Source organism: Faecalicatena faecalis, from assembly GCF_012524165.2.
GTDB lineage: Bacteria > Bacillota > Clostridia > Lachnospirales > Lachnospiraceae > Faecalicatena_A > Faecalicatena_A faecalis.
Map to the genome: position 1 here is coordinate 1 of NZ_JABACJ020000011.1, position 57,671 is coordinate 57,671.

42 protein-coding genes, 7 tRNA genes, 1 rRNA gene and 1 pseudogene (1 of these 51 running past the window's edge) are annotated in these 57,671 nt (G+C 41.9%); 45 read left to right on the forward strand and 6 right to left on the reverse strand.

The genetic code is table 11. From position 1 onward, the window contains the following. The 10 genes from HGO97_RS12150 to HGO97_RS12195 all read left to right on the forward strand — a co-directional run. Positions 1 to 82, forward strand: a 23S ribosomal RNA gene (locus tag HGO97_RS12150); the annotation flags it as partial. A gap of 67 nt (positions 83 to 149) precedes the next feature. After that, positions 150 to 223 (forward strand) — tRNA-Asp (locus HGO97_RS12155). Between the two features lie 34 nt (positions 224 to 257). Continuing rightward, positions 258 to 330, forward strand: a tRNA-Val gene (locus HGO97_RS12160). Between the two features lie 11 nt (positions 331 to 341). Then, positions 342 to 423: transfer RNA gene (locus HGO97_RS12165), tRNA-Tyr, on the forward strand. A 60-nt stretch (positions 424 to 483) separates the two neighbouring features. Next, positions 484 to 556: transfer RNA gene (locus HGO97_RS12170), tRNA-Thr, on the forward strand. Between the two features lie 32 nt (positions 557 to 588). Next, positions 589 to 662: transfer RNA gene (locus HGO97_RS12175), tRNA-Met, on the forward strand. A 22-nt stretch (positions 663 to 684) separates the two neighbouring features. Further along, positions 685 to 757, forward strand: a tRNA-Phe gene (locus HGO97_RS12180). Positions 758 to 791: 34 nt separating this feature from the next. Next, positions 792 to 864: transfer RNA gene (locus HGO97_RS12185), tRNA-Lys, on the forward strand. Positions 865 to 925: 61 nt separating this feature from the next. Further along, complete coding sequence (locus HGO97_RS12190) at positions 926 to 2,365, forward strand: aminotransferase class I/II-fold pyridoxal phosphate-dependent enzyme (protein WP_216242011.1); 1,440 nt, start codon at positions 926 to 928, stop codon at positions 2,363 to 2,365. Further along, positions 2,358 to 2,945 carry a nucleoside/nucleotide kinase family protein gene (locus HGO97_RS12195; protein WP_216242013.1) on the forward strand — a complete coding sequence of 196 codons (588 nt, stop codon included), beginning with the start codon at positions 2,358 to 2,360 and terminating at the stop codon, positions 2,943 to 2,945. The genes HGO97_RS12190 and HGO97_RS12195 overlap by 8 nt, the downstream gene beginning before the upstream one ends. Positions 2,946 to 3,004: 59 nt before the next feature. Here HGO97_RS12195 and HGO97_RS12200 read toward each other — a convergent pair whose 3' ends face one another. After that, on the reverse strand, positions 3,005 to 3,160 hold the full coding sequence (locus HGO97_RS12200; protein WP_216242015.1) for a hypothetical protein: 156 nt from the start codon (positions 3,158 to 3,160) through the stop codon (positions 3,005 to 3,007). Between the two features lie 108 nt (positions 3,161 to 3,268). After that, positions 3,269 to 3,598, reverse strand: coding sequence for a helix-turn-helix domain-containing protein (locus HGO97_RS12205; RefSeq protein WP_216242017.1), 330 nt, complete (start codon positions 3,596 to 3,598; stop codon positions 3,269 to 3,271). Positions 3,599 to 3,844: 246 nt separating this feature from the next. On the opposite strand from HGO97_RS12205, the gene HGO97_RS12210 reads away from it, so the two are divergent. The 5 genes from HGO97_RS12210 (at position 3,845) to rsmI (ending at position 7,823) form a co-directional block, all read left to right on the forward strand. Then, on the forward strand, positions 3,845 to 4,156 hold the full coding sequence (locus tag HGO97_RS12210; protein ID WP_216242019.1) for a hypothetical protein: 312 nt from the start codon (positions 3,845 to 3,847) through the stop codon (positions 4,154 to 4,156). Positions 4,157 to 4,360: 204 nt separating this feature from the next. Then, on the forward strand, positions 4,361 to 5,356 hold the full coding sequence (holB, locus tag HGO97_RS12215) for a DNA polymerase III subunit delta' (protein WP_216242020.1): 996 nt from the start codon (positions 4,361 to 4,363) through the stop codon (positions 5,354 to 5,356). A 4-nt stretch (positions 5,357 to 5,360) separates the two neighbouring features. Then, complete coding sequence (locus HGO97_RS12220) at positions 5,361 to 6,266, forward strand: PSP1 domain-containing protein (protein ID WP_216242022.1); 906 nt, start codon at positions 5,361 to 5,363, stop codon at positions 6,264 to 6,266. Beyond that, positions 6,256 to 6,954: a tRNA1(Val) (adenine(37)-N6)-methyltransferase gene (locus tag HGO97_RS12225; RefSeq protein WP_216242024.1), complete on the forward strand. Its 699-nt coding sequence runs from the start codon at positions 6,256 to 6,258 to the stop codon at positions 6,952 to 6,954. Before HGO97_RS12220 ends, HGO97_RS12225 begins: the two co-directional genes overlap by 11 nt. Before the next feature lie 26 nt (positions 6,955 to 6,980). Next, a complete protein-coding gene (rsmI, locus tag HGO97_RS12230; protein ID WP_216242026.1) occupies positions 6,981 to 7,823 on the forward strand; it encodes a 16S rRNA (cytidine(1402)-2'-O)-methyltransferase in 843 nt (280 codons plus the stop codon). 464 nt (positions 7,824 to 8,287) lie between these two features. Here rsmI and HGO97_RS12235 read toward each other — a convergent pair whose 3' ends face one another. Both HGO97_RS12235 and HGO97_RS12240 read right to left on the reverse strand, forming a co-directional pair. Then, on the reverse strand, positions 8,288 to 8,944 hold the full coding sequence (locus tag HGO97_RS12235; RefSeq protein ID WP_216242028.1) for an ABC transporter ATP-binding protein: 657 nt from the start codon (positions 8,942 to 8,944) through the stop codon (positions 8,288 to 8,290). Positions 8,945 to 9,073: 129 nt separating this feature from the next. Next, a complete protein-coding gene (locus HGO97_RS12240) occupies positions 9,074 to 9,610 on the reverse strand; it encodes a spore maturation protein (protein WP_216242030.1) in 537 nt (178 codons plus the stop codon). Positions 9,611 to 9,759: 149 nt separating this feature from the next. Here HGO97_RS12240 and HGO97_RS12245 point away from each other — a divergent pair, with 149 nt between their 5' ends. Further along, a complete protein-coding gene (locus tag HGO97_RS12245; RefSeq protein WP_216242032.1) occupies positions 9,760 to 11,511 on the forward strand; it encodes a DUF885 domain-containing protein in 1,752 nt (583 codons plus the stop codon). On the opposite strand, the gene HGO97_RS12250 is transcribed toward HGO97_RS12245, so the two are convergent. Beyond that, the gene (locus tag HGO97_RS12250) at positions 11,508 to 12,584 is read right to left on the reverse strand and encodes a GGDEF domain-containing protein (protein ID WP_216242036.1); all 1,077 of its coding nucleotides are present in this window, start codon (positions 12,582 to 12,584) and stop codon (positions 11,508 to 11,510) included. The genes HGO97_RS12245 and HGO97_RS12250 overlap by 4 nt on opposite strands. 99 nt (positions 12,585 to 12,683) lie before the next feature. On the opposite strand from HGO97_RS12250, the gene HGO97_RS12255 reads away from it, so the two are divergent. The 9 genes and pseudogenes from HGO97_RS12255 to HGO97_RS12295 all read left to right on the forward strand — a co-directional run bounded on the left by HGO97_RS12255 (position 12,684) and on the right by HGO97_RS12295 (position 20,030). Next, positions 12,684 to 13,298 (forward strand): nucleoside recognition protein, encoded by a 615-nt coding sequence (locus HGO97_RS12255; protein ID WP_216242038.1) that lies wholly within the window; start codon positions 12,684 to 12,686, stop codon positions 13,296 to 13,298. Between the two features lie 76 nt (positions 13,299 to 13,374). Further along, on the forward strand, positions 13,375 to 13,554 hold the full coding sequence (locus tag HGO97_RS12260) for a ribbon-helix-helix domain-containing protein (RefSeq protein WP_216242041.1): 180 nt from the start codon (positions 13,375 to 13,377) through the stop codon (positions 13,552 to 13,554). After that, a complete protein-coding gene (gene rhuM / locus HGO97_RS12265; RefSeq protein ID WP_246597427.1) occupies positions 13,544 to 13,750 on the forward strand; it encodes a RhuM family protein in 207 nt (68 codons plus the stop codon). Before HGO97_RS12260 ends, rhuM begins: the two co-directional genes overlap by 11 nt. After that, positions 13,743 to 14,777, forward strand: a complete 1,035-nt coding sequence (locus HGO97_RS12270) for a virulence RhuM family protein (RefSeq protein ID WP_216242042.1) — start codon at positions 13,743 to 13,745, stop codon at positions 14,775 to 14,777. Before rhuM ends, HGO97_RS12270 begins: the two co-directional genes overlap by 8 nt. A gap of 115 nt (positions 14,778 to 14,892) precedes the next feature. Continuing rightward, a pseudogene (locus tag HGO97_RS24410) lies at positions 14,893 to 15,171 on the forward strand (nucleoside recognition protein); the annotation flags it as partial. Positions 15,172 to 15,397: 226 nt separating this feature from the next. Next, positions 15,398 to 17,320: a DEAD/DEAH box helicase gene (locus HGO97_RS12280; protein WP_168866631.1), complete on the forward strand. Its 1,923-nt coding sequence runs from the start codon at positions 15,398 to 15,400 to the stop codon at positions 17,318 to 17,320. Positions 17,321 to 17,336: 16 nt separating this feature from the next. Then, on the forward strand, positions 17,337 to 17,663 hold the full coding sequence (locus HGO97_RS12285; RefSeq protein ID WP_216242044.1) for a hypothetical protein: 327 nt from the start codon (positions 17,337 to 17,339) through the stop codon (positions 17,661 to 17,663). Positions 17,664 to 17,807: 144 nt separating this feature from the next. Further along, the gene (locus tag HGO97_RS12290) at positions 17,808 to 18,989 is read left to right on the forward strand and encodes a DUF2971 domain-containing protein (RefSeq protein WP_216242047.1); all 1,182 of its coding nucleotides are present in this window, start codon (positions 17,808 to 17,810) and stop codon (positions 18,987 to 18,989) included. Positions 18,990 to 19,751: 762 nt separating this feature from the next. Then, entirely contained in the window at positions 19,752 to 20,030 is a 279-nt protein-coding gene (locus HGO97_RS12295; protein ID WP_216242048.1) for a CPBP family intramembrane glutamic endopeptidase, read from the forward strand. A gap of 426 nt (positions 20,031 to 20,456) precedes the next feature. On the opposite strand, the gene HGO97_RS12300 is transcribed toward HGO97_RS12295, so the two are convergent. Then, positions 20,457 to 25,334, reverse strand: coding sequence for a CheR family methyltransferase (locus tag HGO97_RS12300; RefSeq protein ID WP_216242050.1), 4,878 nt, complete (start codon positions 25,332 to 25,334; stop codon positions 20,457 to 20,459). A gap of 401 nt (positions 25,335 to 25,735) precedes the next feature. Between HGO97_RS12300 and HGO97_RS12305 the strand changes: the two genes are divergently transcribed. From HGO97_RS12305 to essC, 20 genes are all read left to right on the forward strand, one after another. Then, positions 25,736 to 26,668, forward strand: a complete 933-nt coding sequence (locus HGO97_RS12305) for a LysR family transcriptional regulator (RefSeq protein ID WP_216242051.1) — start codon at positions 25,736 to 25,738, stop codon at positions 26,666 to 26,668. A gap of 312 nt (positions 26,669 to 26,980) precedes the next feature. Beyond that, complete coding sequence (locus HGO97_RS12310) at positions 26,981 to 28,372, forward strand: alanine/glycine:cation symporter family protein (RefSeq protein WP_216242052.1); 1,392 nt, start codon at positions 26,981 to 26,983, stop codon at positions 28,370 to 28,372. Between the two features lie 128 nt (positions 28,373 to 28,500). Next, positions 28,501 to 29,433, forward strand: coding sequence for a carbon-nitrogen hydrolase family protein (locus tag HGO97_RS12315; RefSeq protein ID WP_216242053.1), 933 nt, complete (start codon positions 28,501 to 28,503; stop codon positions 29,431 to 29,433). A 31-nt stretch (positions 29,434 to 29,464) separates the two neighbouring features. After that, positions 29,465 to 30,472: an asparaginase gene (locus HGO97_RS12320; protein WP_216242055.1), complete on the forward strand. Its 1,008-nt coding sequence runs from the start codon at positions 29,465 to 29,467 to the stop codon at positions 30,470 to 30,472. A gap of 187 nt (positions 30,473 to 30,659) precedes the next feature. Further along, a complete protein-coding gene (locus HGO97_RS12325) occupies positions 30,660 to 31,076 on the forward strand; it encodes a type II toxin-antitoxin system MqsR family toxin (protein ID WP_216242057.1) in 417 nt (138 codons plus the stop codon). Positions 31,077 to 31,186: 110 nt separating this feature from the next. Then, a complete protein-coding gene (locus tag HGO97_RS24225; RefSeq protein WP_216242059.1) occupies positions 31,187 to 32,224 on the forward strand; it encodes a type II toxin-antitoxin system antitoxin SocA domain-containing protein in 1,038 nt (345 codons plus the stop codon). A gap of 332 nt (positions 32,225 to 32,556) precedes the next feature. Then, complete coding sequence (locus HGO97_RS12335; RefSeq protein WP_216242061.1) at positions 32,557 to 33,282, forward strand: hypothetical protein; 726 nt, start codon at positions 32,557 to 32,559, stop codon at positions 33,280 to 33,282. Next, positions 33,279 to 34,532, forward strand: a complete 1,254-nt coding sequence (locus HGO97_RS12340; RefSeq protein ID WP_216242063.1) for an Mbeg1-like protein — start codon at positions 33,279 to 33,281, stop codon at positions 34,530 to 34,532. The genes HGO97_RS12335 and HGO97_RS12340 overlap by 4 nt, the downstream gene beginning before the upstream one ends. A gap of 184 nt (positions 34,533 to 34,716) precedes the next feature. Next, positions 34,717 to 36,387 (forward strand): trypsin-like peptidase domain-containing protein, encoded by a 1,671-nt coding sequence (locus HGO97_RS12345; RefSeq protein WP_246597428.1) that lies wholly within the window; start codon positions 34,717 to 34,719, stop codon positions 36,385 to 36,387. Between the two features lie 26 nt (positions 36,388 to 36,413). Next, positions 36,414 to 37,196: a PP2C family protein-serine/threonine phosphatase gene (locus tag HGO97_RS12350; RefSeq protein WP_216242065.1), complete on the forward strand. Its 783-nt coding sequence runs from the start codon at positions 36,414 to 36,416 to the stop codon at positions 37,194 to 37,196. An 11-nt stretch (positions 37,197 to 37,207) separates the two neighbouring features. Beyond that, the gene (locus HGO97_RS12355) at positions 37,208 to 38,965 is read left to right on the forward strand and encodes a serine/threonine-protein kinase (protein WP_216242067.1); all 1,758 of its coding nucleotides are present in this window, start codon (positions 37,208 to 37,210) and stop codon (positions 38,963 to 38,965) included. Further along, positions 38,940 to 39,527, forward strand: coding sequence for a Got1/Sft2-like family vesicle transport protein (locus tag HGO97_RS12360; protein ID WP_216242070.1), 588 nt, complete (start codon positions 38,940 to 38,942; stop codon positions 39,525 to 39,527). The genes HGO97_RS12355 and HGO97_RS12360 overlap by 26 nt, the downstream gene beginning before the upstream one ends. Before the next feature lie 3 nt (positions 39,528 to 39,530). Then, a complete protein-coding gene (locus HGO97_RS12365) occupies positions 39,531 to 39,968 on the forward strand; it encodes a hypothetical protein (RefSeq protein ID WP_216242073.1) in 438 nt (145 codons plus the stop codon). Next, positions 39,965 to 48,652 (forward strand): Ig-like domain-containing protein, encoded by an 8,688-nt coding sequence (locus HGO97_RS12370; RefSeq protein WP_216242074.1) that lies wholly within the window; start codon positions 39,965 to 39,967, stop codon positions 48,650 to 48,652. The genes HGO97_RS12365 and HGO97_RS12370 overlap by 4 nt, the downstream gene beginning before the upstream one ends. 142 nt (positions 48,653 to 48,794) lie before the next feature. Continuing rightward, positions 48,795 to 50,690: a serine/threonine-protein kinase gene (locus tag HGO97_RS12375; RefSeq protein ID WP_216242076.1), complete on the forward strand. Its 1,896-nt coding sequence runs from the start codon at positions 48,795 to 48,797 to the stop codon at positions 50,688 to 50,690. A 4-nt stretch (positions 50,691 to 50,694) separates the two neighbouring features. After that, positions 50,695 to 50,829: a hypothetical protein gene (locus HGO97_RS24015; protein ID WP_281419952.1), complete on the forward strand. Its 135-nt coding sequence runs from the start codon at positions 50,695 to 50,697 to the stop codon at positions 50,827 to 50,829. A 15-nt stretch (positions 50,830 to 50,844) separates the two neighbouring features. After that, positions 50,845 to 51,930 carry a tetratricopeptide repeat protein gene (locus HGO97_RS12380; RefSeq protein WP_216242078.1) on the forward strand — a complete coding sequence of 362 codons (1,086 nt, stop codon included), beginning with the start codon at positions 50,845 to 50,847 and terminating at the stop codon, positions 51,928 to 51,930. 161 nt (positions 51,931 to 52,091) lie between these two features. Next, a complete protein-coding gene (locus tag HGO97_RS12385; protein WP_216242081.1) occupies positions 52,092 to 52,460 on the forward strand; it encodes a hypothetical protein in 369 nt (122 codons plus the stop codon). A 23-nt stretch (positions 52,461 to 52,483) separates the two neighbouring features. Further along, positions 52,484 to 52,987 (forward strand): FHA domain-containing protein, encoded by a 504-nt coding sequence (locus HGO97_RS12390; protein ID WP_216242083.1) that lies wholly within the window; start codon positions 52,484 to 52,486, stop codon positions 52,985 to 52,987. Positions 52,988 to 53,006: 19 nt separating this feature from the next. Further along, positions 53,007 to 57,671 carry the 5' portion of a type VII secretion protein EssC gene (essC, locus tag HGO97_RS12395; RefSeq protein WP_216242085.1) on the forward strand. 45 nt of this gene lie beyond the right edge of the window, so the window shows 4,665 of its 4,710 coding nt (coding positions 1–4,665); it begins with the start codon at positions 53,007 to 53,009; its stop codon lies off the right edge, out of view.

Genomic DNA, 57,671 nt, shown 5'->3' on the forward strand with positions numbered 1-57,671 from the left:
GACGACGAGGTAGATAGGGCAGAGGTGGAAGTGCAGTAATGCATGGAGCTGACTGTTACTAATAGGTCGAGGGCATAACCAAGCAAGGTGATAGGAAATGGATGTTTAAAATTCTTTGTGTGTAGTTTTGAAGATACATATCTTCATAAGGCCCAGTGGCTCAGTTGGTTAGAGCGCCGCCCTGTCACGGCGGAGGTCGAGAGTTCGAGTCTCTTCTGGGTCGTTGCATTATCACTTAGTGAGATGCGTATATATGTGGGATCTTAGCTCAGCTGGGAGAGCATCTGCCTTACAAGCAGAGGGTCATAGGTTCGAGCCCTATAGGTCCCACTTAAAAAAATGGATGGATTCCCGAGTGGCCAAAGGGGGCAGACTGTAAATCTGTTGGCAACGCCTTCGAAGGTTCGAATCCTTCTCCATCCACTTAAAGGATTTTCCTTTATAGCCAATTAGCCGAAATGGTTTGGCAAAAGTTTTAAAAATGCCGATGTGGCTCAATTGGCAGAGCAGCTGATTTGTAATCAGCAGGTTATCGGTTCGAGTCCGATCATCGGCTTTATCTCAAAAGAGATAAGTAAAATTGAATAGCGCGGGGTGGAGCAGTCTGGAAGCTCGTCGGGCTCATAACCCGAAGGTCGTAGGTTCAAATCCTGCCCCCGCAATTTAGACTTACATAAGTCTTATGCCCAGATAGCTCAGTTGGTAGAGCAGAGGACTGAAAATCCTCGTGTCGCTGGTTCGATTCCGGCTCTGGGCATTTTCTTTGCAAAAAGAAAGGTATAACTAAATATGGGCGTGTAGCTCAGGTGGTAGAGCACTTGACTTTTAATCAAGTTGTCCGGGGTTCGAATCCCCGCACGCTCATTGAATTTTAAGTATCCGAGGAAATTGTTTCCTCGGTATTTTTAATATGTGAGGAATAAAAATGGAACATTCATATCTATATGATAAGTTATTGAAGTACAGTCAAACAGATTATTACGGATTTCATATGCCGGGACATAAAAGAAATAAGGCTTTGATGAACTGCTCTCTGCCATATGAACTAGATATTACAGAAATCGATGGATTTGACGATCTTCATCATGCAAAGGAGATTTTAAAAGAAGCTCAGGAGAGGGCAGCTCAGCTTTATCATGCAGATGAGACCTGTTATCTGATCAATGGCAGTACGGCAGGTATTTTGAGTGCTGTGCTGGGATGCACATCTAAAGGTGACCGCATATTGGTAGCCAGGAACTGCCACAAATCGGTTTATCATGCAGTTTATATGAATGAACTGGAACCAGTTTACCTATATCCTCAGTTTTATGCTGAGATAGAGCTGAATGGCCCTATCGATTCTGAATCAGTAAGACAGGCATTAAAGCAGTATGAAGATATTAAGGCGGTCGTGATTACATCGCCGACTTATGATGGAGTATTGTCGGATGTAAAAGCAATTGCGAAGGTAGTACATGAAAAGGGGATTCCTTTGATTGTGGACGAGGCACATGGAGCCCACTTCGGATTGCATCCATATTTCCCGGATAATTCAAATAAAAAGGGAGCAGATGTTGTGATCCATAGCCTGCACAAAACACTTCCGTCTTTGACACAGACGGCTCTGATTCATATGAATGGAGAATTAATTGATAAAAGAAGGATCAAACAATATCTTCATATGGTGCAGACAAGTAGTCCGTCATATGTTTTAATGGCCGGCATGGATGAATGTGTTAGAATGTTCTTAGACAATGGTCAGGATTGTCTTCAGACATATGTGGACCTTCTGGAAGAGACCAGGAAGAGGTTAAAGGGGCTGAGACATTTAAAATTAGTTGAGACAGAGATGTATGACAGGTCAAAGCTGGTAATTTCTGTGAAAGAAACAAATATGACCAGTAGACAGCTGCATGATATTTTATTAAATAAATATCATCTGCAGATGGAAATGACAGCGGGCTCCTATGTACTTGCGATGACATCAGTAGGGGATACGAAGGAGGGAATGCAGCGGCTTGTGGATGCTTTGGAAGAAATAGATGCTGCTGCTTCGGATATCAAAGAAACGGATATGGAGCACTTTAAAGAAAACGGTCATTTTTCACTACCAAGGCTGCAAGGAGTTTATTCACCGGCAAAGCTGGATCGTCTGCTCAGGAAAAAAGGTGACATCCAGACTTCCTCTCTGCCCTGGAAAGAGTGTGTGGGATACATATCCACAGAATATGCCTATATTTATCCACCGGGTATTCCATTGATCGTTCCGGGGGAGAAAATAACGGAAGAAGCAGCTATTCTGCTGATTGAGTATAGTGAAATGGGATTTTCTATAGAGGGTCTTGAACAGGAAGGAAAGATGGAGGTGTTGATAAATGGGTAAAATCTGTTATATCATGGGGAAAAGTTCGTCTGGAAAGGATACTATTTACAAAAGGTTAAAGGAAAGGATGCCGCAGCTTAAGACAATCACTTTATATACGACAAGACCCGTGCGTGCAGGTGAGACGGATGGGGTGGAGTACTATTTTGTTGATGAGGAACGTCTTGCGGAGATGGAGAATAGAGGCTGTGTGATTGAATTACGCGCATATAATACAAAATGCGGTGTATGGAAGTATTTTACGGCGGATGACGGACAGATTGATTTGGATAGACAGGATTATCTTGTGATAGGCACTTTGCAGTCTTATGAGGCGATGTGTAAGTACTTCGGTGAGGAAATCATGATTCCAGTCTATATTGAAGTAGAAGATGGGCTTCGGCTCTATCGCGCCCTTGAACGGGAGCGAATACAGGATGCGCCGAAGTATGCGGAGATGTGTAGAAGATTCTTGGCAGACCAGGATGATTTTTCAGAGGAGAATTTAAGGAAAGCTGGAATTAAAAAACGATTTATAAACGAAGATATAGAAGTATGTCTGAGTGAGATTCAGGAATATTTGCAGGAAAAGATGTTTTAGATTCAATTATGGAGTAATAATAGAAGAATATAACATATGATAGAAGAGGGAGAGGCAGATTATTCTGCTTCTCCCTCCGCTACTATATCCTCTAAGACATGGATTAAATCATAAATGTTCTTGAGCTGGACATTTTTTTCAAGGATACAGTTCTTCAGATTGATTGGTAAAGATTCAAATTTGTCCCGAAGTTCGGGCGCTACATAAGATGCCATAAAATCACCTCGTTATATACTGTCCCGCTGCAGAGGAAAATATACAGGAAAATTGTTTTATGGCATTTTAGGATTTTGCTATGTAAGCTGAACTGCTAGAATATCAGTTTAAAGACCGTTTTTGCTTTTTCTTTTATTTTTGATAAATGCTATATAATCTGCAACATCGTCTATTTCATCCTGTGTTAGGTCTGAGGTATCGAGATGTGCGGCTATGGTCTGAGGCGCGGTACTATTATTTTCCCAGCCCATGAGGTAGCCTGGTGTGCATTGTAGGACCTTGGCTAATGCTTCTATTTTATCGATTCCCATGTTTTGAATATTGCTGGATTCGTAACGGGATATAGTCGATTCTGCTGTACCAAGCGCAGATGCCACGTCTTTGAGGGTGAGTCCCAATTCCAGACGCCGGGATTTGATCATTTTACTGATATCCATATTTCCTTACCTCCTGCTCATGCAATTAGTTACAATATCTTTATATCTATCATATCATAATATTGCATAATCGCAAGAAAAAATTGCTGATTTGCAAAAAAGGATTGACTTATTTTAATGATATGGTATGATAACAATAGAAATTGCGGATACGCAAGAAGAGTAGAGTGATATTTTTTTGCTTCTCGACTTGCGAATACGCAAGGATGGGAAGTAAGAAAAGGGAAAGAGCAGGGATAACAAAAGATGAAGTTCATAAGGTATGCAGCTCACAAGGTATGCAGGAGTAATAGTTATCCGATGGAAGATATCATGTTAGGAGGGAGCCGGATCATGGAAAGATCGAATCTAAAAACACTGGGGCTGGACAGGGAGACTATCGAACAGATTATGGCACGGGAGAAATTTGACATAGAAAAAGAAAAAAGGAAACTGAAAGAGACAGAGGATGTACTGGAGGAGCTTAAGACTAAGCTCTCCCTGGAAAGGGAGGTAGAGAATCTGAGGGAGGCGCAGGCAATTTATTTGGATATCCTGAAATTGGCAGCTAACAGTTAAGAGAAAAGTGTGTACGAAAGCATATGCGAAAGTCTGCATCCAGGAATCTCTTGGAAGGTCTGTAAAAACCAGAATTTATGGGCTATATCTTCACAGAAAATTATGATATACTTAATCTGTAGTTCATAACTTTGTAAGATACCTGTAGTACAATAAATGCAAAGTAACTTACAAAGGAAAATATAAGGGGCAGCAGGTGATGTTATGAGTGGTTTTAAGGATGTTGTTGGACATAAGAACATAATTCAATATATAGGGAATGCAGTGAAGACGGACAAGGTTTCCCATGCGTATATTCTCAATGGGGAGAAGGGTTCTGGGAAGAAGCTGCTTGCCAGTCTATTTGCCATGAGCCTGCAGTGCCAGGACCGGGAAGATGACGGGGATGCCTGCGGGAAGTGTCAGTCTTGTAAGCAGGCCATGAACAATAATCAGCCTGATATCATCAAGGTCACACATGAGAAACCAAATACGATCAGTATTGATGATATCCGGGAACAGGTGAATAACGACATCGTAATTAAGCCTTACAGCAGCAGATATAAGATTTATATCATTGCAGATGCGGATATGATGACAGTACAGGCCCAGAATGCGATTTTAAAGACCATTGAGGAGCCGCCAGAGTATGCAGTAATCATGCTGCTGACAGAGAATGCGGAGACGCTGCTTCCGACGATACGTTCCAGATGTGTGATGTTAAAGCTGCGTAATATTAAAGACCAGCTTGTGAAGAAGTATCTGATGGAGCAGATGGAGATTCCAGATTATAAAGCAGATGTCTGTGTAGCCTTTGCACAGGGGAATATGGGAAAGGCAATTATGCTTGCGACCTCCGAGCACTTTAATGAGATCAAGGAGGAAGCAGTTCATTTGCTGCGGAATATCAATGAGATGGATCTGAGTGAACTGATCGAGGCAGTAAAGAGATGTATGTCTTATAAGCTTGAGATCAGTGATTATATGGATGTGATCGCTATTTGGTATCGCGATGTGTTGATTTATAAGGCAACCCGCAATGTGGACAGGGTCGTTTTTTCGGACCAGTTAAAGTATATCAAAGATCGTGCGAATAAGAGTTCCTACGAAGGAATCGAGATTATTCTTGACGCACTGGAAAAAGCGAAAGCAAGATTGAAGGCAAATGTGAATTTTGAGCTTACAATGGAATTGCTTTTATTGACAATAAAGGAGAATTAATAGCATGACGAAGGTAATAGGTGTGAGATTCCGTACAGCGGGGAAGATTTATTTTTTCGCGCCAGGGAAGTTTGACATCAAGCAGGGAGATAATGTAATCGTAGAGACCGCGCGCGGGGTTGAGTTCGGGCGTGTTGTCCTGGGACCAAAGGAAGTGAAGGACGAAGAGGTTGTGCAGCCGCTCAAGTCTGTAATCAGAGTAGCAACGGAGCAGGACCGTAAGGTGGAAGAGAAGAACAGAGAAAAAGAAAAGGAAGCATTTAAGATCTGTTTGGAAAAGATTCGCAAGCACGGGCTTGAGATGAAGCTGATTGATGCAGAATATACATTTGATAATAATAAGGTATTGTTTTATTTTACAGCAGACGGAAGAATCGATTTTAGGGAGCTGGTGAAAGATTTAGCTGCAGTTTTTAGGACCAGGATTGAACTCCGGCAGATCGGGGTAAGAGATGAGACGAAGATTCGAGGAGGAATTGGGATCTGTGGCAGGCCGCTTTGTTGTAATACGTATTTATCTGAATTTGCAGCGGTATCTATCAAGATGGCAAAGGAGCAGAACTTATCCCTGAACCCGACGAAGATTTCGGGTGTATGCGGGCGCTTGATGTGCTGCCTGACCAATGAGGAAGAGACCTATGAGGAGTTGAATAGTCAACTGCCGTCTGTGGGAGATCAGGTGACGACTTCTGAAGGACTGAGCGGAACGGTGCATTCACTGAGTGTACTGCGGAAGCTGGTGAAGGTCATTGTTACTTTAGAGAATGATGAGAAGGAAATCCGTGAATACAGGGCGGAAGAACTGAAGTTTAAGCCAAGGCGCAGGAAAGCAAAGGTTTCAAAGGAAGAGATGAAGAAACTTGCGGCACTGGAGAAGGGCGAAGGAGCATCAAAGTTAGATGATAACTAAGTTAAGACCAGGGGAGCGGATTGATGATCTGCAGTTGGATGGTTATGAGATTATTCAGGATCCAGAGCGGTTCTGCCTTGGAATCGATGCAGTTCTGCTCTCTGATTTTGTAAAAGTAAAACAGGACGAGACTGTTTTGGACCTGGGGACCGGGACGGGCATTCTGCCGATTCTTTTGGCGGCTAAGACAAAGGGCAGGCATTTTACTGGACTGGAGATACAGGAAGAGAGCGCGGATATGGCAAGGCGCAGTGTGATGCATAATGGTCTGGAGGATAAGATCGATATTGTTACAGGAGATATCAAAGAGGCGGCTGAGATTCTGGAGCCGGCCTTTTTTGATGTAATCGTAACGAATCCCCCTTATATGCTGAATCAGCATGGGCTTAAGAACCCTCAGGATGCCAAGGCAATTGCCCGGCATGAGATTCTATGTACATTGGACGATATCTTACGGGAAAGCGGAAAAATGCTTCGTGAAAGTAAGGGCAGATTCTATATGATACATAAGCCCTTCCGGCTGGCGGAGATCATGGTGAAGATGAATCAGTATAAGATAGAACCGAAGCGGCTTCAATTTATCCATCCATATGTGGATAAGGAGCCGACGATGGTGCTCATTGAAGGGATGAAGGGCGGAAGGTCACGCGTGAAGATTGAACCTCCGATTATCATGTATCATAAGTAATCGAAGAGAATTAAAAAGGAGATTTTATGTCAGGTACTTTATATTTATGTGCGACTCCGATTGGAAATCTTGAGGATATGACGTTCCGGGTAATCCGAACGTTGAAAGAGGTGGATCTGATTGCAGCGGAGGATACACGCAACAGCATTAAGCTGCTGAATCATTTTGAAATCCAGACTCCTATGACAAGCTATCATGAATATAATAAGTTTGAAAAGGGCAGAAAGCTTGTAGAGAAGCTGCAGGAGGGGCAGGATATCGCACTGATTACGGATGCTGGGACTCCGGGGATATCTGATCCCGGGGAAGAACTGGTGAAGATGTGCTATGAGGCAGGAATTCCAGTCACATCACTTCCAGGGGCAGCAGCTTGTATTACGGCGCTGACTTTATCGGGGCTATCGACAAGAAGATTTGTTTTCGAGGCATTTCTGCCTACGGATAAGAAGGAGCGGGAGTGGGTTCTGGAGGAATTGGAACGAGAGTTTCGGACGATGATTCTGTATGAAGCTCCCCACCGTTTGTTAAAGACTTTAAAGCTTTTGCTGGAACGCCTGGGGAATCGGAAGGTTACGATATGCAGGGAGCTCACAAAACGTCATGAGACGGCTTTTGCAGCCACTTTAGAGGAGGCGGTGTCCTATTATGAGGCAAATGAACCAAAAGGGGAATGTGTGCTGGTAATTGAGGGCAGGAGCCGTTCCGAAGCGCTGCGTGAAGAGCGGGAAAGATGGGAAGAGATGAGTATTGAGGAGCATATGGATTTTTACCTGTCCAGCGGTATCAGCAAGAAGGATGCAATGAAAAAGGTTGCTAAGGACCGGGGAGTACAGAAGCGGGAGATTTATAATTATCTGGAGAACAGGTAAGATTATTTGGTTGACAGTATGGCTCAGGATTGGAGAGTATGTTAAAATATGATACGATTTGCAGATTTATTTTAGAGAAATGTGACATTGACGGTTTGGAGCTGTGAGTATAAAATAATACCAAGTTCAAAAAAAGACTAAGATAATGAAGGAACGGCATATCTGCCGGAACTTTTTAAGAATTCCGTGAGTGACAGCAGTATAGACATCAGGTAAGGCATCAGGAAGGACATCGTGTCAGGCAGCAGGAGAGTCATCAGTTCAGTCAAAAAGTCAGGCATCTTGTGGTGGGCAGCTTGAGAAAGACAACGGGAAAGACAGCATGGATAGGCATCAGGAGACAGCGGAATATAATAAGAGGTAGGACTTGGTTTGAACTTATACGAAGGGCGTATTGCAGATACTGTAATACGCCCTTTCGTGTGTGTATCCAGGGAAATAAAGGTAGAATCAAAGTTTTTCCTTTACTGACGCACCTCGGTGATTTCTCCGTCTTTCATGAACACGATTTTAGTTCCGAGAGTGATTGCCTCATCGTAATTATTGGTGACATATAAAACGGTGATTCCCAGCTCTTTATTAATCTTCTTAATATCTGTAATCATCTCCTGTCTGCGGTGTTCGTTCTGTCTGGCGAAGTCTTCGTCTACAAGCAAAACCTTTGGGCGGCATACGACAGCACGTCCAAGTGCTACTTTCTGCTTCTGTGCTTCGGAGATAGAGCGAATCTTCCGTTCCAGTACGTTGGAGATTCCGAAGAACTCGGCAGCGGTCTTGACACGAGAGTCGATAACGCCCCTCGGCAGGTTGCGGAGTCTTAAGCCCAGTGCCATATTATCATAGACATTAAAATGGTCATAGAGCACATAATTCTGAAAGGCCATTGCCAGGCTCCTGTCTCTGGGCAAGATATCGTTGAGCAGATCACTTCCAAGATAGATTTCCCCAGTCGTGATATCCTCCAGACCACCTATCATGCGTAAAATCGCCGATTTCCCACAGCCGCTTGGACCATGGAAGGTAACAAATTCACCATCATCAATATGAAGAGAAACATTTTTTACAGAAATAAATCCATTGGGATAAGTTTTATTTAAATTTTTAAGTGTTACGCTGGCCATAGGAACACCTCCGATATTTTCTTATCACAATTTTAGCACATCCGATAGGGCAATGCAAAGGGGTCTGACCCTTTTGCTGTTCATTTTCTGAATTGTATGAGAAAACTCGGAAAACGGCAGTCAAAAGGGTCAGACCCCTTTATACATTAACCCAGCCAGTAGTACACTTGCGACGAGTCCGGCAAAGGTTGCGAGCATGGCTCCTGTGAGGGTATATCTTGTCTTTTTGATTTTTGCGGTCATGAAGTAGACGCTCATGGTATAGAAAATGGTCTCGGTACAGGCCATGGAGATGGAGGCGATCAGGCCGAGCCGGGAATCTGTGCCATATTCTTTGAATATATCCAATAAAAGTCCGGTCGCGGCGGAGGAGGAAAACATTTTGACGATGGTGAGAGGAACGAGCTCTCCGGGAAAACCTATGTATATAGTAAAGCGGCCGATCAGCGAGGAAAGAAAATCGAGGAAGCCGGAGGCACGCAGAATTCCCACGGCAACCATGAGACCGATCAGGGTAGGCATAATTTTAATCACGGTGAGGAAACCGCTTTTGGCACCTTTTATAAAGTTGTCGTAGACATTGGTTTTCATCAGGATGCCGTATGTGACGATTGCAAGGATGATAAAGGGGACAATGAAGTCTGTGATATAAAGAAAAAATTGCATGAATTACCTCGATAGGAACGTTTCGTCATTTCTTTATGTATATGCTTTTTTAAGGAAAACAATGCTTTTAAAGTAAGAGGAATTCGTCGGTATGGCATATCGTCTTTCTTTTTTTCATAAAATGAAGCAAAGACGTCAGGGGAGTTCTTATGTCATTTCTATTTCCCAAATATAAAAAGCGGCTGACTGCCGTTTGTCTCACAATCAGTGTAACAGGTATGGTACTGTTCACTGGCTGCAGCCCAAAGGCTTTGGCCAATCAGAATAAGACATTCCAATCATTTACAAATGAAGTGTTCTGCCAGGAGGTCGCATCGAATACGATCAGCCTTCATTATTCTCTGAAAAATCCGGATACATATGGTATTAAAAATGCGCCCATCACTTTCGGGGAGTTTTCTACCGATGCTCAGGCTTCAAAGGCCTCTCTGGAAAATCTGCAGGCGGCATTGAAACAGTTTTCTTATGAAAAGCTTTCTGTGAAAAATCAGTTGACCTATGATGTTCTGGATCAATACCTTAAAATGGCAGAGGAAAATACCAAATATTTATTATATGAAGAGCCCCTTGGTCTAGTCAGCGGCATTCAGACACAACTTCCAGTACTGCTTTCTGAGTATCAGTTTTATGACAAGGATGATGTAGATACCTATCTGAAATTAATGGAATCCACGCCGGATTATTTTAAGTCCCTGATTGTGTTTGAAAAGGCAAAGTCAAAGGCAGGGCTGTTCATGGCTGATTATGCGGCAGATACGGTCATTGCACAGTGTACGGCATTTATGGAAATGGGGGAAAGCAATTATTTGATTTCTACTTTTGTAGAACGTTTGAAACAATTGGATATTCCGACTTCTGAACAGAGCAACTATATCAAAAAAAATGCCCAGATGCTGCAAAGTTATGTTCTGCCGGCATACAGCGAGCTGATTTCGGCGGTACAGAGCTTAAAAGGGACGGGGAAAAATGAAGAGGGGCTGTGCCATCTGCCAAAGGGAAAAGCTTATTATGAACAGGTTGTATATGAAGCGACAGGTTCAAAAAAGACAGTCCCTCAGTTGGAAGAAATGACAAGGCAGCAGATGATTACGGATTTAGAGGCAATGGAGGAGGTACTTCAGATTGCAGGCAGCGAGGCAAAAGAAACGGTTGCAATGGAGGAAAATAATCCTGTTTCTATTTTAAATGAATTGGAGGCTAAAACGGGAAAATCATTCCCACAGCCGCCGGATACCGTCACACAGGTGAAATATGTGCCGAAAGCAATGGAAAAGCATCTTAGTCCAGCATTTTATATGATACCGGCCATCGATAATACAAAAGAAAATGTAATTTATGTGAATCAAGCGCATATGAGCAATAATCTGACGTTGTATACTACACTTGCCCATGAAGGATATCCAGGCCATCTCTATCAGACTGTTTATTATGCAGGAACAAATCCAGATCCCTTAAGGAGTATCTTCAATTTTGGAGGGTATGTGGAAGGATGGGCCACCTATGCAGAGATGTGCAGCTATTATCTTTCCTCCCTAAGTAAGGAGCAGGCGACTCTTCTGCAAAAAAACAGCTCTATTATTCTGGGACTGTATGCCCTAGCAGATATGGGAATCCATTATGAAGGCTGGAGTAAGTTGGATACGATCGCTTTCTTTAAAAATTATGGGATAAAGGACAGCAGGACGGTTGAAAGGATTTATGAACTGGTTATAGGGTCTCCTGGAAACTATCTAAAATATTATATAGGGTACGTGGAGTTCCTGGAATTGAAAAAGGAATGGGTGGAGAAAAAGGGAAGTGATTTTTCACAAAAGGAATTCCACGAGGCGGTACTGTCCGTGGGACCAGCACCATTCGCACTCGTGGAAGAATATATGTGGAAATTGCCTGTAAATGATTAAGCAAGTAAGTGATAGAAGGCGTATTGATTTTTACCGCTTTGTTTAGAAAGGTAAAGAGCCTCATCGGCGTGTTTGTATAAATCCTTAAAATTATCACCGTCTTCCGGGAAAAGGGAAACTCCTACACTGGCACTGATGTGTGGGATTTCCTCATCGGAGGTCGTATCGATCTTGTTTACAATGTCTAAAAAGTGTGAGACGCGGTGCCGGATGATTTCTGAATCAATGCAGTTTGGCAAAAAGATCAGGAATTCATCTCCTCCAAGCCGTCCTATGATATCCGAGTTACGGAAGGAATCCTTTAAAGCCGCGCCTACCTCCCGGAGGACCTTGTCACCGCAGGCATGGCCGTTGGAATCATTGACAAGTTTGAAATTATCTACGTCCACAACGAGGAGGGCTCCTTTAGAGTCCTGTGTTGCCAGAAAGGTATTGATTTTCCGTTCACAGAACCCACGATTCCACAGGCCTGTCATTTTATCCGTATCTCTCTGGATTTCCAGAATATTGTTGGACATAATCTGTTTTAGGTTCAGATAATTTGATTGATGAGAGGTAATAATACTGAGCAGGTAAAAGATAACGGCATTCACAATATCATAAGAGGCCAGATAAGGTATTTTCACATATCTTGATGTAAGGCAGAAAATCAGGCAGAAAAATCCCATAAAAATACACATGCGGATTGGAATGTCAATCATAAACAAAGGCAGGATCACGAGAAAGACAAAAAAAGTAACGGCATTCATCATAGGCTGTGTCACAGTACCCATATAAATAGCTGTTGCCATAATAATAGCAAAGACAATATAAATCGCAAGTGGAACCAAACGTTTATGTGTCTTTAGAAAGGTTTTCGATAATAAATATAGAATAATGGATGTTACTACCAGAAGGATATAGGCTTCTGTTGCCTTTAAAAACTGCTCCACGAACAGAGACAGAATACTTAAGGGAAGTCCTATAATCACACCGAGTGCAGATATAAGCTGGACGGCTTTTAAATTCTTATCAGCAATATCTTTATAATATGTATGATAGTTATCAATAAAAAATTTGTTATATGAAATCATAACATCCACCCCTAGTTTATGAAAATTATAATTACTTCTATTCTAACATAAAAATCACAGAAATATTACATTAATATTAAAAAATTGTAGGAGGGCAAAATGCTAAATTATCTTTGGGCGGGCATGATTATTATTGGGGTCGTGTTTGGAGCATTGAATGGGAAGATGCCGGATATTACAAATGCAGCTTTAGATTCCGCTAAGGAGGCAGTGACATTGTGCATCACGATGATGGGAGTCATGTCATTTTGGGTCGGGATGATGGAAATCGCATCCAGAGCAGGGATTATCGAAATGGCCTCGAAAAAACTAAGGCCTCTGATCCGGTTTCTATTCCCAAATATTCCAGAGGAGCATAAGGCAAATGAATATATCAGTACTAACTTTATTGCAAATTTCTTAGGACTGGGATGGGCGGCCACGCCTGCGGGACTTCAAGGGATGGCCTCGCTTGCTGATCTGGAGAAGGAGAGACGGGAAGGCAGGGCGCCAGGGAGGGCGAGAGAAACAGGAGTGGCATCGGATGAGATGTGTACGTTTCTGATTATGAATATCTCTTCGTTACAGTTGATTCCGGTGAATGTAATTGCTTATAGGAGCCAGTATGGGAGCGTCAATCCGGCGGCAATCGTCGGGGCAGGAATCGTGGCTACGGCGGTGAGTACGGTGGTGGCGATGGTGTATTGTAAGATGAAGGCGGGGAGGAGAGTGTGAATAGGGTGAATGTACACTTTACTTTATGTAATACATATATTATGATTTATGTATTACATAAAAGTGAGGGATAACGATGGGAAAGGTAGGCAGACCAAAGGGAAAGAGTAATAAAGAAACCATTATCTCTATGAGATTGGATGAAGCAACTAAGAACAGATTGGAAGCATATTGTATAAGAATGCATAGGTCCAGGTCGGAAGTAATTAGAGAAGCTGTGGATTTGTTTGTAGAGGAGGCAGAAGATGAGGCGTGAAAATTCAGTTGTTTCCAAAATGGAAACAACTGCGTCAAACGGTAAAAGTTATAGTACAAATTACTATAACCTGGATGCGATTATAGCTGTTGGTTATCGGGTTAATTCAAGAAAGGCAACGATGTTTAGAATTTGGGCGAATACTGTTTTTGAAAATATTCGAAAGAATTATGGATTGGAGGATTATCATGTCTAAAAAGAAAGATGAGGTTACAATTCACTCCAGCGCGGCAGAGTATTTGACCTATGTCGCAGCAGTCGGGGACAGCGCCGACAGCATGGAAATGCGCTATGAAGATGAAAATATATGGCTGACACAAAAGATGATGGCACAGCTTTATAATGTATCGGTGCAGAATATCGGACAACACATTAAAAAAGTATTAGATGATGGAGAATTGGCAGAAGACTCAGTTATAAAGAAATACTTTATAACTGCTTCTGACGGAAAGCAATACAGTACGAAGCACTACAATCTCCAGATGATTATTGCTGTGGGATTTAAGGTAAATAATGACCGTGCTGTCCGTTTTCGTAAATGGTCTGGGCAGATTGTAAAAGATTATACGATTCAAGGCTGGACAATGGACAAGGAACGTCTGAAAAAGGGTCATATGTTCACGGATGAATACTTTGAGCGTCAGCTACAAAATATTCGTGAAATTCGCCTGTCGGAGCGGAAATTTTATCAAAAAATTACGGACTTATATGCTACGGCCTTTGATTATGATAAAGATGCAAAGACTACCAGACGTTTCTTTCAGACTGTTCAGAATAAGATGCACTGGGCAGTCCATAGGCATACAGCCGCAGAGTTAATTGTAGAACGAGCAGATGCAGAAAAAGAACATATGGGATTGAATACGTGGGAGTCAGCGCCGGATGGGAAAATTGTAAAAGCCGATGTATCGATTGCAAAGAATTATTTGAGCGATAAAGAAATGTCATATATGGAGCGAATAGTATCTTTGTATCTTGATTATGCTGAGTTGCAGGCAGAACGTCAGATTCCTATGAGTATGGAGGATTGGGCAAAACGCCTAGATGGCTTTTTGGAGTTTAATGGAAATGAAATTCTCACTGACGCAGGAAAAATCAGTACAGAGCAGGCAAAGCTTCATGCTGAGACAGAGTTTGAGAAATATCGAATTGTACAGGACAGGCTGTTTATGTCTGATTATGATAGGTTTTTACTGGAGTTGGAAGAACAAACAAAAGGATAGTTTTTCAGAAATACAAATGTAAAGTTTATCAAAGTAGAAATACATTAGAAGGGAAATTTTGCTTAACATATTAGAGAAAAACAAAAGAAAACGAAAAAATTGTGTCATTAACTTGACTCAAAGGGGATTACAGGGGATGGGGGCACTTGCGGATCTGGAGAAGGAGAGACGGGAAGGCAGGGCGCCGTGAAAGACGAGAGAACCGGGGGTGGCTTCGGATGAGATGTGTACGTTTTTGATTATGAATATCTCATACCTGCAACTGATTCCGGTGAATGTGATTGCCTACAGAAGCCAGTACGGGAGTGAGAATCCGACGGCAATTGTGGCTACGGCGGTGAGTACGGTGGTAGCGATGGTGTATTGTAAGATGAAGGCTGGGAGGAGAAGATAAAGATTTAGAATTAGAAGATAAAAGAAGAAAAAGTGGAGTGCTAGATAGCACTTCATTTTTATAACATTAAAAATAATTTATGCGATTTGTGTAAAATGTCTATTGTATTTATATTTAATTTTTGGCAAGATTATATAAAGAAAACTTTAATTTATTAAATTATAGGCAGAGTTTATGTGTTTGATTTTTTACTGAGTTGATAATCGGAAGATATTGAGAGGAACTTATGGGAAAACTAAATTATAATGAACATTATTTTGAAATGGCAAATCCTTATATTTACAATAATAGTGAATTGCGAGAGCCACAGATACAAGGCTATTATAAGGTGTATGAACATTTTGTTGTACGTAATAAGAAACGTATACATGCAATTGTAGTACTTCCAACGGGAGTTGGAAAAACTGGATTGATGGGGTTACTGCCATTCCACATTTGTGAAGGAAGAGTATTGATTATTACGCCACAGCTAACGATTAAGGATACAGTGGTAGATTCATTAGATCCAGATAATCCGGAAAGTTTTTGGTATAGAAGAAAAATATTTAATAGGGTTGATGAAACTCCAACGTTGGTAGAGTTTGAACGTGGTATCAAAAACGAAATTTTGGATGTGGCTAACATAGTAATTTTGAATATTCATAAGTTACAGGCTAGGTTGAGTAGTTCTCCTTTAAATTATTTGCCGAAAGATTATTTTGATATGATAATTATTGATGAAGCCCATCATTCAACAGCTAACACATGGGTTGAGACAATAAATCACTTTGATAAAGCTAAGGTAGTCAAGTTGACAGGAACACCGATACGTACTGATGGTGTGGAATTAGCAGGTGAATTGGTTTACAAATATAAGCTGAGTCAGGCTATGGCTAAGGGATATGTGAAATCCTTAAGAAATATTGAATATGTTCCAGAACAACTATTATTGACAATAGATAAAGATGAAGCAAAACAGTATACCGTTGAGCAATTATTGGAATTAGGTTTACGTGATGAGGACTGGATAAGACGTTCAGTGGCATATTCCAGAGAATGCTCAAAAAGTGTTGTAATAGAAAGTATCAAGTTGTTGGAACATAAGAGAAGTGGTGGTTCAAAAGTACCTCATAAAATTATTGCTGTTGCTTGTAGCATTGATCATGCAGAACAAATCAAGCAATTGTATGTAGAGTTGGGATACAGAGCAGAAGTTATACATAGCAGGAAAACATTGGAAGAACAGAATAAAATTAAACAAGATATTGAAAATCACCGTTTAGATGTTATCATTCATGTTGCAATGTTGGGAGAAGGATATGATCATCCTTATCTTAGTGTAGCAGCTATCTTTAGACCATTTAAAAATGAACTTCCATATGAACAGTTTATTGGTAGGGTGTTAAGAGTTATTCCGGAAGAAGAAGTTGAAAAACCAGACGATAATATTGCGGATGTTGTTTCACATCATAATTTAAAATTAGCAGAACTTTGGGATAAATATAAAAGAGAGTTGCAGGAAAGTGAGGTAATAAAACATCTACAAGCGGAAAATTTGTTGGATGATAGTGAATCATCTGGCGGTGGTACCCAGGGAGTGAAAGTGGATAATATACCGCTAGGTCTTGCAGAGGAACAGGGAACAGGAACACTGACTACAGATTTATACTTAAATACTGAGTTGATAAAAAGGCAAAAAGAAGAAGAGCAAAGACAAAAAGAAAGCATTAATAAATTACAGGAACTTTTACATATTGACTATGAACAAGCACTGTCAATTTATAATCAGACAAGAACAAAAGATACTGCCGCGTTCAAAAGGCCCGATTTATACTTTGCGAATAGAAAGAAAAGCTTAGATGATGAGATAAGAGAAATTTTAGTGCCACAGTTAGTTACTAGATTTCATATTAATCAAGCTGCTAAAAACTTGGCGGATTGTCGTTTATTTTCGGGTAGAAAGTATATGTGGATAAAAGAGAAAGCATCTGATAATGGAGCATTATTAGCTATGTATTTTAATACTTATTTACGTAATGAAATAGGGAAAAAGCGAGAAGATTGGAAAGTTTCAGATTATGATATAGCGTTTGAGAAGCTTTCAATCGCAGAAGAATTCGTTGAAAAGGTATTAATTGAGTACTTGAACATAGATAGTGAAGAATATTAATGAGGAGGAAAAATTTATGGATGCTTACATAAAAAAAATTTATGACATGTTGTATTCACCAATTATATCACCGTACAACTTGTTAGAAAATGCTAAGTTAGAAAATTATAGTTATGTGAAATATTATACAAATGAAATAGGTTTAGTAGCTGAAATGCAGTGCTTGATTCCGGGGGAAGGGGAACGGGTATTTTATTATCAGTTTGATAAAAAAGACTATTTACAAATAATATATCAGAAAACATTAGATGAAATGGAAATTATATTTAGTAGAGAAGAAGCTGTCGAATCTTCCAAAAGAGAATATTATTCAAGTAAACCCGATATTGGCAAAGTTTGTTAAACAGGAAGGCATTTCGAACAATTGTCGAAGTGCCTTTTCAGTTTCATGTAGAAACAAGTAGGGTGTCAGTTATAGTAAAAGTGAAAAAGAGTCTGTAATAAAGAGAAGTCAGTGATTAAAGTTAAAAAAGAAGGAGAGTTTTAAGTGGAGGAGTCTAAGTATATAGTTTATCATTATTGTGATTTAAATGCTTTTTTGAATATTATGTACTCAAAAAAATTCTGGCTTTCAGATGTAAAAAAGAGTAATGATGATGATGAGGGAAAATATTTACTAAAGAAGTTACAAGCATATATTGATGTGGCAAATTTAGCTGATAATAATATTAAGAGAGAATGGATTGAAAAGGCACATCAGTTTGTAGCAGATTATATAGGGAAAAAGGATCAAAGGATGTTTATTCCAAAAGGATATAATTATGAGGGATTATTGGAAATACAGAAAGAATTAAAGAAAAATCTAGAGCAAGATGAGGTGTTGGATTTTAATTTGGAAGAAGTTGAGTTAACAAAAGAACAATTGGAACAAGAAAAAAATTGTTGGAAGATGTTAGAAGAGGAGCGAAGAGATTTTGGTAATAATCTCAATCCAGGTGATATATATAAGACGGACAAATTCGATACCCCAATATATACGATATGTTTCTCTGGAAATGGAGATTTATTAAGTCAGTGGAGAGGATATGCAAAAGACGGAACGGGTGTTTCTATAGGATTTAAAACAAAGTATTTAGAGAAATGGAAAAGTGCAATTTTTAATAAAAAAATAAATTTGATAGCTAGATTTGATAAGGTTAATTATGTGGATTATGACATGGAGTATTTACTGCAATTAAAAAGCCGGAATTTAATTAATTATGCAAAAGAAATACTAGGGGAAACAAATGAAGAGATGATACTCCTTGGGAAATTAGCTGTTGAACAAGAATTAGATGAAATTGCGGAAAAATCTATTTTCTATAAAAATGAATTGTTTCAGGAAGAAGATGAATATAGATTGATTTATTGTGATTCTATGAGATGTAAAGAGGGAAAGTTTATACATAATCTAAATGGAAGAAAACAAATACAAAATAGTATAAAAGATTTTAAATTAAGTGAAATGAAGTATCGAGTTGGCTCGGAAGGTATAGTATCATATTTTGAACTATCTTTCGAACCTATTGCGGATGAAATAATTGGAGAAATAATACTTGGCCCCAAATGTAAAATGACTACAGCAGAGGTTGAATTTTTATTGAGTTCTTGGGGGTACAATTGTTTGGGGAATAATACATATGATCAGAGAAGTATATATATACACCACTCCGATTTGTCATATAGATAAGATATTGAAATTTGTGTCACTCTGAATACGGATATCGGATTGAGCTGACACAGATAATGTAGATAAAGAGTAGTTTTTATGTCAAATGTTATCCACAATATGTGGTAAAAACAGAAAAATAAATAGGGTGAGAGGTATAAGTAACAGTTTTAAAAAGGATAGGCCTGTTTAGAAGTATAGCAAAATGTACCTGATTATAAAATTTTCGGAGATGGAGCAAGGAGATTTTAAAAGAGTTGTGTCATTAACTTGACTCAAGGAGGGGTAGGGAATAACGTTGGGAAAGATAGGAGGACAAAAGGGAAAGAATAATAAAGAAACCATTATCTCTAAGAGATTAGATCAGTCAACCATCGTAGGAAAGAGAGAATCCTAAATCTACACATTTTACTAGAAATATGGAGAAAATATAAAAATGAAAATTCTCAGTAAATTATGTTTGGCATTGTTAGCTTCTATGTTACTCGTAAGCATGGTAAATATGAGATTACTTTCAATATTTACAAAATCTGAGCAGAGTCTTTCTACACAAAGCATAAACATAATAACAACAAGCTTGTCTGCCATTTGTTATCCTATTTTATTTCAAGTTTTTTGTCTTAATGTGGAAAAGAAGTCTATCACAACATTAGTTAGACCAATGAGATTTACTTTTATTGATGGATTAAATATTATCTGCTCCTTCTGGGAGGAACAACAATATTGTCCTTTTTAGGCAATAAAATAGAGAATGGAATTATAATCCTTTTTGGGCAGGCTAATATGAGCACGACTATGACGGAACAAATTTTAGAAGGGGGTTCACTTCCAATAATATTTATCTGTGTAGTAGTTATCTCACCAATAGCAGAAGAGTTCCTTTTTCGTAAAGTTTTACTAGAAAGATTACTGCCATATGGAAGCACAGTTGCAATTGGAATCAGCAGTATCCTTTTTGGATTGTCTCATTTCAATTTTGAACAGTTATTATATACTGTGTTTTTAGGAATAGTATGTGCAAATATTATAGTTAAAACAGGGAAAATAAGATATGCTATTTAACTTGTTTGGAGGAGTTGCTTCAGGTTTTATTCCAAATAACTTCTATATTCTGTTAATCATAAAGACAATATTTGTTATAGGTGCTTTTATCATTTGTATATTTTATGGAAAAGAGTTGTTCATATTTAAGACAGATAGAAATACAAAGTTAAAAGAATTTGATTTAAAATCACAAATGCGATGCCGTGGTTTTTTACTGCTCATTTTGTTTTTTTGTTGAGTGCTGTTGGAACATTAATAGAATTATAAATATGCTTTTACACAATACAGGAATAATTAATTCAGAAAATACAATAAATACTTAACTTCTATATCAGGAAGGAAATACTGGATAAATCACAAATGATTGCAAAAAAGCTATCCTCTACCAGCATAGGGGATAGCTCTCCTTTACAAAGATAATCTCATCTCTTTAGACATCTGCCTCTAATCATCTGTCTTGGGCAGATAAGTACTTAATAACCCCACCAGTTTTTCAATCTCAATCGGTTTAGTCGTATGTGCATTCATGCCAGCGGAAAGTGACCGCTCCACATCCTCCTGAAATGCATTCGCACTCATGGCGATAATGGGAATTTCACTGGAGCCAGGTTTATTGCTTTTTCTGATTTCTCTGGCGGCTGTAAGCCCATCCATTACGGGCATCTGTATGTCCATAAGAATCAGGTCATAATAACCATCAGGTTTTTCCAAATAGCTGTTCAGGGCTTCCTCCCCATTTTTCTTTCGTTCCACTTTAAAATCATAACTGGCAAGTAAGGTCTGAGCAATCTCCGCATTGAGGTCATTGTCCTCAGCAAGGAGGATGCACCTTTCTTTGAAGATATCATCAGAACGTTTCACCTTTGGCTCATCCTGATCTGTTGGCACTGGACCTTGGGCTAATTTCATCGGTATCGTGAAATAAAATTCAGAACCAAGTCCAACCCGGCTTTCGACCTGAAGAGTTCCGCCCAGGAGTTCTACCAGGCTTTTACAGATGGCAAGCCCCAAGCCGGTTCCAGGTACCTTACTGATATTCATGCCGTCACCTTGTTCAAATGCGTCGAAAATTACGTTTAAGTTCTCTGGACTGATGCCACAGCCGGAATCCTTTACCCGGAAAGAGAATTCAGCCTGGTCATCATTCACAGGAGTTTCCTCTGCGATCAGGATTACCATACCCATTGACGGGGTAAATTTAATGGCATTGCTCAGCAGGTTTCCTAATATCTCGCGCAGGAAGACCGGGTCTGAGATCACGAACTGATGTTGGATGCTGATGGCCCGTGTCAGATTGACCCCGCCCTTGGTGGCGGAGAAATTGTATTCGGAAATAATTTCTTCCAGAAGCAGGCGCAGGTCAAAGGCGGTCTCTTTGCATTCCATCTTTCCACTTTCGATTTTTGACATATCCAGCACATCATTGACCAGCATCTGAAGATGCTGCATGGAAAGCTTCATTTTATCCAGGCAGTCTGTCAGCTTCTCCTGACTGTCAAGATTCAGCCTTGCGATATCGATCATTCCCATAATACCATTCATAGGTGTACGAATCTCGTGGCTCATCTTTGAAAGAAAACCTGTTTTGGCGGCATTGGATTGGATCGCAACTGCCAGCTCCATCTGTGCCTCTTTCAGACGTTCCCGTTCCGTGGTATCCAGGAAGGTGAATTGGACGATGCTGGCACTTTTTTCCTCAATGATCCAACTTGCTGTGCCTTCAATGGTAGAAAGACTGCCATCTTTTTTGGTCAGATTAAAGCGGGCTTCACGCTGTTCGCCGGGCTTTCCGGGTGAGTGCATAAGGCTGCCGATTCTTGCCAGGCATTTCTGATGTTCGTCTTTGGGAAGCTTATTGAACAACTGCTTCTCAAGCTCTGCCTCATTGGCCTCATCCAGAATGCTCAGAGCGATGCGGTTAATACTCAGGATCTTATTTACACGAATATCCACCTGGATGATACCGCAGACTGCTGTATTATAAAGCATCTTATAGAGTCTGTCATAACGGTCTCGTTCTGCTTCTACCTGCTCAAGAGCGCGCTTCCTTTCAGTAGTATCCATGAAGGTGCTTTGAATCAGCTTCTTACCGTCAGGGGTGGAGATGATCTTCGCAACTCCGGTCACCCAGCGTATTCCATCATTTTTGGTATAGACACGATGTTCAAAGTTGACACACTCGCCTTCCTTCTTTAAGGATAACAGCGTCCTTTTGATATAGTCGGCATCCTCTGAAACGGATACCTCTGGAAGGGTCTGGGCAGTTTGTCTGCGGAATTCTTTCAGAGATTCATAACCTAACATTTGGATGGCTTCTTCATTGGCATTATAGCAGCGCAGACTATTATCTTCTATCTCATACTGTACGATTCCGCAGACTACATTTTGATACAGTTTATTATAATAGTCACGTTCTTTCTTGAGCTGTTCTTCATATTCCTTGATCAGTGAAATATCTGTAACGATACATTGCAGTTCTATATGGTGTTCCTGCCGGAATACGACGGCCTGCAGAGAACACCAGCGTCCTTTTCCGTCTTTCTGCCAAAGGCGGCATTCTACCTTTAGGAGGTCGCCGCTGGAAGCGGACTTTCGAATTTCATCCTTTAACTCTACCCAGTCTGTAGCATGGAGAAGCCGGTCAAATCGATTGTGCAGATCCAGACGCATTTCCTCCGATGTATAGCCGATTAAGTCAAAGAAGCTGTCATTCGCATATTCGAGTACCAGGATATCGTCGAACCGCAGGCGGAGCACACCGCCGGGAACACTGTCCGTTAAATGCTTTAAGTCAAACTTGGCTGCTTCGAGCCGTTTGGTAATATCGAACATGGAGACGAGTACACCTTTAGGAGCATGGGTATGGTCAAAATAAGGGCGGATTCGGACGAGCCAAATCACATTATTTTGATCTGTGATCTCACGCTCTATGATCTTTCCCTGTCTGGAAACATCGGTCACATCCTGCGTAAAGTCAGGGTAGGAGTCCAGAAAATTAATCTGTGTGACTGGACGTTCCAGGTCCGTGACCCGTAGGTTCGTGTGCTGAAGCATGATAGGCGTAATCTTACGGATGTGCATTTTCTCATCCACATACAAGGCACCTACGTCTGCATTTAGCAAAAGGTTATCAAAGTCTGCATTGGCGGTCGTCAGTTCCACAATTTTATTCTGATACTCGGCATTGATCGTATAAAGTTCTTCATTGACTGACTGCATCTCTTCATTTGTACTTTGAAGCTCCTCGTTGGATGCCAGCAGTTCTTCATTTGTGGCCTGCAGCTCCTCATTGCGGGACTCGGACTCTTCTACAGCCAGTTTTAAATTCCAGTTGCTCTCATTCAGTTCGTCTTCCAATTCCTGGATACGGCTGTCTTTTAATTCCCGCAGATCCATCAGGCTGTCGTCAGAGACAGGACCTGCCTTCTCTTCGGCTTTGATCTGAATCAGATAGTATTCGCCTTCTTCCAGGTTGAAAAAATGGACCTTTACACACAGGATTTCTTCAGGATAGTCGGACAGACCTGTCGCCCGTCTTTCGATAATGCCCTCTGTTAACTTCCTGGAATCCAGCAGCAGGTGGTTGATAAAGGTTGCCAGACTGGGAGAGAAAAAGGAGTTCAGCCCTCCGTCAAAATGACCGTCCTGCATCCTCATATATTGACCGCCGCCCTGAATTACCTGTATGACTTTGAATTCACTATTGAGCAGTACGGATGGTCCTGCCATGGCAAACAATAGCTTTTCCGATATACCGGCAGAATACAGCCGTTTCTGCAGGATACTTGTCTGCTGGTTTCGTTCCGGCTGACGGGGTGAAAAGGTTCCCAGTGTATTCAAAGCCGGATATACGGCAAAGTCCTTTTTGGAGTAACTTTTGTTTTTAGAGTAAATCTTCCATTTTTTATCCAGCAGGTCGTAGGCATCACTCATATCGCCCACAGATTCGCTGCTACCTAAGAAAAGATACCCATCCGGTACCAAAAGCCGATAGAAGGAGGAAAGAGCCTTTTGCTGCATCTCTGGTTTTACATAGATGAACATATTCCGGCAGGAAATCAGATCTAGCTTGGAAAAAGGAGCATCACGGAATATATTATGTTTGGCAAAGACGATCATCTTACGGATCTTCTCACCGACCAGATAACCGCCGCTGGTATGCTCAAAATATTTATCTAAAATATCCTGTTCCAGATTCTCCATCAGGCTTTCGGAATAAATTCCTTTCTGGGCAGTGATGATGGCATTTTGATCGACATCGGTGGCAAATATTTTCACATCTGCAGTGATATGCAGATACTCCATACATTCGCAGAGCAAAATCGCCAGCGAATATGCCTCTTCCCCGGTAGAACAAGCGATGCTCCACAGACGGACGGATTTCTTTTTCTTCAGGAGTGGGATGATCACATTCTCACCCAAATGGCGGAAGGCTTCTTCATCTCGGAAAAAAGAGGTGACCCCAATGAGCAGATCCCGGTACAATTGGGCACGTTCTTCCTCTGTAGAAAGAAGGTGATCCAAATACTCTTCCATTCCATGGAAGTTATTGAGGGCGATACGCCGCTCGATCCTTCTATAAATGGTATTGGTCTTATAAACAGTGAAATCGATATCAGAATACTGGCTGATGGCATTGAGAATACAGGAATAATCCTCAGCCAGCTCCATTTGATTCAATTCCTCCTGATGCATGGACTGGATATGGGGATTTTTCAGGTATTCTCTCAGAGAAGTACCAATCTGGTCTACGTTGAGGATCAGATCGACCATACCGGTAGCAATGGCGCTTTGGGGCATGGATGCATACTGTGCCTGTGTCGGCTTCTGCACGATGACAAGGCCGCCGTTCTCCTTAATAGAGCCGATTCCAAGAGCTCCGTCCGATCCGCTTCCAGACAAAATAATAGCTGCGGCATGCACGTCGCTTACCGAAGCCAGAGATTGAAACAGCAGATTAATAGGCAGGTATAATTGGTTTCGGTCATGGGCTGATTCCAGATGGAAACATCCATCTTTCATGGTCAATGTTTTTCCCGGGTGATTTAAGTAGATGTGATTAGGTTTGGGAACTGCTCCTTCCTCTGCAAGCTGTACCGGCAGGCGGGAAGACTTTTGTAGAATCTTATCCATCAGGCTGACGGCATCTGGTGAGAGATGCTGTACAATGATAAATGATGCACCTGTATCCAGAGGCATATGTTGAAATAACTCCTGCAGAGCCTCCACACCTCCAGCGGAAGCACCTACCCCTACATAACATCGTACATTCTCCTGATTCAGCGGGAACTGCTCTGCCTGATCGGCACTCTGTTCTCCCATGATACTCTCCTTTCCGTGAGCGATATATAGGATGATTGTATATATGTTCGTGAATCTTAGATTAATGTTTTTCTTTCATGTTTTTCTTATATGCAAAAAAACACCTGATGCAGATAAATCTTCATCAAGTACAATATCATTATATCATATGGTATACGTATTTGCACTGAATCTCATCATAATTTGTCATTTATGCGAAATTTTAGTATTTTCTTAACACTATTTCTAAGAGACAGACGGGATATATACGATTTTGCAGATACCGCTGGGCGAAAAATATTTACGTACCGATTAGATATAGATGTTTTTTAGTGGCTAATGTAGGTGTATTTTGATACAATAAAGGCAATTACAGCGTAAAAAAATAACTGGAATCTCTTAAAATGGATGGGGGAGATACTATGGAAATCAGGAATCTGAAAACATATATAGAAGTATGTGAAAAAAATAGTTTTACCAAGGCCGCCCAACAGATGGGATATACGCAGTCGACTGTGACGGGCCAGATCAAACAGTTAGAGGAGGAACTGGGAGTTTCACTGTTTGACCGGAATGGGAAGCATATTAAGCTGAATGCAATGGGGGAAGAGCTTCTTACCTATGCGAACCGAATTGTGGCGCTGGAGGAGGAAGCCAAAGATCAGTTTTCTGATTCCGTAACGCCAAAAGGACTTCTGCGAGTCGGTGTGATTGAGTCTGTAGGGGCATTTTTGCTTCCTGATATTTTAAGAGCCTACATGCAGGCGTATCCTCTTGTGAATATTTGGGTGCGTACGGGTACGACACGGGAGATACAGCAGATGCTCTGCCAGAATCAGATCGATCTAATGCTTACCCTGGATGATCGTGTGACGTCCCCGGACTGGATATGTGCATTAGAGAGAAACGAAGAGATTGTCTTTCTCTGCAGTCCGGGCCATCCCTTCGCACTGCGACAAGAGGTGCCTCTATCAGAGGTTGTATGTGAGAATATGCTGCTGACAGAGCGGAAGTGTAATTACCGTCAGACTTATGAGCAAATCTGTAATACTCATGGGTTCAGCCAGAGGTCCAGTCTGGAAATCGGGTCAACGAATACCATTCTTGATTTTACGCAGAATAATCTTGGACTATCGCTGCTTCCGGCTTTTACCGTACAGAGCCGCCTGGCAGCAGGCCAGCTCTCTACGTTTTCGGTGAAGGATGTTGAGATTGAAATGCTGGTCCAGCTCATTTATCGGAAAAGTAAGTACTGCTCTCCGGCCATGAAGGCATTCATAAATCTTGCAAAAGAGAGTATTTGCGGGAGCTCATTTGAGCAGAGTGGTGTTGAAGAATCTGTCAGTGGATCTTAAAAATTTGTTTTTATGTGCGTTTCGGGGTGATGCTTCGGAGCGCATTTTTTTCGTCTATTGTTCTAGTAAATCTATATCGGAAAATCAGATAACGTATTTCAAATATTTCAATTTTACTAATAACACAGTTTATGATAATTTAAATTTAGACAGAATGTTCGGAAAACTTGAAGGAGAAATCAGATAATAAGGGTTCCCAGGGTAGAACCTGATCGTATCAGTGAGGAGGATGGAGATGAAACATCAAAAGAGAAAATGCAGAACGTTTACTAGTGAGAGTGTGGTTAGTTTCATGAGAAGGGAGAGGACAATATGCTGAATTCTATTTTAACTTCAATCAATGACTTTTTGTATATCTACATTTTAGTGGCTTTATTAGGTGCCGCAGGAATTTATTTTACAGTCAGGACGAAGGCAGTGCAGTTCCGTCTGTTAAAGACAGGTCTAAAGTCCCTGGTGGACAAGAAAAAATCTGAGCAGGGAATCTCGGCGTTCCAGGCATTGATGATTTCTACGGCATCCAGAGTTGGTACAGGAAATATTATAGGTGTGGCAACAGCGATTGCAATCGGAGGTCCGGGAGCTGTTTTCTGGATGTGGATCATGGCACTTTTGGGAGCCGCATCTGCCTTCATGGAAAGTACGCTGGCCCAGATTTATAAGGTACATGACGGAGACCAATTCAGAGGCGGACCGGCATATTATATTCAGCAGGGGCTTGGAAAGAAATGGCTGGGTGTCATCTATGCAGTTTTATTGATGGGATGTACCGGGTTCGGATGGAATACCACAACTGCTTATAATATGAGCGCGGCACTGGAATATTATGTACCGAATTATAGAGATGGCATCGGCCCCATGGTATTAGGAGCAATTCTGGTTGTTCTGGTTGGATGCATCATATTCGGCGGTGTAAAGAGGATCGGTTTCATGTCTTCTGTGCTCGTTCCGATTATGGCAGTCTTTTATATTATTTTTAGTTTAGTCTGTGTAATTGCAAATATTGGAGAGCTTCCGAGAGTGTTTGGTTCTATTTTTTCAAATGCATTTGATTTTTCGGCAATGGCCGGCGGTTTTGCTGGTTCCTGTATGGTACAGGGAGTCAAGCGGGGGCTGTTCTCAAATGAGGCTGGTATGGGAACCGGACCGAATGCAGCAGCGGCAGCAGATTGTGACCATCCGGCAGAAGCTGGTATGGGACAGATGATATCTGTATTTTTGGATACGCTGGTCATCTGTTCAGCGACAGCAATGATCGTACTCGTATCTGGGGTTGAAGGGACATCTGCAAATGCAGGAACTCCATTTGTCCAGGCAGCAGTTATGAGCATGTTCGGAAGCTGGGGAATACATATTATCACAGCGGCGTTATTCCTGTTCGCATTTACTACTTTAATAGGAAATTACTATTATGCAGAGGCGAACCTAAGATTCATTACGGAGAAAAAGAGTGTGCTGATGATCTTTAGAGTGGTAGCTCTTTGCATTATCTTCATCGGTACTGGTGTCAGCTTTGATACAGCATGGAATATGACTGACATCTTAATGGGCCTTGTAGCTATTGTAAATATTCTTGCCGTATTTGCGCTCAGCAAGGTAGCACTGAATGCGCTGAAGAATTATGACAAGCTCAGAAAGACCGGAGAAAAGCCTATATTTAAGGCAAAAGATATCAATTTAAATAATACAGAATGCTGGAAGTAAGTGATACTTTTAGAAGAATACAGAACACCTGCCTGCAAGGCCGGGGATACAGCATCGCTGATAGAAAAAAATCATGGAAAAAATTTTAAGAAAATATAGTTTTATGAAAAAAAAGGAGGTTTTACTTCATGCAGGATTTAAAAAGTCAGATTTGTAAAGTTGCGTTAGTGCAGGCAGAACCTGTACTATTCGATAAGGAAAAAACAATAAAAAAGGCACTTAAGTGTATTGAGGAGGCTGCAGAGAATGGGGCGCAGTTGATTGTTTTCCCGGAATCTTTTGTACCATGCTATCCCTATGGAATGACTTTTGGATTTTCCGTCGGAGCACGTACCAAGGAAGGACGGGTGGATTGGAAGCGGTACTATGATAATTCTATGGTTGTTCCGGGGGATGAGACAGAACTTCTGGGCCAGGCAGCGGAAAAGTATGGTGTGTATATCAGTATGGGAATTACAGAGCGGGATGCGGTCAATACGACACTGTATTGTACGAACTTGATTTTTTCACCGGATGGTAAGCTGGCGGCAAAGCATCGCAAATTAAAGCCGACAGGGGCAGAGCGTTATATTTGGGGAGATGGCTATGAGGGACATTTCCCAGTTGTAGAGACACCATGGGGCGTGATGGGCAGCTTGATCTGCTGGGAGAATTATATGCCTCTTGCAAGGGTTGCGTTATACGAAAAGGGGACAGCGATTTATCTGGCACCGAACACAAATGACAACCCGGAATGGTTCGATACCATACGTCATATTGCAATTGAGGGACATTGCTATGTCATCAATGTAGATCAATATGTGCGAAGAGAGAGCTATCCGAAGGATTTGAATGCACAGGATGAAATTCAAAGACTCCCAGAGACGATCATGAATGGTGGAAGCTGTGTCGTGGACCCATATGGTCATTATGTGAATGAACCTGTATGGGGACAGGAGGCAATCGTATATGCAGAGCTGGATATGGAGGCTGTTGCATCAAGCCGTATGGAATTTGACGGGGTCGGACATTACTCAAGACCGGATGTGCTCAAGCTGCAGATCAATGAACCACAGGATTGATTGACTCAAGTGTTTGAGAGGGAGTGAGGTTATGAAGAAAATCTTGATCATAAATACGGGTGGTACATTTTCTTCTGTGGAGAGTGACAGCGGACTGGCACCAGGGATTTCCGGGGAACAGATTATCGATGCGATTCATCCTGGGAAGCAGATATGCCAATTGGAAATGGAAGATTACTGCTCCCTTGACAGTGCCAATATTACGCCTGAGGATTGGGTCGAGATTAGCCGGAGAATCAGCCGGGCCGTGAATGTCTATGATGGTGTCGTGGTGATTCATGGAACCGATGTCATGGCTTATACAGCGGCAATGCTTTCTTTTCTGTTGCTGCACGTGCCGCTTCCTGTTGTGCTGACAGGAAGCCAGCTCCCCTTGTTCGCACCGCTGACAGATGCAGTCGATAACTGCCAGTGTGCGATACAGATGGCACTTTCCGGTAAGAACGGGGTCTATGTCGTATTTAACAAGAAAATCATGTTGGGATGCAGGACTTCAAAAGTCAGGACCGTCAGTTTCGATGCTTTTGAGAGCATCAATTATCCGCAGGTGGGGGGATTCAATGCCTTTGGAATGCAGTTGAATGAGGATGCCCTGCCAAAGCAGACGGGAGAGTTGGCATTTGATCCGGCGTATTCAGACCGAATTGCTGTGTTGAAGGTATTTCCTGGACTGAATCCAGATATATTTTCCTATCTGTATGAAAAAGGATATGAAGGAGTTTTTATTGAAGGCTTTGGTTTGGGCGGAGTTCCATTCATGAAGAACAACCTATTAAAAGAAATCAGGAAGGCCTCCGAGAAAGGCATGGCGATCCTGGTGGGAAGCCAATGCAGATATGAAGGAAGTAACCTGAATATATATGAAACAGGGCAGAGGGTAAAGGCCTGCGGAGGGATTCCAGTCTATGATATGACCCAGGAGGCTGTAGTGGCAAAATTAATGTGGTGCTTGGGAAGGACGAAAGACAGGAATGAAATTCAGCGGTATTTTTATACAAACCTGACCAATGAAGTCACCTTGGAAAATGAAAGGGCGTAGATGTTCGGAATCCAGCAAATAATGAAAGAGAATTAGACCGTGAAAGACCATTTCTGATAACAGAAATGGTCTTTTTGGTATCAATGATACTGTAAATATTGACTTTTATAAAGAAGGTGATATAATAATAGTATCATTGATACTATTATTGGCATATAAGAAATGGATATACAAGAGAGGAGGAAGAATGCCACAATACCAAAAGACAAAGTCGGAAGTAAATCAATTCTTAGAAAAAGTAAAAAGATTGATTACATACGACGGAAGAACAACAATTAATAATCGGCCATGGGCAAAGGGCCGGGTAAATAAGACATTAACATATATGGCAGAGACAGGTATAACAAAGCAGGATATTTGTAGAGTTGTACAAGAACTAGAAGTTTGTAATTATTGTTACACAGCAGATGATAGAAATGAGAGATTCCCAAACGAACAGGTTTGGGTGTTTGGAATTACAAAAAAGTTGATTGATAAGGAAGAGTCTTTATATATAAAATTAAAGATTCGTATTATTAAGGAAGAAATATTATTAATAATGTCATTCCATCCAGAGAATCCAGGAATGGAAAGCTTTAAGTTAAAATTTCCATACAAAGATTAGACCTAGAAAATAGCGTAAATATTAAATTAGAGAAGAATAATAATTTATTTGGCAGTTTTGTGGCTGCCAAATGAATTATGTTAATTACATATATTGAAGAGGATAATAAAGTGAAGAATGATAAAGAAAGGAGCGGCAAGATGGATAAAATGTTATTATGTTTTGAATGTGGTAATTTAAGTAATTATAATTTAAGAGAAACAATTAGAAAATATGAAGGAGAAGGCTATCAGTTTGAGATGTTGGTTAAGATTCCATTTTGCGATGTATGTGGTGCTCCAATATATGACGAGGAGACTGAAAATGAGATAGCTAAATTGGCAAATGAAAAGATAAGAGAACAGAGGGAGATTGTTTCGAAAAAAGATATTATTGAAATTTTAGATACATATAGTGTGAGTCAAAAGTTTTTAAGCAGGTTATTGGGATGGGGAGAAATTACACTTACAAGATATGTAGGGGGGAATTATACACCGAATAAGAGCAATAGTGATAAGCTAAAAGAATTAAAGAACCCATATATGTTTAAAAAGCTATTAGAGGATAATCTTCGGGATACAGAAGAACGTAAAGAGGAGAAATCATTTAAAAAAGCTAGTTGTAAGGTTCACAAAGAGTTAGAAAAATTGGAGGAATCAAAAGGGAAGATTTTCAAGGTAGTTAATTGGTTTTTAGCACAGTCATCAGATGAGGCACCAATTACACATTTAGCGTTGCAGAAGTTGTTGTATTTTACGCAGTGTTGGAGTATAGCACTTGATGGTAAGGGAATATTTGAAGATGATTGCCAGGCCTGGGTTCATGGTGCGGTTTATCCTCGAGTGTATGAAGTATTTAAACAATTCAAGTATATGCCGTTACCACGAGTAGAAGAGGTCGAACATTTTAAGGATAATGAACTTATTATTTTAAATGCAGTTAAAACATATTACTATGATGTGTATAATGCAAAAGCGCTGGAAGACATCTGCCATCGAGAGGAGCCATATAAAAAGGCTAGAAAGGGGTATCAAGAAGGGGAGATGTGCCAGGAGATAATTGGTAAAGATAGTATTCAGGAATATTACGGCAGAATATTAAAAGATTATAATATCCAGATGACGGATATATCAAAGATAAAGAATTATCTTAATGCCTTATTGAAATAGTATATCAAAAGGTATACCGTTTGAGAGTAGTACTCTAAGTGGAATGACAGAAGGTTCAGAAAAAAGAATTTTTATAAAGATAGGATAACAGACGTTCGAGAATGAGCGTCTGTTTTTTGTTTTTCAGAAAAGGTGTTCCAAGGATATAACGTCAAAAATATTCTGTCCCATTTCCTGCCACACATAGTAATGAAACTGCTTATCTGCCAGAATAAAAACAGAGTCAGGCCAAGTTCTGTCATCCGTCAGAAAAAGAGGTCGTCTATCCATAAACGTCCTCTTTTTAAGGGATTTTGGATATAGTTTAGAAAAAGCAAAGGAAAGAACAGTCTATGAAGAAATGGAAAGGCATAATAGCGGGGGTGATTTTGATGAGTATTGCGGCAGAGCTAACAGCATGTATACCGAATAGAAAAGAGCAGGAAGAGCAGGCTGTACAAATGTTGAATGAAAAATATAATGAGGAATTCCAGATCGAAAGATATCTGGGGCAGGAAAGTATGAACGATTATTATGAGGTACTGGCTTTTTCTACAGAATATCCAGATATTCTGTTTGAGGCCAAGGCTGCTCAGGATGGATCGTTTATTATGGACGAATATGTGGCATCGAGAGTTTGCCGTAAAGCTGAAGAGCAGATGGAAGAGCAGTTGGGCGGTCTTCCCGGATATATTCAACTAAAAGTGCAGGCCGTCAGTAAGTCCATAGATTCTGCACAGGCAGACATGAGTATGCAGGAGTTTATGTCCATTAAATCAAATAATAGATTTGCAGTATATTTGATTTACAGTCCTGCGGAAATAGATTCAAGTAAGGTGTATCAGAACCTTACAGGCATGTTCTCAGGTCTTGAATGTATGAGCGGTAATATTCAGCTTTATGTAACAGATGAAAAGGGACTAAAGCAGACACAGGAGTATCTGGAACAGAGGGCAAAGGTAGACTATGAATTGGATGAGGTGCTTAAGTTTACAGATCCAATCACGATTCCATTTGGAAATGGGAATATCCAGTTGACTGAACGTGAATTTATAGAAATGGCAGGTGGTCGATTATGAGTTACCGGGATATACAGATGATTATAGCGTCACAGATTGCATATATGGATTTTGATCGCGATGCAGTAGATTCTGGAACATATACCGTCAAGGAATTATTAGATATGGAGCTGGAGGGGTCCCAGGGAGAGCGTAGAGACACTATTCAGAAACTATTAGACCGGATTGCAGAAAATTCAATCACGCAGGAGTGCGGGAACTGGAAGATAAAGGATATCAGGGATAACCAGAGCACCAGCGGAATGTACGCCTGTCTGCTGGACACAGGAGATGGCAATGCCCTGGTAGCATTCCGCGGAAGTGAATCCGATAATTTAAGTAATGTATGTAAAGACTGGATTCAATCTGATTTCGGATTAATCAATAGTGTCCTGACGCCGCAGCAGATAACGGCGGAGCAGTACATGAGGGATATTTATCAGAAATATGGAAAGGAATTTACAAGCTTTAGTACTACAGGTCATTCCCTCGGCGGGAATCTGGCAGAGCATGCAGTGATTACGGCCCCTGATGGGATGCGCAATAAGATTGACTGCTGTGTAAATCTGGACGGGCCGGGATTTTCTAATCAATATTTGACAGCGCATGCAAATGATATCCAAAAGTCTCAAGGACAGATCAAGCATTATCAATGGAGCTGGTGCGGACGTCTGTTCAATGTGGTTCCGGGGAGCTATTATCAGACAATTAAAGCGCAGACTCCTGATAAGGGAATTCTGCTTTTGTCGATGGGTTGGCGGCATGATACATACAACGTGGTTGAATTTGATGAGAATGGGAATGCGATTCCAGGAAAGCCGGATTGGTTTGCAATTGCTGTGGACCCATTGGCAAAAGCAATTGATTATTCTTTTTTCCTGATCAGTGGAGGAACCATAGGTATTCTATACAATACGATAGATGCAATAAAAGATGGGTTGGAGGGCCTGTGGAGAAAGTGGGAAGAGATCAGGATGTCTTATTGGAGACAGGCGGAGTTTGAACTAAATGCATATGCAGTAGAAGGAGAAATCGAACAGTTGTCAGATGTAATTCCCCAGATGCGTGAAATCGGAGAACGAATCGAGCAGATTCAAAGGGAGCTGGCGTTTCAATCTATTGCTGCCGGATATGTAAAGGTCAAGCTGTGGAGTACGGCCAACCATATCGGACAGGATGCCAAAAAAATGGAGGGACTTTGCAGAGCAGGAAAAGAATGTACACAATGTTATCAGTCATATGAACAAAAAATTGTGGATAACTATGTCTGATTTTGTAGAAAATGTGAAAAAAGTGTGTCCACAAAACCCGCCACATATTGTATCTGCAGCGGCCCATATATATGATGAACTTAATCATGTAAAAATTATATTATACCGGGAGATTAACCCATACAGACAGATAAGGATGGTGCATGACGGGGGATTTCTCAAAACCATGTAGGAGGACTAGTTTATGAAAAAATTAAGACAAAAGGCAGGCCGGATTTTAACTTTGGTGGTTACATTGTGCATGATGTTCACAATGACGCTTCCGGTAATGGCAGAAGACGAAACAAATAATCTGGTTGCAACAGATGACCCAAGAGAAAGTATCATGCTGATGACACTTGGGTATGAAGATGATAATGGAGTTTATCAGGCATATAAAGGGGGAACTTGTTTCCTGATCAATGACGAATATGTTTTGACGAATAAACATGTCGTCACAATATCTTCTCAGGATGAATTAAATGATTTAAGAAAAATGAGCGGTGTTGCAGATTTACAGGCATCTGACAGCCATATCAAATTATATCTCTTTGTAAACAGAGATATGAAGGTGGCAGCAACGATGCATGATAGTGTGAACAGTGATGATATGGACTTTGCGGCAGTAAAGCTTGCTGAGAAGATTTATGACAGAAAGCCAGTTGCACTTGGTGACAGTGATGCAGTGAAGACAAAGGAAGCTGTTTATGCAATGGGATTCCCGGCAGATTCCATCAGTACGAAAAACTATAATACGAAAGATGATGTATCAACAGTTAACGGTGCGGTTTCAAAACTGACTGTTACAGGCAACGTAGATATTATTGAACATACAGCTCCGCTGAACCTTGGAAATTCTGGTGGACCTTTATTAGATGAAAATAATAATGTGGTTGGTCTGAACACCTTTATAGCAGGCAAGAAAAATTATTCTATTCAGATTAATTACATAAAGAAGGGACTGGATACATTTGGAATTCCATATGTGGCAGGAACTCCAATGAATTCTACACCAGAGCTTACGCAAGACACGGAAACCACACCAGATTCAGAAAAAGAAGAAGAGAAACCAGACAACACAGCAATCCTCACAGAACTTCAATCCGCATTAGATGATGCCAAAGCTGTTGACACCACCAAATTCACAGAAGAGACAGTGAAAGCTCTCGATGACAGCATTGGAACTGCAGAAGCAGTTTTAGCCAATGATGCAGCAGAGGCAGTTGAGATTCAGAATGCAACAGATGATTTAAATGATGCAATCAATGCGCTCGAAGAAAAGTCTGGACCGAACATGATGCTGATCATTGCCATTGTGGCAGCAGTTGTCATTGTGATCATCATTATTATTGTAGTAGTAATGTCAAGTAAGAAGAAAAAAGCAGCACCGGTTCCTGTACAGGGAGGGCCGGCACCAGGTCCATCCAATTGGGATGCGAACAGCGGAAATGCATACGGCTCTGTAGACAGCTTTGCAAAACCAAACCCAATGCCACAGCAGGATACGATTCCAGAAGGAGCAGGAGAGACAACGCTGCTTGATGCCGGAGCAGGAGAGACGACACTGCTTAGCAACGCAGGAAGCGCATATCTGATTCGCAAGAAGAATGGAGAAAAGATCGCAGTCAACCTTCAGAACTTCAAGCTGGGCAAAGAAAGGAAAAAAGTAAACTACTGTATTTCAGATAATACCTCGGTCAGCCGTGTTCACTGTGAAATCGTTAAGAAAGGGTCTGATTATTATGCAATCGACCAGGGCGCTACGAACTTTACATTTGTAAATGGTGTTCAGTTAAGTCCACATAAGGAAACCTTATTATCTGATCAGTCTGTTTTAAAATTATCAGATGAAGAATTTGAATTTCATTTATCATAAGTAAATTAGTGAAACAGGAGACAGAAATGGGTTTTTTAAGTATTGCACATAGTGATGTTGGAATAAAAAAGAATACCAATCAGGATTCTGTCTTAATCAAGCAGGCATCTACAGATTACGGAGAGGTATTGCTCTCTGTAATCTGTGATGGCATGGGCGGCCTTGCAAAAGGTGAGGTCGCCAGTGCAGCTTTGATTAGGGCTTTTTCTGATTGGTTCGAAAAAGTTTTTCCTTTTATTCTCTATGAGAAAAGAGAGACAAAGGAAATCGATTACAATTCCCTGCAAAAAAGCTGGAATGAGCTGATAGACAATGTGAATCATAAAATCGCAGATTACGGAGCGGGATTTCATGCCCCATGTGGGACAACGCTGGTGGCACTTTTATTAATCGACCATCATTACTACATTGTAAATGTAGGGGATTCAAGGACATACCGCCTGAACCGAAGTCTGGAGATGATTACAAAAGATCAGACCTTTGTACAGCGGGAAATGGACGAGGGACGCATGACGGAAGAGGAAGCCCGTAATCATCCGCAGAGGAATGTGCTTCTGCAATGTGTAGGAGCAAGTCAGGTAATCATCCCTGATTTTTATGAGGGAGAATATGAGGAAGGTGACTTGTTCATCCTCTGCTCGGACGGGTTCCGCCATCAGATTACAGTCGATGAATTTATGAAGATATTAAGCCCTCAATTGCTGACGGATGAAAAAGCAATGCGGGATGCAGCAATCTACTGTACGGAACTGAACAAGCAGAGAAAAGAAAGCGATAATATTTCCGTCATTATTATAAAAACCAATTAGAGGAATAAGAGATGCTAGAGATAGGTTCCATTGTAGATGGAAAATACAAAATACTAAATAAAATCGGACAGGGTGGAATGAGCATTGTCTATCTGGCAATGAACGAGCGTGCGAATAAGCCCTGGGCAATCAAGGAGATTCGTAAGGACGGCGTATCTAACTATGAAGTGGTGAAACAGAATCTGATTGCCGAGACCGATATTTTAAAAAGGCTGAATCATCCCAATCTCCCAAGTATCATTGACGTGATTGACTGTGATGATACTTTCCTGATTGTAATGGATTATATAGAAGGAAAGCCTTTGAGTGAGGCGCTGAACCGGGAGGGGGCACAGCCTCAGGAAAAAGTGATTGAGTGGGCGAAGCAGATCTGTGATGTGCTCGGGTATCTGCATTCTCGAGTGCCGCCTATCATTTACAGGGATATGAAGCCGTCCAATGTGATGCTCAAGCCGGACGGCAATATCATGATTATTGATTTTGGTACGGCAAGAGAATACAAGTCGGCAAGTATCGCAGACACTACATGTCTGGGAACGCAAGGGTATGCGGCACCGGAGCAGTTCGGGGGACAAGGCCAGACAGATGCCAGAACAGATATTTATTGTCTGGGTGCAACATTGTATCACCTGATTACAGGACATAACCCCTGCCTGCCTCCTTATGAAATGTATCCGATCCGCCAGTGGAATCCGAATCTTTCCTCTGGTCTGGAAGAAATCATCTTAAGATGTACGCAGAAGAATCCAAATGACCGTTATCAATCCTGTGCGGAATTGATGTATGCACTGGAACACTATGATGAACTGGATCACGAGTATAAGGTAAAGCAGAACAGGAAATGGAGAACATTTCTTGCGACCTCTATTTTGACTGTCGTTTCTATGGGGGCATGTGTAGGATTCAAGGCTGCCGAGACATCCACGACGAACAGCAGTTATACGCAGTATTTGAAAAATGCGGTCTCTGCAGGAACCAGTGAGGAACGAGTGGAAAATTATCAGAGTGCAATCTATCTGAATCCGGGTGAAGAGCAGGGATATGTGGATCTTCTGAATAAGGCGTTTTTGGATGACGATGATTTTTCACAGGAGGAAGCCGCTAAAATGACGGAAATCCTGGGATATAAGGGCAGCAGCAACCGGAGCAATGAAAGTTATCTGGAGGCAGATGAAAAGGCATATGATGACTTCGCGTTCCAGATGGGGCTCGCGTATTACTACTATTATGAGGGAAATGGTAATAAACCAATGTCCCAGGCATGGTTCGACATTGCCTCGTCAAGTACCACACTGGATAGTAATAAAGTAGAACGGGCAAAACGACTGGGCAGAATCGCGGGCTACTATGCCAACCTCAACAGCAGCAACAAGGCCGGAGACAGTACTACGACATACAGAGATTATTGGAAGGATCTGACGGAGCTTGTCAGTGGGAACCTGGTCGAGATGGATAACGTAAAAACTGCGTTGGTCATGTATAAAGAAGTGGTCTATCAGATAGGACAGAATCCATTGAATTTTAAGGCAGCAGGTGTGACCAAGGAGGAATTGATTTCACAGCTTGATAAGACACAGTCCAGGCTGAACACGGATATCGTAGTTCTAAACGAGAGTGACAGAACGGAGATCGAACATTTAAAGAATACGATCCTGGATAATATTGAATGGGCAAGAAAAGAGGTCGATATCGCCTACACGACCCGTGGTATGGATAAAAATGAGGAGACAGGAGGGGCAGTGAATGCAGGAACTGGAAAAAATGATTAATATCTATCACACCGGATTCATTGTGTGTCTTGTCCTTGCCTGTGTATTCTTCGCTGTATCGGTGCTTCTGTTTTTTAAATTCAATATTCGCAGAATCATAGATATGAAAACAGGGCGCGGGGCAAAACGGACGATTCAGAAGATGGAGGAGATCAATGCAAGGACCGGGAAGCTGAGGCAGGATATGGTTTCCCATACACCGTCTGTATTGCGTCCAGAAGACCGGATTGCTTATCCGGTGACAGCGCCGAACTTAGATGTTCAGGCAGAAGCCGCATCAAGGAATGGCGGGGCAGCAGGAAACAGCGTAGGAAGCGCGGCACCTGGAATGGTATCGGGACAGTACTCGGGGCAGATATCAGGGCAGTCAGCCCAAAGTCAGGTGACAGAAAAGCTTCTGGATGATGGATCACAGGAGACGACGGTTCTGAACCAGTCAGGAGAGACGACAGTCCTTTCTCAAAACATACTGGACCAGGCGGTACAGCCTGAGATAAAACTTCCCGGACCATTCAAAATCATAAAAGAGGTCATGTGGGTACATACAGAGGAGGTTTTGTAAGGAATGAGAGACAAAAAGAAGGCGTTTACAATTGTATATATACAATTTCTGATTTCGGCAGTTTCCGTATGGATGGTGCTGGGAGCCTTTGATGCGGAGGGGAAGTTGAATCCACTCGGATATACTGCCGGAGTTCTGTTCTGGCTGGGGATTCTGGGAGGCGTGGTCAGTTATATCCTCTTTTTCCGCAAGGCATATAAGGGACCCAATGTGCTGAAATTTTTCAGCAATAAACCAGCAATGGCAGCAGATGTGGTATTGATTATTTCACTTGCCGCAACAATATTTTTGGCGAACAGAAGAAATGTGAACCAGATTGCTGTAATGATGTTCATATTTTTGCTGGTATTAAGTCTGTATTCACATTTTCTTTTAAATGGGAAGATATTTACAGCAATACTGATAGAAAATAAAAAAGGAAAGGGAGACAGCAGGGAATGAGGAAAAAAAGAAATCTAAAAGAAAGGGTATGTGCTTTTGTGCTGGCACTGTTGCTGCCGCTTACCAGCGTGCTGCCGGATGTGACGATGGTGGCGAGTGCGGCGGATCCAGTGAATCCAAGTAGTACAACAGTACAGAATGTCAGTTTTTATATTTATGAGGAATTCGGATCCACGCAGGAAGTTGGACTGAGCGGAGCTAAAATTACAATTTCTGATGGAACTCAGATTGTCGGTGAAGGAATTACAGAAAAAGAGGGAACCTTTACTCTGTCAGATTTCACTGTAGATAGTGCAAAAACATATACTTATTCAGTAGAAAAAGACGGATTTAATTCAGAGACGGATATTACATTGAAACTGGATGATACAAATAAGCAGAAACTGACAATGAGCCCAATTGATTTAAGTGAGACAGCGATAGGACCATTAAATCCAGCAGATCCTAATAATAATACAGCGGCTATTGGTATCAAGAATAGGATTGAAAACAGCAGTGATGGAGAGCCGGGCTATGTGTGGGAATCGAAGGATGAATCCATTGCTACAGTAGATCAAGAGGGAAATATTCGTGCAGAGGGTTTAGGAAAGACAAATATAACTGTAACAAGACATAATGAGACGGCTTCAGTAGAAGTAATTGTAAAGGAAACAATTTCCGGAATGACAATAACTGCAAATCCGGGAAGTAATACGACAGATAATATTGATGTTTCGTCAGTAGAAATATCTGTGGGAGGTATGCCACAAGATGCAAGTGGAGTTGTTAAGATTTATAAAAATGATGAAAACACAACTTCTATAGGTACGATTGCAGCTCCATATAATTCTAAAGTTACATATAGCAGTCCAGCGGGAACAACTAAGTTTATTGCAGTATTTGAGGAAAATACTAATGACTTTTATTTGAAGTCATCGGTTTCTACGAATGAGATTTCCTATAAAAAATCTTCTCAGATTGTCTTAGATCAGGCATCAGATACAGTTACATATGGAGATACGCCAAAACAAATTGAAGCTACACAAGCTTCACTCCAGGGAAGAACTTTATCTTATGTAAGCAGTAATGAGAACGTTGCTACTGTTGATGAAAATGGAAGCGTAAGCTCTAAGTCAGCAGGAACGGCAACAATTACAGTGACAGCAGCAGCGAATGATGAGTATACGGAATCAACGGCCAAATATGATATTACTGTGAATCAAAAGACATTGAGCAACATTTCTTTACAGAATATCTCATGGCAGCCTGTTGAAAAGGTATATGATGGCACGAAGAAAATTACAATCAAGGGTAAATTGTCCCATACAGAAAATACAGATATTGTAGGGGACGATGTAATTGAAGTTGAGGCAACTGCAGAAGTAGATAGTGCAGACGCAAAGTCATACACGATCTGTAATATTACTAAAATAACGAAGTCATCAGATACGAGATATATATTTAATATTGATGAGACTAAAAAAGAGGTTTCTAGTCAGATTAAAATAACGAAAAGACCAGTATATGTCAGCATTGAGAAAAAGACTGGTGATTATGAAACAACAATTCCTTATGGAAAGACCAAAGAAGAAATTTTGACCAAAGTGAAAGCTGATAATAAAGTCGTATTAGCAGGCACGAATGGGAAAATTGTAGATGGAGCTGAACAAGGGCTGGTTGGGACAGACAAACTTAATAATCTTGAGAAAGATACGGAGATTATTTTAAAAGACCAAAATTATTATGTAGGTATTTATGAAGATGCCATTCAGCCTCAGATTAAAAATACAGATGCAGGAAACTATGAAATCTGCATGGTAGATGATAATAAATATTATGGAAGGCTTGAAATTACAAAAGAAGAAAAGACAGATGATGAAATTAGAAATGCTGTCTCTGTAAATAGTGATGCAGAAGGTGTTTATAAAGAAATTAAGAATGCTAATACTCCTGATGATTATAATATTTGGGTCAGGGGAAATGCAGAAGGTCTTTTAAGATTTGCTATAAAGGATGATACCTATTATAACTGTGTTGCAGTATCACAGGATGGTGGGAAGAGTTGGGTTGAATTTCCGAATGGGAAGGGAATCCAGTTTGCTGATGATAAAGATGCTGAAAAAGAGCTGGATATTTATTTAAAGGATTCCAGAGACAACAAAGACGGTAATACAAGGACCATTAATAAGGACGGCAAGGACAACAAATATCTTGTAAAAGTAGATGCAGAGAGTCCAAAGGCAGAGTTTATTGGTGTAAATGCAGGTTTATTTGGCAATACCCAGGTTCCTTTCACAGAGTTTACCAACAAGTCACATCCTGTTACGGTGAACGTTTCGGATGAGGGAAGTGGAGTCGCATCCTTTGAGACATGTGTTATCCAGGTAACAAAGGACAGTAATATTGTTTCTGGTATCGTAAGTGCAAAGAATGATCCAAGCATTTGGAATGATCATGGCAATGCAATTCAGGCGACAGAAAATATAGATTCTAAAGGAAATCATATTGTATTAGCCCGTATTCGGGATCATGTGGGTAATGAAGCAATTTATACATCTAACGGATTAGTATTTGAGACAAATGCACCAAAGGTTAATGTGATTGTAAATAATGGGCAGCCGATTGGAGAAGTTCCATGTGATTCAACAGTGCCATATAAGATTGAGATTCAGGATTTAGAGTCTGTCACAGATACTACTTCAGGAATTGAAGAAATTCGTGTAGAGGTCACAGACAATGGGAACACAGTAAGAAACAGTACTGGTTTAGATGCAGATAAGAAGGTGGTAGATTCCTATACTATAACATCCGATGATATTGATAAAATCATAGGTGCAGAGAACGATGATAAAACTACATTGTCTTATTTGGTAAAACGGGCTAACTTTGCAGTAGATGGAATTCTGACTGTGAAGAAATATCACACCAATCATGTAACGATTTCTGTAACTGCAGTTGATAAGGCGGGAAATGATTACACATATACGGAGGAGAATCTCTGTCTGGATCACATTCTGCCGGAAGTTTCAGTGGGATATTCAGAAAATAAAGCAAAGTCAAAGCATTATTTTGAATCAAGAGAAATGACAATCAAGTATAAGGAGAGAAATTTCGACGAAAGCTTATTATCATTTGATGTACAGGTGAATGGAACAGATCAGGCTGGTACAGCAGAAAAAAGCAGACTGACACTGGCTGAGGTGAATGCGCTTGGTGCCATTCAGGTTACAAAGATAAGTAATTCAAATGGGGCCGTAACAAACCCGGATGATTATACAGATGACAGAGAAATTACATACAAGGTTCAATTTACAGAAGATGGAGCTTATAAAGTAATTCCTCATATTCAGGATACTGCCGGAAATATAAATAAAGAAGTTAAGTACGAAGTGCCCGAAACGGAAGACTATGATGGAAATGAATTATTTATTATAGATTCCAAGATTCCAGAAGTACAAGTAAGTTATGATTCTTATAAGGACAGCCTCTATTACAATTCCAGGGTTATGAAGATTGATTATAAGGAAAGGAACTTTGACGAAAGCCTTCTGACTTTTGAACTGGAAGTGAATGGAAAGAAGATAGAGGGGAGCGCAGAAAAGAGTCGTCTTACACTGGAAGAACTGAGAAAGATGAAAGAATTTAAAGTTGGTGCGCTGGTCGATTCAGAAGCAAATATAGAAGAAACAGCACATACGGAGAATCGTCTTTTATCTTATGAAATTCAGTTCCAGACAGATGGATGTTACAAACTGATTCCACATATTAAAGATAAGGCCGGAAAAGAGGACAGTGGTGTTACATACAGTCAGGCATCTGCTTCTAATGAAACGTTTTATGTGGATGACAAGGCGCCAACTATCAAAGCAATCTATAATGATAAAGAAATCGGAGTTAAGAATGGTCATTACTTCAAGGCTCCGCGTACAATGACTGTAGTCATTACGGAAAGAAATTTCTCACTTGAGAATACAAGCTTTAATGTAAAAGTGGATGGGAAAGAGCAAGTATGCACCTATGCAGAATTAAAAGACATAACCGGAATCAATGCTGTTACTGTTGTGGAAGACAGCGAAGCAGACGTGGATTCAAGGATGCATACTGATGATAGGGAGATTAAATTTACGCTCACATTTGGTACGGATGAAAAGGGGAGAACAGAAGACCACGATTACCTAATAACAGTCTCAACAACTGATTTAACAGGAAATAGCGCAGTAGATGTAAAAGATGAGAATCAGTTAGTTAAGACAGGGGAGTTGTTTACGGTTGATACAGTAGCCCCAGTAATGAGTGTAGAATATTATTCTTACAATGACCAAAAAGAAAGAATTAATATTACGCAGGATATTAATACAGCAAAGAGATATAAAAAGTATAATATTGAAGCTGAAGTAACAATTGCAGAAAGAAATTTTGCAGATGGCGAGAAATTTGAAAATATGAATGTATCGGAAACTGCTGTTGATTTAAAGAGTGAGTCAGTAAGTGTGAGTGAGGACCGCAATAGCTTAGCAAAGGCAGTAAATAAATGGAATCCTGGTCTGAACGGGGGAGAACACACACAGACCTTTATTTTCCCGGATGAGGCTAATTACATATTTAACATGGCTTATACTGATTTGGCAGGAAATTCTGCGGTATTAGTTGATGAAAGTAATCAAGAAAAAGGAGATTCATTTACAGTTGACAAGACGGCTCCTGAGGGAACGGTTACTATTTCAGAGGATGAAGGAGTATTTCGTAAGATTTTAGATACGATTACCTTCGGTATTTTCAGAAATCATTCTGTTACAGTTACAATGAATAGTAAAGATGTGATATCACCATATGTTCAGAGATACTATATAGACAATCCAGATCCGTCACAAAGAAATCTGAATATGGAAAATGGTGAATTTGATGCATTAACGGAAGATGAATTAAATCATATCGATCATTGGACCAGATTAGATAATGATTTAGGTGAAGCTCCAAATTATACGGTTGATGAGAAGCAGCAGACATATCAGCTTAACGAGAATTCTAAGGCTGTTCCGTATGTTTTCTTGGAGGACCAGGCAGGGAATAGAACCTATATCAATTCAAAAGGAATTATTGATGATAGAGAGTCACCTTCCTCACCGGAAATCATAATTACGACAGAGGACCCTGTGGCAGAGAATCAGGATACAGGCCTGGAGATATTTAAAGGGGATGTCAATTTCAATATTAAAGTTACAGATCCAATCCCGGAAGGCAGCGATACATATTCTGGTCTGGCGAAAGTATCCTATAAGATTATTAAGGATGGGAATGCTGATAAACCGACACAGTCAGGAAACTTTAATGAAGAGTTGAAACCTGCAGCAAAACGGGTCCAGACATTGGAAAAGACCGATTTGTTAATCCAAAGTGACAAGAATAACAGTAATGATATTGTAATTGAAGTGACTGCAGAGGATAACGCAGGAAATATTACAGTAGCAACAAGAGAGCTTGCAATTGATATAACAAAGCCGCAAATAAAAGTTTCCTATGATAATAACGATGTACATAATGAATCATACTTTACAGATGAACGTTTAATGACGATTACTTATCAGGAAAGAAACTTTTATGAAAAAGGACTGACATTCGACTTAACTTTAGATGGTAAGGCTATGAATGGGATATCTCTGGAAGAATTAAAAGCAGTGGATGGTATTTCTGTAAAGGGAGGCCCAATTGATAGTCAAAACGATGTGGCATTTAAGAAATTAAGTGATAAACGGACTGTTGAATATCAGATTCTGTTTGGTGAAGGTGATAAACGGGATGCAGACTATGTAATTGTTCCTCACATTGCTGATGCAGCGACATACAGCGATGAAGGTGCTGTTTATGAAAAGGGGACAAAGGCAAAAGAAAAATTTACAGTAGATAAAGTGGCTCCAGAAATTAAAGTAGTTTATAAAGCTGGAAAAACAGAGGTATCACCGGGGAAGGTAAATGCAGACCGTATTTACGAGAGTAGTGTTATTACAGCAGAAGTTACTGTCACAGAGCGCAACTTTAGCTTGGCATCTAAATTTTCAGAAGAACCCAAGCAGATGGACCTTACATTCAAGGCAACTAATTTTAAAAAGGTCGGTGTTGATACAGAAAACTTCACAGCAAGTGCAGACACAAGAGGTAAGTGGACATCAGACGGTTACGTCAGAACACAGGTATTTTCATTTACAGTAGATGCAAATTATGAGCTGGCATTGACTTATAAAGATCTTGCCGGAAATGAAGCGGTCTATGGAACACATTATTTCACGGTAGATACATTGGAACCAACAGGAAGAATAGTAGTAGACGACAAAAATATCTGGGAAAAGTTTGCACATTGGTTGACATTTGGAATCTTCACCCAGAATACGAAGACGATCACAATGACCAGTGAAGATTTAACATCAGGTGTGAAGTCTATGCAGTATTATAAGGACATTCCAGATGTGGAGACCAGGGGTATATTCGCGGCTCTGACATGGGATGAGTTGGATCAGATCAAGGATTGGACAGATGGAAGCGAAACACAGGTGACGGCAAATGAACAGGCTATTATTTACATGAAAATGGTAGACATGGCCGGAAATGTGAATTACATTAACTCGGAGACTGGTATCATCGCAGATAACCAAAAGCCTTCAGCACCAGAGATTACAATCACAATGGCTGATCCACCACAGGGAATCTATGGAGGAGATGTACCATTCTCAATCGATGTTACAGATCCGGCCGTAGGCGGAACTTACTCCGGTCTGAAAGAGGTTTCATATGAAGTTACTTCTAATGGTCAGCGTACACAAGCGGGAACTCATGAATGGGATAAACCTGCTGAAAGGCAGCAACGCTACCATGACGATTTAAAGGTAGAAGCAGAAAAAAATAACACGAACCACGTGACCATTAAGGTTGTAGCAATTGATTACGCCGGTAACCAGTCAGAAGCGACGAAGGATATCAAAATAGATACGACTCCTCCAGAAGTTCAGATTGAATATAATTTGAATAATCCATCCAATGGCAAGTACTACAATGCCACAAGGACAGCAACGGTTTCTGTCAGGGAACGTAACTTTGATCCTGATGCGGTAGATTTTACAATTACGAATACAGACGGAACGATGCCTTCTATCAGTGGATGGAGTATCAGTCCATTAGCAGGGGAAACCGACGATGCTGTCAATACATGTACGGTTACATTTGCTGCAGACGGGGATTACACGATTACGATGAATTGTACGGACCGGGCCGGAAACCGCTCCCATTATTCACAGGTAGATGAGTTTACAATTGACCAGACCGCACCGACTATCAATGTCACATTTGATAACAACAATGCTGCAAATGGTACATACTATGACAAGCCGCGTACAGCTACGGTTACGGTAAATGAGCATAACTTCAATGGTTCCGAAGTACAGGCGGCAATATCCGCAAGCCTCCAGTCACAGGGCATTTCAGCACCGGGAGTCAATGGATGGTCTACAAGCGGGGACAGCCACTCTGCAACGATTTACTTTGGAACAGATGGAGATTACTCCTTTACCATCAATTACACAGACCTGGCGGGCAACCCGGCAACAGCTTATACACAGGATAAGTTCACTGTGGACCAGACAAAGCCGGAGATCGATATTTTTGATATCACGGACAAATCAGCGAATAACGGTACCGTAGCACCAGGGGTAAAATACAGTGATGTGAATTATGATGCGTCTGCAGTGAAGATCAGCATTAAGGGGCCGAAGCATTCCGAGAAGACCATCAGCGGAAGCAGGTCATCTATTCCGAACGGCGAAAGCATTAAGATGGCTGACTTTGAACACAAGGAGTCAGTGGACGATGTCTACACATTGACTGCACAGGTAAGTGATCTGGCCGGAAATATGGATGAGAAGTCCGTAACCTTCTCTGTGAACAGATTTGGTTCCAACTTTATATTTGGAACCTCCACAGAAGCATTCCTGGATCAGTACTATTCCAATAAGGAACAGGATCTGGTGGTAACAGAAGTCAATGTAGATACTCTGGTACACAATGGAATCTCATATGGACTTGACGGAGAATTGGTAAACTTGACAAAAGGAACAGATTATACGGTGAAGGAAAGCGGAAATGAGGCTTCCTGGAAGAGCTATGAGTATACGATCAAGGCTGCTAACTTTGAGAAGGAAGGTCTCTATAACGTGACGATCGATTCCAAAGACCGTGCAAAAAATGAAGTGAACAATAAGGTCAAAGAGGCGAATATCGAATTCGTTATTGATAAGACAAAACCAACAGTTGTCATCACCGGAGTAGAGGATGATGGTCAATATAGAACAAACAACAGGGATATCACGATTGCAGTTGCAGATAATGTAGCAATGGATAATCTGAACGTCCAGGTAGACGGTAAGGACACTCAGTCGAAGACCTACAGTGCGAAGGAAATCCAGAAGCAGAAGGGCGAAATCCCATTTTCACTGGAAAGCTCCAGCAACTGGCAGGAGATTAAGGCGGTCGCAACAGATGCAGCAGGAAATCAGGCTGATACATCTGAGATCCGCGTGCTGATCACAGCGAACCTGTTGGTACAGTTCTATCGCAACACACCTTTAGTAGTCGGCTCATCAGTTGGATTGGCAGCGGTAGCTGCGGCACTTGCAGTTTTTCTTACTAAGAAAAAGAAATCCAGCCAAAAGCAGGCTTAGAAGGAAAGCGTAACAATTATATTTCGGGAAATGACTCCCACCGCTAAGGTGGTAAGAAAGTGATCGGGCTGCCTGAATCTTTAGATTTGGGCGGCCCTTTTCCATAGGAGGAAGTGCAGGATTTTAAGAGAGAGGGATTAGTATGATACAAAAAGGAGATATTCTGGGCGGGATGTATCAGATTATCTGCGAGATCGGTCAGGGAGGAACAGGAATCATTTATCTTGCATATCACCTGCATTTGCAGAAAAAGGTGGTAGTCAAGAAGGTGAAGGACCACTTTGTGGGACAGATCAACGGCCGTGCAGAGGTGGATATTCTGAAACGTCTTCACCATTCGTATCTGCCGCAGGTATATGACTTCCTGGACGTGGGAGGCAGCATTTATACAGTTATGGAGTATATCGAAGGACAGGACCTCCAGCAGTATTTGAACCAGGGCCGTCATTTTCCGGAACAGATTCTTTTAAAGTGGATGTTACAGCTCTGCGAGGTGCTGGAATATCTGCATTCGCAGACTCCGTGCATTCTCCATAGTGATATCAAGCCGTCCAATATCATGATTACAGTGCAGGGAAATGTATGTCTGATCGATTTTAATATTTCTCTGGATGGGGAAGTCTCTAAGGATATCAAGGGGGTCAGTCCCTGGTTCGCCGCACCGGAGCAGTATCAGAAGGCAATGGATATTCAGTATGGGAAAAAGAATACGTCCGTGCTGGATGTTCGTATGGATATTTACAGCCTTGGAGCCGTGTTCTATACCTTGATGAGCGGGCGTCTTCCGTCACCGGATAAAGAGCAGTACCAGGACCTTTTTTCTATGGATATCCCTTATAGTGACGGGATTCGGGCAATTACAGTTAAGGCAATGAAAAAGAAACCTTCCGCCCGATTTCAGTCTGCTGGACAGATGAAAAAGGCACTTCTGGATGTCAGCAGGATGGACCCATTGTATAAAAAATATACATTTGTCCAGTTTGCAGGGGTTTTTGTCTGGTTGCTCTGCGTGGTCATGGGGGTACTTCTTCTGTATTACGGGAATTGGCAGAATGGAATCGAGAATTGGCAGCAGGCTTACCGACAGTTATATGTGTCAGCGGAAAAACAGGATGATACAGAAGTTGTTTCACAGGCAACAAAAATCCTGAATTCCCGTACATACCGTAGTTATTTAAAGCGCCATGAAGAGAAGAAAGCGGAAGTGCTTCATGTGCTGGGGGAAAGTTATTTCAGACAGGAGGAGTTTCGGGAAGCTGCATCCTATTATGAAGAAGCATGGAGACTGGAACCTGAAAATGATGGCTTTTGTAAGGATTATGTGATTGCACTTGTGCGCAGCGGACTTGTGAGCAAGGCACATACGGTGATGGATTCTGCAGACGGGAAAAAAAGTCTGACAGCAGGGGAACGGCTTTTGATACAGGCAGAAATATCTTGGATGGAAGAAGAGGAAGACCGGGCGTTAAAGGAATTAGAGGAATTTTTTGAAGTCGAGACAGATCAAAAGAATCTGTTGAGCGGATATCTGCTGCAGGCCTCTATCTATGAGAAGGGTGAAGAATATGAAAAGGCAGTGAGGGCTCTGGAACACGCAGAAGAGCTGGAAACTTCAAAAGAGGTCCTAAGACAGATGGGACAGTCGGCAGCGAAGGCGGCTTTAGCTGACAGCAGGAATACGAATCAGAGCACATATCTTGCGAAGGCTTACCATTGCTACCAGCGTCTGAATCAAAGCAAAAATCCAAGCTATGAGGACCAGTTGAACCTGGCGTTGACGCAGCGGGCCATGGGAAAGTACGAGGACAGTAACGACACGCTTTACCGCATGGACCGGACATATGGGGAGGATTATGTGATTCCGATGTGGATGTGCTACAACTATTTGGAGCTGGCAAAGGAACAGAAGAGTTATGAGGGAATTCTGGAGGATCTGAAATTCCGTTATCAGGACTGCAAGCACCGTTATCAGGCATCAGGAGAGTCCGATACAGAGATGGAAGAGCTGACTGGAATCATGAAGGAACTGGAGGAGTAAAAGTATGAGCGGTGTACAGTTGATGGCGGCAGGGGCCATTCTGATCCTGCTGTCCACGGCAGGGCTGATAGCAGCGGAATGGGTATTGAAACAGAAAAAGAGAAAGATCAGGGAACAGACTTATCAGATCTATGACTAAAGATGAGGTGGGAATATGAGCGGACAAAATCAGAACCAGAATGGAAGAAAGAACCGGACAAAAATGATACTGGCTGTATTAGCCGGGCTATTGGTCGTCGTAATCGGCGCGGCGGCATTTTTTGTAGTGAGTGGGAAGATGAAGGAGAAGAATTACAGTGAGGCTATGACACGGGCGGAAAAGTATCTGGCATCCCATAATTATGAGGATGCGGTGGTCGAGTATAAGAAGGCAATCTCCAAAAATCCAGGCGAGGAGGATGCATATCTTGCCCTTGCAGATGTGTATGTGGAGCAGGAAGAGCCTTCCAAGGCAAAGGCAGTCCTTCGCAAAGGCTGGGAGGAGACTTCCTCCTTTAAGATCAAAAGGATGCTGGACGACCTGGATGGACAGAACCTTGTGGCTGTCATGGGGGATGAGGAAGAAAAGCAGGAGCAGACTCTGGACCTTAAAAATGCATCCCAGAATATGGGGTGGGATACCTCTTTTATGCAGAAAATCATAAATTACCGGTTTGAGGATTATAAGGATGTATTCGGCTCAGTCAAGAGTGCACAGACGGATGAAGACGGCTATTTGGAGGTCGTACATGCTGGTCTCGATGCGACCTGCTTCTACAGGAATACAGAGACGAATAAAAACATTGTTGATGTGAGCCGTAAGACCCCGACGGAAAAGGGAATGCCGGAGAAAATCACAGTCAATACCCTGGGAATGCTGTTCCGCAATTTTGACGGCGGGGTGAGCATACAAAGGCTTCAGATGTTCTTTGGAGAAAAAGTGCAGCCGAAGAATTTGGATGGCAGGTATTACGTGGAGACTAAGAACGAGGACTACATCATTCGGATCGAGACGGACGCGGATGGAAATGTCACGGCACCAAATGTATGGAATGAAATCATCCTTCTGAATGCGAACCTTGAGAAGGACCGTACCGGACATCTTTCAGGTGTAGTCGTGGATGCAGTCGACGGAGAAGGTGTGGAGGATGCAGTACTTACCTTCCAGCCGGCGAAGAAGAGCAATCCGAAAAAACGACCAAGTCAGGACCAGACGGAACATTTTCCATTGACCTTGAACCGGATGTCTATACCATTCTGATTACAGCAGATGATTATATTGAGGAAGAGTTCGAATTTGTCATCAAAGAGGGCAAAAATTATAATGGCGAGAAGTTCACGATTTCACCTAAGCTTACTAAGGGAACGGCCAGAATTGTCCTGGAATGGAACGCAGAGCCGCAGGATCTGGACTCTTACCTTATGGGAAATACGGATGGTGGAGAGAACGTATTTGTGAATTTCAGGAATAAGCAGTCAAAGGCAGGAAGCGATATGATTGCAGAGCTTGATCTGGATGATACGGACGGATACGGGCCGGAGACCATGACGATCTATGACCTGAACGGGGTGTATGAGTTCCAGGTGGCAGATTTCAGGCGGACCCGCACGATGAAGGAATATGGAGCGACTGTAAAGGTATACCTTCCGAATAAAGAACCAGTGACAATTACCATCGATCCGTCGGCAGATGTGAAGGATATCTGGATTGTCTGTGAGATTGATCATGGAGAGCTGAATATCATCAATAAAGCACCGGAGACAGATGAATTTTCGATATCAAATAAATAAAAAGAAGGATTGAAACGATGTGGATGGGTGTGATTACGGCAGTCGTTCTGGCTGCCGTCATAGCCGCAGCATATGTGGTACGCAGTACCGAAAAAGCGGAAATGCAGAAGTATTACGATGCGGCTTATAAGATGATAAAAGAGAACTGTCTGAATAATGCCATACGTAATCAGAGCGCGCCCAGCTATGGAGGCCACAAGACCATGGTATACCTGAAATGGAAGGATGAGCAGAAGCAGGGCTTTGTCTTCGATCCAGATCAGGGAACCCGAATCGGACGCAGTCCGGGGGAGAATGAGATCTGCATCCGGGACGGCGCGGTATCCGGCCGCCATTGTGTCATCTTCCTCTCACAGGGGAGGCTGGCCGTTAAGGATCTGCATTCGGCGAACGGAACCTGGATCATACGAGGGCTTCGCAGACGGGCTGTGGACACGGCAGAATATCTGCTTACCGGGGACCGATTAGTCGTCGGGACATTGAAGATCAAGGTGACAATATTCACATTTGATATGGCTTACCTATAAGAAAGCATAGGGTGTAATTATGATTTTAATGGTATATAACAAACAGATATGTAAGGAGTTCCTTCTTCCGAATATACATGATGCAGACCATACGATCTATCTGCATCATGATATTTATCGGCTGGCAAAGGATTTGGAAATCCATCTGGAGAATTCTTCACGGGGATGGGAGATCATCAGTACAGATGCGTACTATGTAAAGATAGACCGGGTCCGGGAAGAGCGTCATATTCTGCATCACCAGGATATCATAGAGATTAAGACAGTATCGGGAGACAGGTTCCAGATTCTGACAGCGGATTGTATTCTGACATTTCCGGTCATGGAAAAATACGATATCCGTATGATGAAAGAAGTCTCCATCGGGAAGACGGCAGGGAATCTGATTCAATATCAGTTCATGGAGCTGATATCGGCATCCCATGCGGTACTGGAACATACTACGGATGGCTGGTATTTGTCAGATACCAGCAGCAACGGGGTGTTCTGCCAGAATATCCGGGTCCAGGGAAAGCGCAGGCTGGACTTTGGCGATCACATTGATATCTTCGGACTTCATATTCTATTCTTAGGAAATATTCTCGCAGTGGGTACTTATTATGGAACCATGACTGTAAAGGAGGATATTCTAAGACCTCTTGAGATTGCGCCGGTCACAGTGACAGAGGACCGTCAGAGGAAGGGGAAGGAGGAAATATATTTTCACCGCTCCCCCAGAAATCTGCCCTCCATCTATCAGGAAGCGGTGGAGATCGAAGCGCCGCCGAATCCAAAGCAGAATAAACAGAAGCCTGTATATTTAACGATCGGTCCGGCATTTACTATGGCGATTCCTATGATGCTGGGGTGCGGTTTTGCAATCTTTGGTTCCAGGCTCTCAGGACAGGCGTCCAGTGCGTTCATGTACACAGGGCTGATTACGGCGGTCACATCCGCCCTGATCGGAGTGGTGTGGGCGGTATTGAACCTGAATTACAGCAAGAAAGAGAACATGGAGGAGGAAAATCAGAGATTTAATGCGTACAGTAATTATCTGATACAGATTGCGGATACCCTGCGGCAGAAATACGGGCATAATGCGGCGGCACTCAGGCAGATGTACCCGTCTGCGGCGCAGTGCCTGGGCTACAGTCAGAACAGCAGCGAGCTGTGGAACCGGAATTATACACACAGCGATTTTCTATACCAGCGTTTGGGAATCGGGGAGCAGCCCTTCCAGGTAGAGATTCAGATTCCGAAGGAAAAATTTACACTGATCAATGATTCCCTCCTGGAAAAGCCGGGGATGATCCGCCAGGAATTTGAGACATTGAAACAGGTTCCGGTAGGAATTTCCCTGATGGAAAAGACGTTGATCGGTCTGGTCGGCGGAGAAGGAAAGCGGGGCGCAGTGGAAATGATGCACACCCTGGTCGCTGGTATCACTGCAGGGCACTGTTATACGGACGTGAAGCTGGTCTTTATCTATCGGGAAAGTGACAGGCGGCGCAGGGAAGACTGGGAATGTATGAAGTGGTTTCCACATGTATGGTCTGAGGATAAGCAGAGTCGTTATATGGCGAGCAATGAATTGGAGACAGGGGATGTCTTTTTTGAACTCTCCAACATCATCCGTTCCCGGAGCCAGACGGAGGATTCCTATGGAAATCGGGAAAAGAGGCGGTTTGTAAAGCCTCATTATGTGTTATTTATCTCCGACCCTGCGATTCTGGAAGGGGAAATTCTGGCGAAGTATATATATGAGGCGAAACCGGAATATGGCATCACCACATTTCTGATGGTCGAACATTTAGAGCAGCTTCCAAATGCCTGTGAGGAGGTCATTGAGAATGACCGGTATTTCCAGGGGTTCTATAACCTGCTGGATACGGAGCATGAAAAAAAGCGGTTCGTGCCGGATCAGGTGACCTCATCCCAGCTCGCGGCATTTGGCCAGACGCTTGCCAACATCAGGGTCAATGAGGCGGAAAGTAACAGTGAGATTCCCAACAGCCTGGACTTTTTCAGTATGTATGGGGTCTCCTCCTTAGAGGAATTTCAGGTGTTGGAGAGGTGGCGGAAGAACAGAAATTACAACAGTATGAAGGCACTGGTCGGTAAGAAGGCAGGAAATGCAGACTGTTATCTGGATATTCATGAGAAATTTCACGGGCCTCATGGGCTTGTGGCAGGTACGACCGGGTCTGGTAAGAGTGAGACGCTGCAGACATGGATTTTATCCCTTGCGCTAAATTTCAGTCCCGAGGACGTCAGCTTTTTTATTATTGATTATAAGGGTGGAGGAATGGCAAACTTATTTTCCAACCTTCCACATCTGGCGGGGCAGATCTCGAACTTGTCAGGGAATCAGGTGCGCCGTGCCATGATTTCGATCAAGAGTGAAAATCAAAGAAGGCAGAGATTATTTTCCGAATATGGCGTTAACAACATCAATCTGTACACAAGACTCTATAAAAATCAGGAGGCAGAGCTTCCGATTCCTCACTTATTGATCATCATTGATGAATTTGCGGAGTTAAAGCGTGAGGAGCCGGAATTCATGAAGGAATTGATCAGCGTGGCACAGGTCGGACGAAGTCTGGGAGTACATTTGATTCTGGCGACACAGAAGCCGAGCGGTACGGTGGATGACAATATCTGGAGCAACTCAAAGTTCCGGCTCTGCCTGAGGGTGCAGGACCGCCAGGACAGCAGCGATATGCTGCATAAACCGGATGCGGCGTTCATTACACAGGCGGGCCGGTGCTATCTTCAGGTGGGCAATGATGAGATTTACGAATTGTTCCAGTCAGGCTACAGCGGAGCTCCCTTTGAGGAGGGGGAAGGCAGGAAATCCTCTGCGGCAGAACTGCTGACTCGGACAGGGAAGGCAGAGCTGATCGGCGGACATCACAAGAAAGCAGACAAAAAGCAGGCCCATAACGTCAAGCAGACGACACAATTAGAAGCAGTCATTGCATATCTGGGGAAAATGGCACAGGAGGGCAGCTATGGAAAGACGATGCAGCTTTGGCTTCCTGTTCTAAAGACAAAGATATATCTGTCCGAGCTGGATGGATTCGAAGAGAAGTGTTACAAAAATCATGAGTGGACTTCAATGTCTCCAAAATGGAAGCTGGAAAGTCTGATCGGACTCTATGATGATCCAGAGGGACAGGCACAGAGGCCCTTGTCTATCAGTTTTTCACAGGATGGGCATCATGCAGTCTGTGGTTCTGTGGTAAGCGGAAAGAGCACTTTTTTACAGACATTGGTCTATTCGTTCATCAGCAGGTATTCGCCGGACGTGCTGTGGATGTACCTGTTAGATTTCAGCAGTCACATGCTGGCGCCTTTTGAAGCCGCACCGCACGTGGGAGGCGTGATCTTTGATCAACAGGAGGAGAAGACTGCCAGGTTTATCCACATGCTTATCCAGATGATGGATGAGCGGAAAAAGCTGCTTCAGGGGGGAAACTACAGCCAATATGTACAGGCAGTGGGGATAAAACTCCCGGCAGTGCTGATCGTTGTGGATAACTTTGCTGCTTTCCGGGAAAAGACGAAGAATAAGTATGATGATGTGATCTTAAGGCTTGCAAGAGAGGGCGTGGGATATGGGATGTTCCTGATGGTCACGGCAGCAGGCTTTGGGATGGCAGAGATTCCATCCCGCATCGGAGATAACATTCGAACGGTATTGTCACTGGAGCAGGCGGATAAATTCAAGTATATGGAGGTCATGCGGATGACCCGGCTTCCTATTCTTCCTGAGACGGATGTCAGAGGAAGAGGGCTTGCCGCAGTGGACGGCAGAGTGCTGGAATTCCAGACGGCCTTAAGCATTCCGGCAGAAGATGACTTTGAACGAGGGCAGGCTCTGGAGAAGTACTGCCGTGAGATGAGTACGGACTGGGACGGCCGATGTGCAACGGCAATTCCTGAAATTCCTGAAAATCCTACACTGGGAATGCTGTCTGAACAGCCTTCTTATGTCCAGGCAGTTCAGAATAGAGGGCTCCTGCCATTTGGCTACCGTATGGAGGATGCATCGGTATACTGTATGGATCTAATGCGCAATTACTGTTATCTCATTTCTGGAAAGAGCAGAATGGGAAAGACAAACACTCTGAAAGCGATGCTCTATGGTGCTTTTCAGAAGAAGGGGGATCTCTGCATCATAGAAAATGGAACCTCGGAACTCAAGAAGCTGGCAGAAGAATATCAGGCAGAATATATTACAGATTCCGCCCAATTATTTGCTTATCTATCCAGGCTTCTGCCGGAATTTTCGGCACGGAATAAAAAGAAGCGTGCACTGATAGAAGAAGGAATGGAGGAAGCAGAGGTATTTGCACAGATGAGCAGGGAAACACCTATTTTTATTTTCATTTCCGACCTGGCTGCATTTTTCAAGATGGCATATAAGCCGGGAGAGGGAGTCGGCAGTATGTCCGGTTTTCTGGAAAATATCCTGGAAAAGGGCAGCATGCACTATATTTATTTCATCGGCTGCTTAAAAGCGGAGGATCATGCACTTATGTCTGCTTATAAAGCATATCATTCCTATATTTCTTATAAAAAGGGCATACATCTGGGAGGAAACCTGCAGGCACAGAAGATTTTCAATTTCCAGAATCTGTCCTTTGCACAGCAGTCCAAGGCGACAAAACGGGGAATGGGCTATGTACCTGACGAAGAGGAG

Bases quoted from the DNA above. Each gene is read 5' to 3' on its own strand.
- HGO97_RS12195 (WP_216242013.1), top strand. From the start codon at position 2,358: ATGGGTAAAATCTGTTATATCATGGGGAAAAGTTCGTCTGGAAAGGAT.
- HGO97_RS12220 (WP_216242022.1), top strand. From the start codon at position 5,361: ATGACGAAGGTAATAGGTGTGAGATTCCGTACAGCGGGGAAGATTTAT.
- HGO97_RS12240 (WP_216242030.1), bottom strand. From the start codon at position 9,610: ATGCAATTTTTTCTTTATATCACAGACTTCATTGTCCCCTTTATCATC.
- HGO97_RS12210 (WP_216242019.1), top strand. From the start codon at position 3,845: ATGAAGTTCATAAGGTATGCAGCTCACAAGGTATGCAGGAGTAATAGT.
- HGO97_RS12340 (WP_216242063.1), top strand. From the start codon at position 33,279: ATGAGTTACCGGGATATACAGATGATTATAGCGTCACAGATTGCATAT.
- HGO97_RS12320 (WP_216242055.1), top strand. From the start codon at position 29,465: ATGAAGAAAATCTTGATCATAAATACGGGTGGTACATTTTCTTCTGTG.
- HGO97_RS12260 (WP_216242041.1), top strand. From the start codon at position 13,375: ATGGGAAAGGTAGGCAGACCAAAGGGAAAGAGTAATAAAGAAACCATT.
- HGO97_RS24015 (WP_281419952.1), top strand. From the start codon at position 50,695: ATGAGCGGTGTACAGTTGATGGCGGCAGGGGCCATTCTGATCCTGCTG.
- HGO97_RS12305 (WP_216242051.1), top strand. From the start codon at position 25,736: ATGGAAATCAGGAATCTGAAAACATATATAGAAGTATGTGAAAAAAAT.
- HGO97_RS12370 (WP_216242074.1), top strand. From the start codon at position 39,965: ATGAGGAAAAAAAGAAATCTAAAAGAAAGGGTATGTGCTTTTGTGCTG.
- HGO97_RS12360 (WP_216242070.1), top strand. From the start codon at position 38,940: ATGCAGGAACTGGAAAAAATGATTAATATCTATCACACCGGATTCATT.
- HGO97_RS12335 (WP_216242061.1), top strand. From the start codon at position 32,557: ATGAAGAAATGGAAAGGCATAATAGCGGGGGTGATTTTGATGAGTATT.
- HGO97_RS12190 (WP_216242011.1), top strand. From the start codon at position 926: ATGGAACATTCATATCTATATGATAAGTTATTGAAGTACAGTCAAACA.
- HGO97_RS12280 (WP_168866631.1), top strand. From the start codon at position 15,398: ATGGGAAAACTAAATTATAATGAACATTATTTTGAAATGGCAAATCCT.
- HGO97_RS12380 (WP_216242078.1), top strand. From the start codon at position 50,845: ATGAGCGGACAAAATCAGAACCAGAATGGAAGAAAGAACCGGACAAAA.
- HGO97_RS12355 (WP_216242067.1), top strand. From the start codon at position 37,208: ATGCTAGAGATAGGTTCCATTGTAGATGGAAAATACAAAATACTAAAT.
- HGO97_RS12205 (WP_216242017.1), bottom strand. From the start codon at position 3,598: ATGGATATCAGTAAAATGATCAAATCCCGGCGTCTGGAATTGGGACTC.
- HGO97_RS12225 (WP_216242024.1), top strand. From the start codon at position 6,256: ATGATAACTAAGTTAAGACCAGGGGAGCGGATTGATGATCTGCAGTTG.
- HGO97_RS12390 (WP_216242083.1), top strand. From the start codon at position 52,484: ATGGGTGTGATTACGGCAGTCGTTCTGGCTGCCGTCATAGCCGCAGCA.
- HGO97_RS12300 (WP_216242050.1), bottom strand. From the start codon at position 25,334: ATGGGAGAACAGAGTGCCGATCAGGCAGAGCAGTTCCCGCTGAATCAG.
- holB (WP_216242020.1), top strand. From the start codon at position 4,361: ATGAGTGGTTTTAAGGATGTTGTTGGACATAAGAACATAATTCAATAT.
- HGO97_RS12350 (WP_216242065.1), top strand. From the start codon at position 36,414: ATGGGTTTTTTAAGTATTGCACATAGTGATGTTGGAATAAAAAAGAAT.
- HGO97_RS12235 (WP_216242028.1), bottom strand. From the start codon at position 8,944: ATGGCCAGCGTAACACTTAAAAATTTAAATAAAACTTATCCCAATGGA.
- HGO97_RS12385 (WP_216242081.1), top strand. From the start codon at position 52,092: ATGGGAAATACGGATGGTGGAGAGAACGTATTTGTGAATTTCAGGAAT.
- HGO97_RS12270 (WP_216242042.1), top strand. From the start codon at position 13,743: ATGTCTAAAAAGAAAGATGAGGTTACAATTCACTCCAGCGCGGCAGAG.
- HGO97_RS12285 (WP_216242044.1), top strand. From the start codon at position 17,337: ATGGATGCTTACATAAAAAAAATTTATGACATGTTGTATTCACCAATT.
- HGO97_RS12375 (WP_216242076.1), top strand. From the start codon at position 48,795: ATGATACAAAAAGGAGATATTCTGGGCGGGATGTATCAGATTATCTGC.
- rsmI (WP_216242026.1), top strand. From the start codon at position 6,981: ATGTCAGGTACTTTATATTTATGTGCGACTCCGATTGGAAATCTTGAG.
- HGO97_RS12255 (WP_216242038.1), top strand. From the start codon at position 12,684: ATGCTAAATTATCTTTGGGCGGGCATGATTATTATTGGGGTCGTGTTT.
- rhuM (WP_246597427.1), top strand. From the start codon at position 13,544: ATGAGGCGTGAAAATTCAGTTGTTTCCAAAATGGAAACAACTGCGTCA.
- HGO97_RS12325 (WP_216242057.1), top strand. From the start codon at position 30,660: ATGCCACAATACCAAAAGACAAAGTCGGAAGTAAATCAATTCTTAGAA.
- HGO97_RS12250 (WP_216242036.1), bottom strand. From the start codon at position 12,584: ATGATTTCATATAACAAATTTTTTATTGATAACTATCATACATATTAT.
- HGO97_RS12345 (WP_246597428.1), top strand. From the start codon at position 34,717: ATGAAAAAATTAAGACAAAAGGCAGGCCGGATTTTAACTTTGGTGGTT.
- HGO97_RS12200 (WP_216242015.1), bottom strand. From the start codon at position 3,160: ATGGCATCTTATGTAGCGCCCGAACTTCGGGACAAATTTGAATCTTTA.
- HGO97_RS12245 (WP_216242032.1), top strand. From the start codon at position 9,760: ATGTCATTTCTATTTCCCAAATATAAAAAGCGGCTGACTGCCGTTTGT.
- HGO97_RS12310 (WP_216242052.1), top strand. From the start codon at position 26,981: ATGCTGAATTCTATTTTAACTTCAATCAATGACTTTTTGTATATCTAC.
- HGO97_RS12315 (WP_216242053.1), top strand. From the start codon at position 28,501: ATGCAGGATTTAAAAAGTCAGATTTGTAAAGTTGCGTTAGTGCAGGCA.
- HGO97_RS12295 (WP_216242048.1), top strand. From the start codon at position 19,752: ATGAGCACGACTATGACGGAACAAATTTTAGAAGGGGGTTCACTTCCA.
- HGO97_RS12365 (WP_216242073.1), top strand. From the start codon at position 39,531: ATGAGAGACAAAAAGAAGGCGTTTACAATTGTATATATACAATTTCTG.